Below are 56446 nucleotides of genomic sequence, written 5' to 3'. Positions count from 1 at the left end.
CGCCCGTGATCGCCGCGGTCCCCGCGTTCATCGCCTTCTCGGTCATCCCGATCGGGCCCGAGGTGAACCTGTTCGGGGTCCTCACCCCGCTCCAGCTCACCGACCTGCCCATCGCCGCCCTGGTCGTCCTGGCCACCGCGGCGCTGGGGGTGTACGGGTTCGTGCTCGGCGGGTGGGCGTCCCAGTCGCCCTACGCCCTGCTCGGCGGCCTGCGCGCCTCCGCCCAGGTGATCAGCTACGAGATCGCGATGGGCCTGTCGTTCGTCGCGGTCTTCATCATGTCCGGCACGCTCACCACCTCCGGGATCGTGGAGGCCCAGCGCGGACTGTGGTTCGCGGTGCTGCTGCTGCCGTCGTTCCTCATCTACCTGGTCACGATGGTCGGTGAGACCAACCGGCTCCCGTTCGACCTGGCCGAGGGCGAGGGCGAGATCGTCGGCGGCTTCATGACCGAGTACGGGTCCATGAAGTTCACGATGTTCTTCCTCGCCGAGTACGTGAACATGTGCACGGTCGCGGCCGTGTCCGTCACGCTCTTCCTCGGCGGCTGGTACGCCCCCTTCGGGATCGGCACCGCCTTCCCCGGGGCCAACGAGGGCTGGTGGCCCGCCCTGTGGTGGCTGCTCAAGTTCGTCGGCGTCATGTTCCTGTTCATCTGGGCGCGCGGCAGCCTGCCCCGGGTCCGCTACGACCAGCTCATGCAGTTCGGCTGGAAGGTCCTCATCCCGATCCAGCTGGTGTGGATCACCGCCGTCGCGGTCGTGCGGATGCTCGTCCTGGACGGCGCCTCCCCGGTCGTCATCGGGGCGGTCGTCGCGGCCTTCACCGCGGCCACCCTCCTCGCGTTCTACGCCTGGCTCCGCGCGGTGCGCCGCGAACGGGCCGAGGAGGCCGCGCAGCGCGCCGAGAACAACCGCCGCGCCCACGAGGACTCCGCCTTCGGCGGGTTCCCGGTGCCACCGAGCACCGCACCGCACTACGGCAGCAGCGTGCTCGCCGAACCGCCGCGGACGGCGGCCGCCTCCGCGACCCAACGCGTCAAGCAGAAGGGGGAGGTCACCGGTGCTTGATTGGCTCAATCCCGTCAAGGGTTTCGGCGTCACCTTCCACACCATGTTCAAGAAGGTGCCGACCGTCGAGTACCCGGAGGTCAAGCGCCCCACGGCGCCGCGCTTCCACGGACGGCACCAGCTGAACAGGTGGGCGGACGGGCTGGAGAAGTGCATCGGGTGCGAACTGTGCGCCTGGGCCTGCCCCGCCGACGCCATCTACGTCGAAGCCGGTGACAACACCGACGACGACCGCTACTCGCCCGGCGAGCGCTACGGGCGGGTCTACCAGATCAACTACCTGCGCTGCATCCTGTGCGGGCTGTGCGTGGAGGCGTGCCCGACGCGCGCCCTCACCATGACCAACGAGTACGAGCTCGCCGACGACAACAGGCAGAGCCTGATCTGGACCAAGGAACAGCTCCTGGCCCCCCTCAAGGAGGGCATGGAGGCGCCGCCGCACCCCATGCGCCTGGGCGAGTCCGACCTGGACTACTACGCCACCGGCCGCGGCCAGCACGGCACCCAGGACGGGCGCCACGAGGGCACGGAGGCGGTCCGATGACCTCCGCCGGCCTCTTCTCCCCCTCCTACGGACCGCACCTCGCCGCCCCCATCGGCGGCGGGGAGGCCTCGGCCTTCTGGATCCTGGGCGCCGTGGTCCTGCTCGGCGCCCTGGGCGTCGTGTTCTCGCGCAAGGCCGTCCACTCGGCCATGTCCATGGCGCTGACCATGGTGGGCCTGGCGATCTTCTACGGGATCAACGCCGCCCCCTTCCTCATGGTCGTGCAGATCGTCGTCTACACCGGCGCGGTCCTCATGCTGTTCCTGTTCGTGCTGATGCTCATCGGCGTCAGCTCCGCGGACTCCCTCAAGGAGACCCTGAGCGGGCAGCGGCTGCTCACCGCGGTCGTCGCCCTGTGCTTCGTCGGCGCCCTGGCCACCGGTGTCGCCCGCATCTCCGTGGGCGACCCGGTCGGCCTGGCCGCCGGGACCGCCGCCGCGGGCGGCAGCATCCCCTGGATCGCCGGGGAGCTGCTGCTGCGCTACGTGGTCGCCTTCGAGGCCACCGCCGCGCTGCTGGTCACCGCGGTCCTGGGCGCCCTGGTGCTGGCCCACACCGGCCGCACCAGGAAGCGGCGCACCCAGCGGGAGATCTCCGAGGACCGCATCCGCGGCGACCACCCGACCCCGCTGCCCGGGCCCGGGACCTACGCCCGGCACAACGCGATCGACATGCCCGCGCTGCTGCCGGACGGCCAGGTCGCCCGGCTCTCGCTCAACCCGGTGCTCACCGCCCGCGACCCCGAGTACCAGTCGCGGGTGCCCGAGGACGTCCGGGCGGGGCGCCCGCCGCTCCCCGGCGGGGCGTCGGACTCGGCCCGCTCCAAGGAGGGCGGGCCCACCGCCGGGGCCGGGGACCACCCGGACGGGGCGGACGCCCGCACCACGGACGAGGCCCAGGAGAACGGCGACGGGCAGGAGGTGGAGTCGACATGGACCCGATGAACTACATCGTCCTCGCGGCGCTGCTGTTCACCATCGGCGCGGTCGGCGTGCTCATCCGGCGCAACGCGATCATCGTCTTCATGTGCGTCGAGCTGATGCTCAACGCCTGCAACCTGGCGTTCGTCGCGTTCGCCCGCATGCACGGCGACATCGAGGGGCAGGTCATCGCCTTCTTCGTGATGGTCGTCGCCGCCGCCGAGGTGGTGGTCGGCCTCGCGATCATCATGCAGATCTTCCGAACCCGCAGGTCCGCGTCGCTGGACGACGCCAACCTGCTCAAGCACTAGAAGGCGACGTGGCAGTGCAACATCACACTCACCTCGCCGCCGAGACCGGAACGGCGGTGGCCGCGGACGGAGCGGTGCTGTCGAACGCCTGGCTGCTCATCGCCCTGCCGCTGGTCGGCGCGGCGGTCCTGCTGCTGGGCGGCAAGCGGACCGACTCCTGGGGCCACCTGCTCGCCACGGCGCTGCCGGTGGGCTCCTTCGTGTGGGCGGTCCTCATCCTGTTCGACCTCCTGGGCCGGGCGCAGGACGCGCGCAGCGTGTCGGTGCCCGTCTACGAGTGGTTCTCGGTCGGCACGTTCAACGTCGGGGCGGACCTGCTGGTCGACCCCCTGTCCATCAGCTTCGTCCTGCTGATCACCTTCGTCGGATCGCTGATCCACGTCTACTCGATCGGCTACATGTCCCACGACCCGGGGCGGCGGCGCTTCTTCGCCTACCTCAACCTGTTCGTGGCGGCCATGCTGGTGCTGGTCCTGGCCGACAACTTCGCCCTGCTGTTCCTGGGCTGGGAGGGCGTGGGCCTGGCCTCCTACCTCCTCATCGGTTTCTGGCAGTACAAGCCGTCTGCGGCCACCGCCGCCAAGAAGGCGTTCATCATCAACCGGGTGGGCGACATGGGCCTGCTCGCCGCGATCATGATCATGTTCACCGCCCTGGGGGCGGTGGGCTTCAGCGACGTCTTCGCCGCCGTTCCCGACGCCGGGAACGGGGTGCTGGTCGCCATCGGCCTGTGCCTGCTGCTCGGAGCCTGCGGCAAGTCCGCGCAGCTGCCCCTCCAGGCCTGGCTGCTGGACGCCATGGAGGGCCCGACCCCGGTGTCGGCGCTCATCCACGCCGCGACCATGGTCACCGCGGGCGTCTACCTCATCGTCCGCGCCGGGCCGGTCTTCGAGGCCGCGCCCGCCGCGCAGACCACCGTCGCGGTGGTCGGTGCCGCGACCATGCTCGCCGGCGGCATCATCGCCTCCGCCAAGGACGACATCAAGAAGTCCCTGGCCGGTTCGACGATGAGCCAGATCGGCATGATGGTGCTGGCCGCGGGCCTGGGCCCGGTCGGGTACGTCGCCGCCATCGCCCACCTGATCACGCACGGCTTCTTCAAGGCCGGGCTGTTCCTGGGCGCCGGCTCGGTCATGCACGCCATGAACGACGGCGTCGACATGCGCCGCTACGGCGGACTGGCCCGGGCCATGCCGATCACCTTCGCCACCTTCGGCCTCGGCTACCTCGCCATCATCGGCGTCCCGCTGCTGTCCGGCTGGTGGACCAAGGAGAGCATCATCACCGAGGCCTTCGGCACCGGCGGCACCCAGGGCATGGTCCTGGGGACGGCGGTCATCCTCGGCGCCGGGCTCACCGCCTTCTACATGTCCCGCATGTTCTTCCTGACCTTCCTGGGCGAGAAGCGGTGGGACGAGGGCGTGCACCCGCACGAGTCGCCGGTGAGCATGACCGCCCCCATGGTCGTGCTGTCCATCGGCTCGGTGTTCCTGGGCGCGTTCCTGGTGTTCGGCGACCGGTTCGCGAACTTCCTGGCGCCCACGATCGGCGCCCACCCGCACCACTTCGACCTGGCGCACGCCTTCACCTCGCCCTACGGGCTGGCGGCGCTGGGCGTGCTGGTGGTCGGTGTGGCCGCGGCCTGGGCCGTGTACCTGCGCCGCCCGGTCGCGCGCACCGCGCCCGAGGGGAACCTCGTCACCGTCGCCGCGAGCCGCGAGCTGTACGGCAACGAGATCAACGAGGGGCTCTTCATGCGCCCCGGCCAGGTCCTCACCAAGGCGCTCGTCGTCATCGAGGACAAGGTCATCGACGGGTTCGTCAACGGGCTCGGCGCGGGCGTGCGCGACTCCTCCCGCGGGCTCGGGCGGGCGCAGACCGGCTTCGCCCGGTCGTACGCGCTCACCATGCTCTTCGGCGCCGTGATCGTCGCCGCGACGCTGGTTGTGAGGTTGTAGACAATGATCCCCTGGCTCACCATAGCGATCGCCCTGCCCGCGGTCGGCGCCCTGCTGGTCTGGGCACTGCCGCGCACCGGCGCGCCGGCACGGGCGCAGGCGGCCTCGGCGGCGGCCTCCGCCGCGGAGGAGGGGGGCGGCACCGCCACGGCGGTCCGCGCCCCCGCGGCCACCGCCGCCGGCGCGGCCTCCGCCGAGAACGCCAAGCGCATCACGCTCGGCGTCTCCCTGGCCACGCTGGCCGTGCTCGTCGTCATGGCACTGCGCTTCGACCTGTCGAACGCGGGCTCCCTCCAGTTCGTGGAGGAGTACCCGTGGATCCCCCGCTTCGGGGTCCACTTCGCCGTCGGTGTGGACGGCATCGCCCTCACCCTGATCCTGATGTCGGCGATCCTGGTCCCGCTGGTCGTCCTGGCGGCCTGGAAGGAGCACGACCACCGGGAGGACGGCGGGCGCGGCTACTTCGCGCTCATCCTGGCCCTGGAGGCCATGATGATCGGGGTCTTCGCGGCCACCGACGTCTTCCTCTTCTACGTGTTCTTCGAGGCCATGCTCATCCCGGTCTACTTCATGATCGGGCGCTACGGGCGCGGCGACGAGCGGGCCAAGGCAGCCGTCAAGTTCCTGCTGTACAGCCTCGCCGGCGGCCTCGTCATGCTGGTCGCCGTCATCGGGGTGTTCGTCCACGGCGGCACCTTCCTGTGGGCCGACCTGGTCGGGGAGGACGGGGCGCTGGCAGCCCTCGACCCGTCCACCGCCCGCTGGCTGTTCCTCGGCTTCTTCATCGCCTTCGCGATCAAGGCGCCGATGTGGCCCGTGCACACCTGGCTGCCGCAGGCCGCCGGGTCCTCCAGCCCCGGCACCGCCGTGCTTCTCGTGGGCGTGCTCGACAAGGTCGGCACCTACGGCATGCTCCGCTTCTGCATGGAGCTGTTCCCGTCGGCCGTGTCCTGGTTCGTGTGGCCCGTGGTGGCGCTGAGCCTGGTGAGCATCGTCTACGGGGCGGTCCTCGCCATCGGGCAGACCGACATGATGCGCCTGGTCGCCTACACGTCGATCTCCCACTTCGGGTTCATCACCCTGGGCATCTTCGCGCTGACCCCGCAGGCCCAGACCGGGGCCGCGCTGTACATGGTCAACCACGGGTTCGCCACCGGCGCCCTGTTCCTGATCGTGGGCCTGCTCGTGGCCCGCCGCGGGTCCTCGCTCATCGCGGACTTCAGCGGCGTGCAGAACGTGGCGCCCAAGCTCGCCGGGGTCTTCCTGGTGACCGGCCTGGCCGGGCTCGCACTGCCCGGGCTGGCCCCGTTCATCAGCGAGTTCCTGGTGTTCGTCGGCGTGTACGCGTTCAACCCGGTGCCCGCCCTGATCGCCGTGGTCGGCGTCGTGCTCGCCGCGCTCTACATCCTTTGGACGTACCAGCGCACCATGACCGGGCCGACCGCCGACGGCGTGGCCGGGTTCGAGGACCTGTCCGCACGCGAGGCGTGGGCCGTCGGCCCGCTGCTCGCGCTCATCATCGTGTTCGGGCTGTACCCGCAGCCGCTGCTCGACGCGATCGAACCGGCCGCGGAGCGCACCGTGGTGGCCACGGCCGACTCCGCCGAGGAAGGAGGCGCGGAGTGATCCCCCAGGACCTCCCCGTCATCACCCAGGAGGCACCGGTCCTCGACTGGTGGCTGCTGGCACCGCTGCTCACCCTGTTCGGCGGCGCGATGCTGGCCGTGCTGTTCGAGGCGTTCGTGCCCGCCGCGCGCCGCCGCCCGCTCCAGGTCGGCCTGGCCGCCCTGGCGCTGCTCGCGACGTTCGTGCTCGTCGTGCTCCAGGTCGGGTCGCTGCCCGACGGGCAGGCCGGGGTGACCGTCGGCGTCGGCTCGCTGGCCATCGACCGGACCGTGCTGTTCTTCCAGGGCACCATCACGGTGCTGGCTCTGGTCAGCCTGCTGCTCATCGCCGAGCGCCGCGACGGCCGGGACGCGTTCGCCGCCCAGGCCGCCGCCGTCCCCGGCAGCGAGGAGGAGCGGGCGCACATCCTCGCCGGGTCGCAGCACACCGAGATCTACCCGCTGGTGCTGTTCGCGGTGCTGGGGATGCTGATGTTCCCCGCCTCGAACGACTTCCTCACCATGTTCATCGCCCTGGAGGTGATGAGCCTCCCGCTGTACCTGATGTGCGGGCTGGCCCGCAGGCGCCGCCTGTTCTCGCAGGAGGCCGCCGTCAAGTACTTCCTGCTCGGTGCGTTCTCCTCGGCGTTCTTCCTGTTCGGCGCCGCCATGGTGTACGGCTACGCCGGGTCGGTGAACTTCGGTGAGGTGCGCGCCGCGGTGGAGAACGGCGGGGCGGCGATCTTCCAGGACGGCGACGGGCGGCCGCTGCTGCTCATGGGTATCGGCCTGGTCGCCGTCGGCCTGCTGTTCAAGGTCGGCGCGGTGCCGTTCCACAACTGGAAGCCGGACGTGTACCAGGGGGCGCCCACTCCCGTCACCGCGCTCATGGCCTCCTGCACCCTGGTCGCCGCGTTCGGCGCCCTGCTGCGGGTGTTCTTCGTCCCCTTCGGCGGCAGCGCCGGGGACTGGGAGCCGGTCCTGTGGATCGTGGCGGTCCTCACCATGGTGGTCGCCGCGATCGTCGCCGTGTCCCAGCGGGACATCAAGCGGCTGCTGGCCTACTCCTCGGTGGTGCACGCCGGGTTCATCCTCACCGCCGTGGTCGCCGGCAGCACCGACGGACTGGCCGGGGCGATGTTCTACCTGGCCGCCTACGGGTTCACCACGCTGGGCGCGTTCGCCGTGGTCACCCTGGTGCGCACCGCCGACGGCGGGCAGGAGCAGGGCGACCTGGACCGGTGGGCCGGGCTGGGCCGCCGCCACCCGCTGCTGGCGGGGGCGCTGTCACTGTTCCTGCTGGCGTTCGCGGGCATCCCGCTCACCAGCGGGTTCATCGGCAAGTTCGCGGTGTTCGAGGCCGCCGTCGCCGCCGGGGCCACCCCGCTGGTGGTCGTCGGCGTGCTCAGCAGCGCCGTCACCGCGTTCTTCTACGTCCGGATCATCGTTGTGATGTTCTTCCGGGATCCGGAGGCCGACGGTCCCACCGTCGTGCGGGCCGGTGCCGCCACCGGCGGGGTCATCGCCATCGGTGTGGCCGCCACCCTGGTGCTCGGCGTCTACCCGGGGCCGGTGCTCGACAACCTGCTGCCCTCCCCGGAGAGCGGGCAGGACCCCGTCTCGGTCATGGTGGACCAGGCGTCCACCGAGGCCGGACAGCCCTAGAAGGCCGCGGCCCGGGCCGGATGAGCCGCGTGAGCTGCGGTTCCGCTCCGGCCCGGGCCGTACCCGGGTGTGGCTTTGGATCATCATTCCCGGTCGGATACCGTGGCAAGTCGGATCATGTTCATGTGCTGAGCACGAGGCGCCCGCCGAGCGGCCGCCGCCGTGCCCGTTCAACAGGTGGAGCTTTACGGTGAGCGGTGCTGTCCCGAGCGGGTTTCTCGCTCTGCCGAGAGTCGACTCGGCCCTCGCCCGGGAGGTCCAGGAGGGTCTTGAGAGGGTCGAGGACCTCCTGCGGGAGTCGGTGCGGTCGAGCGACCCCATGCTGACCGAGGCGGCCTCCCACCTGCTGGAGGCCGGGGGCAAGCGGTTCCGGGCGATGCTGGTGCTGCTGGCCGCGCACTTCGGCGACCCCGACATGCCCGACCTCGCCCCCGCCGCCGCCGTGGTCGAGCTCACCCACGTGGCGACGCTCTACCACGACGACGTCATGGACGAGGCGGAGCTGCGCCGCGGCAAGCCCAGCGCCAACCAGCGCTGGGGCAACACCATCGCCATCCTCACCGGCGACTACGTCTTCGCCAAGGCCTCGGAGATCCTCGCGGACCTGGGCCCCGAGGCGGTCCGGCTGCAGGCCGAGACCTTCGGCCGACTGGTGCAGGGACAGATCCTGGAGACCTCCGGCCCGCCCGAGGGCGTCGACCCCCTCGACCACTACCTGCGGGTCATCGGGGACAAGACCGCCTCCCTCATCGCCTCCTCCGCCGAGTTCGGCGGCATGTTCGGCAAGGTCGACCCGGAGACCACCGGGACCCTCACCCGCGCCTGCGACGCGCTGGGGATGGCCTTCCAGCTCGCCGACGACCTCATCGACGTGGCCGCCGAGACCCGCGAGTCCGGCAAGGTCCCCGGCACCGACCTGCGCGAGGGCGTGCTGACCCTGCCGATGTTCTACGCGCTGCGCTCCACCGACCCGGCCGACGAGCGGCTCAAGTCGCTGCTGGGCCGTCCGCTCGGCGACGCCGAGGCCGAGGAGGCCCTGGGCCTGCTTCGCGCCCACCCGGCGATGGCCGAGGCGGAGAAGACCCTGCGCGGCTGGTCCGACAGGGCCCGCGCCGAGCTGGCCACGCTGCCCGCGGGCCCGGCCCGCGACGCCTTCGAGGCCCTGTGCGACTACGTGGTGGAACGCTCCGGCTGACCTCCCGCCACCGAGGCGCCGTCCCCCCGCGGGGGGACGGCGCCTCGGTCGTTCCCCGGCCCGGACGCGCCGACGGCGCCGCCGGGCCGTGCGGAGGAACCGGCGGGACGCCCCCGGGCGCGTCGGGGGCGTCCCGGTCCCCGGGCGGGTGCGGGCCCGGGGCGGGAGCCGCCTAGCTCACCAGGGGAAGGGCCTCGGAGCCGGGCAGCGGGTTCAGGAAGGTCGGGTGCGACACCATGCCCTCGGGGGTGGGCGGGGCCTCGGCGGTGCCGCCGTCGATGGACACCAGGTCGCTGGTGTCCAGGTCCTCCAGCAGTCCCGGACCGCGGCTCAGACCGGCCACCAGGTCCTCGACGGTGGTCATGTCGGGGCCCTCGGCCAGGGTCGGCAGCGACGAGGTGTCGGCGACCTGCGGCAGGGTCCCGTCCACGGTGGGCAGCCCGGTGCCCACCCGGGGCGGCTCGGCTTCGGCGAGGGGCCCGTCCAGGGCGACCATGTCGACCGAGCCCGGGTCGGTGGCGCCGGCCAGCAGCGCGCCGGTCAGGTCCGTCAGGCCGGGCGCCGACCCGGAGGGCATCTGCGCGATGGAGGGCGTCTCCAGGACGGCCGGGTCCCCGTTCAGGGCGGGCGCCTGCGGGGAGCCCTGGTGGACGGCCCCGGCGAGCCCGCTCTCGGCGTGCTCGACGGGGGCGGAGAGCACCCCCGAGTCCACCGGGCGGGCCTGCCCGGTGATGGGGGCCTCCAGGTTGCGGTTGCCGATCGCGCCCAGGATCTCCTCCTCGCCCAGGCTCACGTAGTTGTCGTCGGTGACCGGGTTGGACTCCACCACGTCCTGGAGGGCCTTGGGCGTCTCCAGGCCGAAGGCGTAGGCGAAGTCCCACATGTTCGGGAGCCCGGGCGCCTGGGCGCTCTGCCGCACGGTACCGGGGGCGGCGGGCAGGGCCGGGGCGACGTCCAGGACCTCGCTGACCCCCAGGGTGTTCTCGCGGGTGAGCGCGGTGGGGTCGGACAGGTCGACGGCCCCGGTCACGGTGTCGGCGTCGGGCAGCCGGGAGGCGTCCAGGCCCTGGGCCAGCTCGGCGGGCCGCGGCAGGTCGGAGAGCGTGGGGACGCCCATCTCGTCGCGGAGCCCGTGCACCGCGACCACGGTGTGCGGCAGGACCTCCGAGGCGGTCTCCTCCAGGGCCCCGCCGGCGCTCTGTGCGGTGGTCCCGAACTCCTCGCCCGCGGCGGTGGCCCGCTTCTCCACGGCCGCGCCCAGGTCGTGCCCGACGGTGTCGTGCGGGTTCCCGTCCAGGCCGGTGGCGTCCTGCGTCGCGGCGACGGCGTCGGCCAGCGCGGCGCTGGGGTTGGCGACGCCGCCGACCGGGGTGGCGATCTCCCGCTCACCCGCGGGCAGCATCGACGCCAGGTCGGGGGCGGGCTTCTCCGGGTTGCGGGAGGTCTCCTGGAGCTCGGCGAGCGTGGTCCCGGCGACCGGGCCCACCCCGCCGGGGAAGGCGGTGTTCATGGTCGGGGCGACGCCCTCCACGAGCGCCCGCTCGACGGTGGGGGCGATCTCGGCGACGGGGGAGGCGAGCGCCTCGGCCCCCGAGACACCGGCGCCGAGGGCGACGAAGCCCGCGGTTCCGGTGGCGAGCAGGACGGCCCTGGCTGAGATGCGCTTGGCCTGCGTCATGGGGTTCCTTCCGGAAGACTCTGTGGTTGCGGAGTGGTTCGGGGCGGCCGCGACATCGGGTCGCGGTCGGCCGGGAGCCGGTGGACCACCGGCTGACATGAATCTCGTGAGCGGGACCGCGACGGGGCGGTACGGGGCACGGGACTCAGGTCAGCTCCCAGAGCGGGAAGGCGCTGGGAACGGGTCCGCGGGAGGGGCCCGTTCCTAGTCGGGGGAGACCGTGGGGTCGTCGGCCGGGCCCGCGGGCACCGGGTGCACGGCGTCGACGGCGGTCGAGAGCGCGTCGGCGGCGGGCGCGGTCAGCGGCACGACGGTGAGGTACCCGGCGACGGCCGGTGCGCCCGCGCCGGAGGGCGCGGTGGAACCGGTGGAGAGCTTGGGCGCACCGGGGGCGGAGGCGTCGCGGTCGGCGGAGGCCGCGGTGCGGTGCTCGTCGACCGGCGCGGCCTCGGCCACCGCGCCTGCGGGGTGGTGCTGCGGGAGGAACCCGGGCTCGGCGGCGCGAACGCCGCCGCCGCGGGCCTCGCGGGCCCCGGCGCCGTCCCCGTCCCGCTCCCCGCGGTCGGAGGCGGGCCGGGGCGTGCCGGTGCCTCCGGCGGGCGCGGGCTCGGTCTCCTCCGGCTCGGCGGGCAGCACCCGCGTGGAGGCGACGTGGGCCACCAGGTTCTCCGCCTGGTCCCGGTCGACGGCCGCGAGTTCACGGACGACGCGCCGGGCGCCCTCGTGCACGCCCTCGCCGACCTCTGTGACGGAGGGGTCGGACAGCACGGTCGCGGAGTCCGGTCCGGTCCGCTCCTCCAGGCGCCGGTGGACGGTGCCCAGGGTCTCGGTCACGGGTGCGGCGACCTCGGCGACCCCGCCCTCCAACGAGGGCTCCAGGCCCCGGGCCAGGCCGGTGTCCAGGGAGGCGCCGCTCCGGTCCAGGCCCAGCGGCCCGGCGGTGTCGGCGTGCGCGGACGGCGCGCCGACCAGCCACAGGGCGGCCAGGGCCGCCCCGACGAGCAGCGGCAGGAGCAGCAGGGAGGGCGTGCGCACCACCGCGGCCGCGCGCGGGGCGCGTGCCGTGCGACTGGTGCGGGACATGAGAGTGCCCTCCGTGACGTGCTGCGGACCGTCGAGAACCGGGATGCACCCGGCTCGCGACTCGACGTTAGCACAGAGTCACGGATTGTAGTTTCGGTTCGCCGGAACCGGGAAGCCCGGGTCAGTCGCAGGGCTCGGCCGCGGGCCGCTCCCGGCCCCGCTCCGCCTCCAGCGCCTCGCGGCGCCGTACCACCGACCGCGCCCGGGCACCGCGTACCTGGTCGAACGCGAACACGCACAGCGCCAGCCACACCAGCGCGAACCCCGCCCACCGCGCGGGCGGCATGTCCTCGCCCTGCACCAGCCAGCCGATGAAGAACATCAGGGTGGGCGCGATGTACTGGAGCATCCCGATCACGCTCAGCGGCACCCGCCGGGCCGCCACCCCGAACATCAGCAGCGGCAGCGCCGTCACGAAACCGCCGCCGACCAGCAGCGCCGTGTGCACCGGGGACACCGAGAACGTCGTCCCCGCCCCGGAGGACTCCAGGAACAGCACGTAGCCCAGCGCGGGCAGGAACATCACCATGGTCTCCACGGTGAGGCTCTGCATCCCGTCCAGGTCCACGTACTTCTTCACCGCGCCGTAGGCGGCGAACGACGAGGCCATCAGCAGAGCCAGCCACGGCGCGACGCCGTAGCCCACCGTCATCACCGCGACCGCGAGCACACCCAGGCCCACCGCGACCCACTGCGCGGCGCGCAGCCGCTCGGAGAACACGACCACGCCCAGGCACACCGACATCAGCGGGTTGATGAAGTACGCCAGCGACGCCTGAAGGGTCTGCTCGATCGACACCGAGTAGATGAAACCCCACCAGTTGACGGCGATGAGGACCGCCGCGGCCGCCACCGGCAGCAGGCGCCGCGGGCTCCGGACCACTCCGGGCAGCCACTTCCAGCCGCGCCGGGCGAGCAGGAGGAACACGCACATCGCCAGCAGCGACCACACCATGCGGTGGGCGAGGATCTCGGCGGGCTCGGCGGCGGAGAGGAAGGGCCAGTACAGGGCCGCGAAGCCCCAGAGGAGGAAGGCGCCCGCCCCGAGGGCGACGCCGCGGTTGGAATCCGGCACGTCTGCAATCGTAGGACGAATCGTCCGACATGTCGCCTGTGTTCCACCCCTCACCTGCTCGCTAGAGTCGCGCCATGGACTGGGAAGAACGGATCGGCCGGATCAGGCAGGGGCGCAGCGGCGACCACCGCGCACCGCACAAACCCCTTCTGCTGCTGTACGCACTGGGTCACCACCAGCACCACGGCGACGCTCCCATCCTCTACAGCGCGGCCGAGGAACGCCTCCGGCTGCTGCTGGAGGAGTTCGCCCCGCCCACCAGGAGCGCGCCGAACCCGGCCCTGCCCTTCCACCACCTCGCCAACGACGACGGCCTGTGGGAGGTCGCCACCGACGACGGGCGGGACAGCCTGCCGCAGCCCTCCCGCCTACGCGGCTCCGGCGCCCGGGGGAACCTCGCCCCCGGGTTCTCGCGCGCCCTGGAGGAGGACCCGGGGCTGCGCACCCGCGTCGCCCGCCTGCTGCTCGACGCGAACTTCCCGTCCTCCCTGCACGGCGAGGTCCTCGCCCTGACGGGACTCTCCCTCGTCCCCGAGCGTTGGGCCGCCGCCGGAGACCGCGACCCCGCCTTCCGCGGGGCGGTGCTGGACGCCTACGGCCACCGGTGCGCGTTCTGCGGCTACGACGGGTGGATGGACGGCGTCTCCGTCGGCCTGGAGGCGGCGCACGTGCGCTGGTGGTCCCAGGCCGGACCGGACGCGGTGGACAACGGCCTGGCGCTGTGCGCCAACCACCACCTGTTCTTCGACCGCGGCGTGCTCGGCCTCAGCGCGGAGCTGACCCTGGAGGTCTCGCCGCGCTTCACCGCCCGCTCCGAGGAGGCCGGGCGGACCGTCACCGGACTCGCGGGCCGCGGCCTGCTCCTGCCCGACACCGCCCCGCCGGTCGCCGCCGACCACGTCCGCTGGCACCGCGAGCAGGTCTTCAAGCACCTCGCCCCGGCCTCCTGACGCCCACCCCTCTCCGGCGGCCCCGCCGGTGCTCCCGTCCACGCCCCGTCGGCTGTCAGCCGGTGCGGGACGAGGGCGGGGGCGGGGGGAGGTCCGTGGTGGACACGTCCTCCCCGTACGCCCGGGCGGCCTCCCGGTGGCGGCCCTCCTCCAGGCGCAGCCCGACCAGGCCGACCCTGTCGGACAGCGGATCGACGCCCGGTGGGCGGGGATCCCGAAGGCGGCGTACCCGTCGCGCCCGGTACGGCTGTCGCGCAGGACGCTGTCGGGGGAGACGGCCTCCACCGCCGGGAGCGGCTGCCATGGCCACCGAAACCCTGGCACTCCTCGGGCCCGAAGGGGTAGGAAGGTGGCGACAGGGGCGGAAGGGGCGTCGGCATGGGCTGGTCCGAGCACGGCGGCATGACGGAGCGGCTCCGGCCGCGGCTCGACTACGCGCGGTTCGACCGGCTGCGCTCCTACGGCACCGGGCACGAGGTGAAGGCGGGCGACGTCCTCACCCGGGCGGGCGGCTTCGAACGCGACCTCGTCGTCCTGGACGAGGCGCACGTCGAGGTGGTCCGGGAGGCCTCCTTCGACCGCCCCGAAGAGGTCTTCATGTCCCTGGGCCCCGGGGACTTCCTCGGCGAGGTCAACCTCCTGAGCGACCAGATGGCCTACGTCACGGTCCGGGTGGTCGCGCCGGGACGGATCCACCGGCTGTCCAGAGCGCAGTTCCGCACGATGATGGCGGAGGAGGCCGAACTCTCCGACACCGTCCTGGAAGCCCTCCTGGTCCGCCGAGAGTACCTGCGCGAGGTCGTCCGCCCCGTGGACATCGTCGGACGGTCCGCCTCCTCCGCCACCCTCGCCCTGCGCACCTACGCGGCCCGGATCCGGCTGCCCTACCGGTGGCACGACGCCGACTCGGCCGGCGGCCGGGCACTGCTGGACGCCGCCGGGCTGAGCGGCGACGACCTGCCCGCCGTGCTGGTCGGCCGGGAGGCGATGCGCGGTGCCACCCCCGGCGTCCTCGCCCAGCGCATCGGCAAGGCGTACCGGCCCAGCTGCAAGGACGTCGACCTGGTGGTGGTCGGCTCGGGCCCGGCCGGGCTGGCCGCGGGCCTGTACGGGGCCTCCGAGGGGCTCAACACCGTCATCCTGGACGCCCTGGGCACCGGCGGCCAGGCCGCCTCCAGCTCCCGGATCGAGAACTACCCGGGCTTCCCGCACGGCATCTCGGGGGAGGAGCTGACACGGCTGTCGGCGATCCAGGCGCTCAAGTTCGGCGCCGAGATGTACATGCCCTGCCGGGTGAGCCGGCTGGACGCGACCGGTCCCGACCCGGCGCTGTACCTCGCCGACGGCAGCCGCATCGACACCAAGGCCGTGGTGGTGGCCTCCGGCGCCCGGTACCGCACCCTGCCGCTGGAGCGGTGGGCCGACTTCGAGGAGTCGGGCTGCATCTTCTACGCCGCCACCGAGCTGGAGGTGCGCTCCTGCTCACGCCACCCGGTCACGGTGGTGGGCGGCGCGAACTCGGCCGGGCAGGCCGCCCTGTTCCTGGCGGGCCGGGGCAGCCGCGTCGACCTGGTGGTCCGCGGCGGCGACCTGTCCGCCAAGATGTCCGAGTACCTGGTGGCCCGCCTGCACGACCACTCCGACATCACCGTGCACACCGACACCGAGATCACCGCCCTGGAGGGCGACACCCACCTGCGCCGGGTCGTGCTCACCGACCGGCGCAGCGGGGCGAGCGAGGCCCGGCCCACCAGCGGCCTGTTCTGCTTCATCGGGGCCAGCCCCGCCACCGAGTGGCTGGACGGCGTCTCCCGGGACCGCAGCGGGTTCGTCCGCACCGACACCGCCCTGGCCGAGCCGGGCCCGGTGTGGGACGGGACGGGTCGCGGACCGCTGCCGTTCGAGACCAGCGTCCCGTCGGTGTTCGCGGTGGGGGACACCCGCACCGGTTCCATCAAGCGGGTCGCGGCGGCCATGGGCGAGGGTGCCAGCGCCATCGCGTCGGTCCACGCGGCCCTCGCGGAACGGCGGCGCCGCGTCCGGTGACGCCGACGGGCGGGCCGGACCCGGCGGGCCCGGCCGCTCCGGTGCGGCGCGCCGCCCTAGAGCACGACGCGGGTGACCTGGGTGACGGGGCCCGAGATCGGCCCGGCGATCGGGCAGCCCACCGTCGCGGTGCCGCTGCCCTGCACCACCGGCGAGGACACGAACTGGATGCCGAACAGCATGGCGCAGCGCCCGGTGAGCTTCCAGCGGATGTCCTCGGACTCCGCCACGCAGGTGTGGACCTCCTGGTAGTTGATCAGCTGCCGCGAGACGGTGCAGTCGAGGCCGTCGGCCGTGTCGGCGGCCGCGGCCCCGGGGAGCACGGCGACGGTCAGGGCCGCCGCGGCGGCGGCGACGGCTGCGGTGAGGGGACGGGGGGCGCGCATGGTTCCTCCTGCGTGTCGGTCCAGGCCGTTCCTGGTGCACCGGCAGGCTAGGCGGAGCCGCCATCCCCGCCGTTTCCACGCGCTATCCCGCCCGGTCGCCCGGCGTGGGCCGCTCCTGTGACCGGTACAGGCCGGTGCGGCGGCCGCCGGAGGCCGTGGGCTCCGTATGCGCCCCGGACCCCGCCGGGCGGCCCCGGCGCGACACGGCCGCCACCGCCCCGGTCGGCGTGCTCCCGGATCCGGGCCGTGGACCGCCGGAACACCTCCTCCGCGGGGGCGTCCGGCGGAGCGGAACCCGGGCGGCAGCGTGCCCGGGGCGGACCTCCCGGTGCCGTGCCCGTCGGCCGCCGTGCCCCGGGCGCCGGGTACCGGGTGCTCCTAAGCGTCGTGCGCCGCGCGGTTGTCGAGGATCTCGTCCATGTGCGTCTCGGCCCAGGCCTTGAGACCGCGCACCTGCCGGTGCAGCGACAGGCCGAGCCCGGTGAGCTCGTAGGAGACCGTGACGGGCACCGTGGCGGTCGCGGTGCGGGTGACGAGGCCGTCGCGTTCCAGCGAACGCAGCGTCTGGGTGAGCATCTTCTGGCTGACGCCCGCGAGCGTCCGGGCCAGCTCCGAGAAGCGCATCGCCCGGGGCTCGCCGGGGCGGTCGTCGGACGGGGACGCCCCGCCGCCGAGCGCGCACAGGACCAGGGTGACCCATTTGTCGGAGATCCGGTCGAGCAGCCTCCGACTCGGGCACACGTCCAGGAACGCGTTGTACTCGGCCTTCGCCCGGGCCCTCTTCTCTGCGGCCGTCATCGTCCCCATCACCTGCTCCTGTCACCCGCGGGTCACCAAGGCACTTCGAAGTGCGTACTTCCCGTCAGGAAGCTGCATACCCATCATGAAGGAGGTCTCCAACAGGAACCACCATCCGGACCGACACGAAAGACAGGCCATGAGCGTGTTCTCCCCTTCGCTTCCCGGCGGCACCTGGGCACTGGGCGATCTGACCGTCACCCGATTCGGCTACGGGGCGATGCAGCTCGCGGGCCCCGGGGTCATGGGTCCGCCCGCCGACCGCGACGGTGCGATCGCCGTCCTGCGGGAGGTCGTGGACCTCGGGATCACCCACATCGACACCAGCGACGCCTACGGGCCGCGCATCACCAACCGGCTGATCCGCGAAGCGTTGCACCCCTACCCGGAGTCCCTGCACGTGGTGACGAAGGTCGGTGCGCGGCGGGACGGGCAGGGCGGCTGGCCGACCGAGCGGCGGCCGGAGCAGCTGCGCCGCCAGGTCGAGGAGAACCTCGAGTCCCTCGGGGTCGAGGCGCTGGACCTGGTGAACCTCCGCCTCGGCGACGCCGGGGGACCCCGGGCGGGCTCGGTCGCCGAGGCGTTCGAGGCGCTGGTCGAGCTGCAGAAGGAGGGCGTCGTCCGCCACCTCGGCCTGAGCAACGCGACCGCGGACCAGGTCGCCGAGGCCCAGGGAATCGCACCGATCGTGTGCGTGCAGAACATGTACAACCTCGCCCACCGGGGCGATGACGACCTGGTCGACCGGCTCGCCGCCGAGGGCATCGCCTACGTGCCCTTCTTCCCGCTCGGAGGCTTCAGCCCGTTGCAGTCGTCCGTGCTCTCCGCCGTCGCCGACCGGCTGGGCGCGACGCCCATGTCGGTCGCCCTGGCCTGGCTGCTGCACAGGTCCCCGAACATCCTGCTGATCCCCGGGACCTCGTCGGTCGCGCACCTGCGGGAGAACGCGGCCGGGGCCGGACTCACGCTGTCGGACGAGGACCTCGCCGAACTGGACGGGATCGGCCGGGGCTGACACGCCCGGGCACCCGCCCCTCCGGGGGACCGCTGCTCCGACCGCCTGCGCCCCGGTGCGGCCTCACCGCCCACCGGGGCCGCCGCGGGCCCCGCGGGAGAACGCCCTGGCGACGAGCGCCCCCGCGACGAGGGCCGTGCCGCCGCCGAGCGGGGCCCACGCGGACGCGGCCCGGGCCGACACGGCCTCCGGGCAGGTCTGCCCGGGCACCAGGGCGTCGAAGTAGACCTCCGACGGGAAGAACACCGACCCGCAGCCGGAGGCCGTCCGCGTCTCCACCGGGAGCAGGCCGGCCACCGTGCCCACGGCCGCGAGCACGGCTCCGGCCAGGATCACGGCCTTGATCGACTTCACCATGGACCGCCCGGGGTGTCGTGGCCTCGTGGGAACGCCCCAACCTAGCGCGGTCCGCCCACGCGCGGCCGTCGCGCCCGCGGCGGCGGGGTGAAGACCGGGTGTCCTCCACCGGTGCCCCTTCGATGTCCCGGAACTCCGGGCCTTCCCGGCCCGTGCAGCGGAGGCGGTCGTTCACATCGGGGCGGTGGGGACGCGGGACGGGCCGACATGAACCGGGCGGGGCGCGGAGAAGACCGCCGCATCCGGGGGACCGCGGCCCCTGGTCCCGACCGCCTACCGGATCCCGGGGAGCGCGGCCGGGGCCGAGGGCGCGGTCCAGGACACCCGACCGCCTACCGGACGGCCCCCGCGCCCGCGGCCAGGACGTTCCCGCCGGCCGTGGTCACCCGCGGGTCTACCGTGAGGGCATGCACATGGACCTGGTGACGATCGTCGTGGACGAGTACGATCCCGCGATCGGCTTCTTCGTCGACACGCTCGGCTTCGAACTCGCGGAGGACTCCCCGTCCCTCACCAACGACGGCCGGGAGAAGCGCTGGGTGGTGGTCCGCCCGCCCGGAGCGCGCACCGGCCTCCTCCTCGCCCGGGCCGACGGCGAGCGCCAGCGCGCCGTCGTCGGCGACCAGGCGGCCGGCCGGGTCGGCTTCTTCCTGCGGGTGGACGACTTCGCCTCCGCCCACGCCCGCATGGAACAGGCCGGGGTCCGCTTCGTCACGGAGCCGCGCGACGAACCCTACGGGCGGGTCGCCGTCTTCCTGGACATCGCGGGCAACCGCTGGGACCTCCTCGGCCCGCCCCCGGCCCGACCCCCGGCCCGCCCCCGCCGGCCCGGAGAACCCGGACCCGCAGGTGACAACGCTGTCGACAGCAGGTGAGGGCGCGGTGACGGATCCGTTGACGCCGGGGCCCCGGGCAACGGACCCATATAGGTATGCGCTTCGGGGGAACCCCGCTCCTCCCCGATGAGTCTCTCCGGGAGGCATGTCACCGCAACATGAGGAGGCCGCGATGCGGCAGCTCGAAGCCCACCGGACCATCACCGCCGTGACCCTGGGAGCGCTTCCCCTGCTCCTGGTCACCGGCTGCTCGTTCAGCCTCGGCGGCCCCGGTGCCGTCGACGCCGAGCAGGTCGCCGAGCGGTCCGGCGAGATGCTCGCCGAGCAGGTCGGCCAGACCCCCGACGACTTCACCTGCGCCGACGACCTCCCCGCCGAGGTGGGCGCCGAGATCCGCTGCGAGCTCACCAGCGGCGGCGACACCCTCGGTGCGACCGTCACGGTGACCTCCGTCGACGGCGACAACGTCAACTGGGACGTCAAGGTCGACGACGCCGTGGCCGAGGAGGGCGCCGACGGCGGCACCGCGGCCGGGACCGAGCCCGCGGCCGGGGACGGCACCACCGCCGTGGCCGCCAACGGCACCGTGCCCGCCGACCAGGTCGCCCAGAAGTCGTCCGACGCACTGGCGGCGTCCGTCGGCCAGACCCCCGACGGCTTCACCTGCATGGAGGGCCTCCCCGCGCAGATGGGTGCCGAGATCCGCTGCAACCTCGTGGACGGCGGCACCAACTACGGCGTGACCGTCACGGTGACCTCGGTCGACGGCGACAACGTCGGCTGGGACGTCAAAGTCGACGACCAGCCCCTGTAGGTCCGGCCCCCGCCGTGTCCGCCCGGCCGGTGCCGGCGCGGACACGGGAAAGGCCCCCGGCGGACGGGCCGGGGGCCGTGGGGAGGGCCGACCCCGGGAGTGGCGGGTCGGCCCGGGCCGGCCCCTGGGAGTGGGGGGCCGACCCGTGGAAGGTCAGGACACGGTCTCGCGCTCGCCGCCGACGCTTGCGGCCTCCGCGGTGCGCGCCGCCCGGCGGCGCCGCACGCCCGCGACCACCGGGACCAGCGCCGCCACCACGACCAGCGCGTACAGCCCGATCGAGATCCCGCTGCCCACCAGGATCGACGGGTCCCCCGAGGACGCCGCCAGCGCCCGCCGGAACTCCGTCTCCGCGATCGGTCCCAGCACCACGCCGATCAGCGCCGGAGCCACCGGCACCCCGAACGACCGCATCACCAGCCCCAGCAGCGCCACCCCCAGCAGGATCACCAGGTGCGCCACCGAGGCGTTGATCGCGTACACCGCCAGCACCGAGAACAGCGCGATCCCCGCGTACAGGTACGGCTTGGGCAGCTTCAGCAGCTTCGCCCACAGCGGCGCGAACGGCAGGTTGATGACGAGCAGCAGCACGCTTCCGACCAGCAGCGACGCCAGCAGCGTCCACACCAGGTCGGCGTTGCGCTCGAACAGCACCGGCCCCGGCTGGAGCCCGTACTGCTGGAACGCCGCCAGCATGATCGCGGCCGTCGCCGACGTCGGCAGCCCCAGCCCCAGCAGCGGCACCAGCGTGCCCGACGCACTGGAGTTGTTGGCGGCCTCCGGTCCGGCCACGCCCTCGATGGCGCCCCTGCCGAACTCGTTCTCCTCCGGGTCGCCCGTGCGCTCCGCCCGCCGAGCGGCCAGCCTGCGCTCCAGACCCAGCGAAACGAACGTCGGGATCTCCGCACCGCTGCCCGGGATCGGCCCGAACGTGCTGCCCAGCGCCGTCCCGCGCAGCCACGGCCCCCAGGAGCGCCTCCAGTCCCGGCGGCTCAGCCAAGGCCGCCCGGTGCGGATCGCCGCGAAGTCCGGCGCGGACCTGCCGCGCGCCACCACGTACAGCACCTCGCCCAGCGCCAGCAGCCCCACGGTGACGATGACGACGTCGATCCCGTCGAGCAGCACCGCCGACCCGAAGTCGAACCGCGGCGCACCGCTCTGTCCGTCGATGCCGACCACACCGATCGCCAGGCCGATCAGCAGCGACGTCAGCCCGCGCAGCACCGACCCCGACACCACCGCGGCCACCGCCACGAACGAGAACACCGTCAGCGCGAAGTACTCGCCCGGGCCGAAGTTCAGCGCGAACGACACCATCACCGGCGAGAAGAACGCCACGATCAGCGTGCCGACGATGCTCGCGAAGAACGACCCGATCACCGCGGTGCCCAGCGCCTGCGCGGCCCGCCCGGCCAGGGCCATCCTGTGGCCCTCGTAGGTGGTGGCGATCGACGACGCCTGACCCGGCGTGTTGAGCAGGATCGACGTCGTCGCCCCGCCGAACATCCCGCCGTAGTACACGCCCGCGAACAGGATGAACGCGCTCGTCGGGTCCAGCCGGAACGTCACCGGAAGCAGCAGCGCCACCGCCATCGCCGAGCCCAGGCCCGGCAGGACGCCCACCGCGGTGCCCAGCACCACGCCCAGGAACGCCCACATCAGATTGCCCGGGGTCAGGGCCGCGACGAGCCCGCCCCCCAGACCCACCAGAGTCTCCATCACAGCAGCCACCCCAGGATCCCGGACGGCAGGCTCAGCCCCAGGCCGAGCGAGAAGCCCACCTGGACGGCCGCCGACACCGACAGCGCCACCACGGCGTCACGCACGTACGCGCGCGCCCCGAACGCGAAGGCCACCACCCAGAACAGCAGCGCCCCCGACAGCAGCCAGCCCAGGAACTCCAGCAGCGCGACGTGCGCCACCAGCCCGGCCAGCACGATGAGGACCGGCCGTGCCTCGAACCACTCCAGGGCGTTGGACGCGCCCGGGGCCCGCCCGCGCAGGTTCACCGCCACCATGCACACCGCCGCCACCAGCAGCAGCACGCCGACCATCCCGGGGAAGAACCCCGGTCCGGGCCTCGTGGCGTTGGCCGGGGCCTCGATGGTGAACGCGCCCCACAGCATGAGCGCGCCCACGGCCGCGGCCAGCGCGGGTACCGCCCACCGGGCGGGCCCGCCCCAGGGCGCCGAGTCGGGGTCCGGTGCCGCCCCGCTCCCCGCCGTCTCCCCGCTCCCCGCGGCCCCGCCGGCCGGCACCGCCGTCCCGGCCTGCGCGGACGCCTCCGCCTCCCGGGCCGCCCCGGCCCCGCCGGGCACGCCGGCCGCCGCGGGACCGGGCCCGGTCCTCTCCGTTCCGTTCACGGTCACAGCCCCAGCTCCTCGATGGTCTGCTGCGTCATGGCGACCTCCTCCTCCAGGAAAGCGGTGAACTCCGCGCGGTCCTGGTAGGTGTCCGTCCACCGGTTGCGCTCCAGGGTGTCGGCCCACGACGGGCTCGCCACCAGGTCGGCCACCAGCGCCTCCAGAGCGTCGGCCTCGGCCTCCTCCAGCCCCGGAGGCGCGATGACCCCGCGCCAGTTCGACATCTCCACGTCGTACCCCTGCTCCAGGAACGTCGGCGCGTCCAGGCCCTCCAGCCGCTCGGGGGAGGACACCGCCAGGACCCGCAGCGGCCCCCCGGGGGCGACCTGGTCGGCGAAGTCGCTCAGGCTGCTGAACCCGACCGCCGCCGTCCCCGACAGCAGCGAGGTCAGCACCTCTCCGCCGCCCGAGTACGGCAGGTAGTTGATCTCCGCCGGGGACAGGTCCATGGACCGGGCCACCCGGCCCGCGAAGATCTGGTCCACGCCGCCCATCGAGCCGCCCGCCACCGGCAGGGTCGTCTCCTTCTCGGACCAGTCCCGGGCGAGGTCGTCCAGGTTCTCGTAGGGGGAGTCCGAGGGCACCACCACGACCTGGTACTCCGAGGCCAGCCGGGAGATCGGCGTGACGTCGCCCATCGTGTAGGGGGACCCGGTGGTCTCCACCGCGCCGACCATGCCCAGCCCGGTCATGGAGAGCACGTCGTCCTGGCCCTTCCGGTTGACGATCTGCGCCAGGCCGATGGTGCCGCCCGCGCCCTCCGCGTTGCGCACCTCGACGTTGAAGCGCAGCTCCTCCACGCGCAGGCCGTTCTGCATCTCCCGGGCCAGGGAGTCCCACCCCCCACCGGGCGCCGCCGGTGCGATGAGCAGGAGTTTCTCCTGTTCACCGGTGCCCGATGCCGAGCTCTGTCGCACGTCGAACAGTGCGGTCCCCACCAGCAGGAGGGCGCAGAGCCCGCCCGCGACACGGAGCGGCACGCCGCGTTCGCGCATCGCTGTCTCCTTCCGACCTCGTTCGCCCCCTCGCCGTGCGGGAACGAGGAGAGCCGGGTCACAGTGTGACCCGGCCCACGCCCATGTCATGGTGTTGTTAAAACTGGCGTCATATTGGTCGTATTGTTCGTGGCACGCTCACGGACACGGCGCCCACCTGGGCGTTCACCGACCCGCCCGGCGCCGCGTCCGTCAAGGAACCCGCACCGATCCCCTCCCGGAAGGCCCCGGCCATGACCGCGCGCCCACTTCGACGGTCTCCGCGCACCCCCGCTCCGCACCCGCCCGCGCCGGGCGGCGCCGCCCGGCGCGGCTCCGCCCCGCGCACCCGCTCCCACCTGTCGCTGACCGGGTCGCTGTTCGTCGGGTACGTGCTCCTGCTCGCCGCCGCGCTGGTCGCCGTCGGCTCCCTGTGGGTGGTCCAGCTCGACCGGCACACCGACCGCCAGTACACCGAGCGCGTCCTCAGCGTGGCCCGCGCCGTCGCCGTCATGCCGGAGGTCGTCGACGGGGTCCAGGGCCCCGACCCGGCCGCCGAACTCGACCCGCTGGCCGACCGGATCGGTGCCGCCACCGGCGTGGAGTACCTGGTCATCGCCTCTCCCGAGGGCATCCGCTACAGCCACCCCGACAAAGACCTCATAGGGGGGACCGTGTCCACCCCGCCCGGCCCGGCGGCACGGGGCGAGGAGTGGACGGGGGTGGAGACCGGAACCCAGGGTCGCACCGTCCGGGCCAAGATCCCGGTGTTCTCCGGCGGCGGCTCGGTCAACGGCGGCGACGCCCGCGGCGAGGTCGTCGCCTACGTCTCGCTGGGCATCCTCACCTCCGACGCCGCCACCGACGCGCGCGCCGCCGTCCCCGCCGTGCTGGGCACTGTCGCGGTGGTCCTGGGCCTGGGAGTGGCCGGCTCCTGGCTGCTGTCCCGCCAGGTCAGGACCAAGACCCACGGGTTGGAGCCGGCCGACATCACCGCCCTGCTGGAGAGCCGGGAGGCCCTGCTGTACGCGGTCCGCGAGGGAGTGCTGGCCGTCGACGCCGAGGGCCGGCTCGTCCTCGCCAACCCCCCGGCCCGCGCGATGCTGGGGCTCCCCGACGACGCCGAGGGGCGTACCCTGGACGAACTCGGCGCCTCGGAGCGGGTCCGCGACATCGTCTCGGGGGCCGACCGGGGCCGGGACCTGCTCCTGCTCTCCGGGGACCGAATCCTGGTCGCCAACCGCAGGACGGTCCGGATCCGGGGCGAGGAGACCGGCGCGGTCGTGACCTTCCGGGACCGCACCGAACTGGACCGGCTCACCGGCGAGCTCGACGGCGCCCGCACCGTCACCCGGGGGCTGCGGGCCCAGACCCACGAGTTCGCGAACCGGATGCACACCCTGGCCGGACTGCTCGACCTGGGCGCCCACGAGGAGGCCCGCGCCTACCTGGCGGACCTCTCGGCGGCGCACACCCGCACCAGCGCCGGGATCGCCGAGCACGTGGCCGACCCGGCGGCGGCCGCCCTGGTGATCGCCAAGTCGGCGCAGGCCGCCGAGATCGGCGTGGACCTGCGCATCTCCCCGATGACGGAGGTGCCAGCCCTGGACAAGGGGCTGCGGGCGGACGCCCTGCTGGTGCTGGGGAACCTGGTGGACAACGCGCTGGACGCCGTCGCGGGCGACGGCCGGGGATGGGTGGAGCTGATGGTGCGCCTGCACCGGGCGGGGGAGGACGGACCGCCGCACGACCTGCTGGAGATCCGGGTGACGGACTCCGGGCACGGGGTCGCCGACGGGATCGCCGAGGAGATCTTCCGGCTCGGGTTCACCACCAAGGCGTCCCGGGACACGGGCGGGCGCGGGCTGGGCCTGGCCCTGGTCAAGCAGGTGTGCGAGGCCCGAGGGGGGAGTGTGGAGACGGAGGAGCCCGACCGCGACGAGGGCGCGGTGTTCACCGCCTACCTGCCCGCCGGGGACGGCCGCGCCGGGGCCGCCGCCGACCGGACGGGCGCCGGGACCGAGGGGGAGGCCCGGTGATCCGCGTCCTGGTCGTCGACGACGACGTCCGGGTGGCCCGCAACCACCAGGAGCTGGTGGAGTCGCTGCCCGGGTTCACCGTCGTCGGGGTGGCGCACACGGCCGCGACGGCGCTCGCCCAGATCCGCGGCCACCGGCCGGACCTGGTGCTGCTCGACCTGCACCTGCCGGACGCTTCGGGGATCGAGGTGATGCGGACCCTGCGCGCCGCCGCCGCCGACGAGGCCCGCCGCACCGACTTCCTCATGATCACGGCGGTGCGCGACATCGCCCAGGTCCGCGACGCCCTGCACGGGGGAGCGGTGCACTACCTCATCAAGCCGTTCCCGCTGAGCGCCCTGCGCGACCAGCTCGAACGCTACGCCGTGGCCCACCGCCAGATGGACACCGGGGGCGAGGCCACCCAGCAGGACGTGGACCGGCTGTTCGGCCTGCTGCGCCCGCCCGGCGGCCGATCCCTGCCCAAGGGGCTGACCGCCGCCACCGCCGACCTCGTCGCGGGGGTGCTGCGCGACGCCGAAGGCGACCTGTCCGCCTCCGACGTCGCCGAGCGCTCGGGTGTCTCCCGGGTGACCGCCCGCCGCTACCTCGAACACCTCTGCGCCGACGGCCGCGCCGAGCTGCGCATGCGCTACGGCTCGGCCGGCCGTCCCGAGCACCGCTACCGCTGGGTCGCCTGAGCCCCAGGCCCCGGCCGCTCCGTCCGGCCCCGGCAGATCCCGGGAGGCCGGCGGCGGATGCCGCCCCCGGAGGGCGCCGGACCACCCGGCCGGCCGGGCCGACGACGCCGCGGCCGGCGCCGCCTTCCACGACGCGTTCCCTGCGCCTCCGGGCGGAGGGAGCCTCCCCGGCCCCGGTGAGGCCATCGGGTAAGGGACCGGGGGTACGACCGATCTCCGGATCGGACCGCACCGGCGGGGCTTCCGCGGACCGCACACGGCCTCCCCCGCCGCCCGCCCGCCGCGGCCCGCGGACGGCCGGTCAGGCGGGGCGGCGTACGCGCGCGGACGCCCTCGCCGTCCCGGTGGCCGCCGCGGCGGCGCGCACCGCAGCGGCCACCGCCACCTCGCCGAGCAGGCCCGGCGCGGCCACCGAGTCGCCCGCCAGGTACACACCCTCTCCCCGGTCGACCGCCGGGCGGTCCCGCCAGGTGGTCCCCGGCAGGTCCAGGGCCCCGGTCCGCCCCCTGGCGACCTGGTCGCGGCGCCAGGTCACCCGGTCCCGCCAGCCCGGCAGCGACACGTCCAGCAGCCGCTCCAGCCGCTCGGTCACCGCCGCCCTCGACTCCCCGGGCCGCACCGGGATCTGCGCCTGCACCAGCTCCTCGCCCGCCGGGGCGAGCGTGCGGTCCACCCGCGTGTACCGCTCCACGAACCCGCACTCGTCGGCGTCGAACACCACGAACGGGTCCCGCCCCCGGCGCAGCCCCAGGTCCACCAGCAGCGCGTGCCCGCTCTCCCACTCCAGCGACGGGTCGCCGAGCAGGGCGCGGGCCGAAGCCAGGGAGGTCGCCACGATCACCGGCCGGTCCCCGGGCAGCGCGTCCACCCGCGAGCCCGTCTCGATCCGCACCCCCATCTCCCGGGCCCGACGGACCATCCGCCCGACCAGGGCCGTCCACCCGCCGACGATGTACAGCGGTGACGGCCGCCGCGGCGACAGCACCCGCTGGAACCTCTCCCACACGAACTCCGCCGACAGCCGCGACGGGTCGTGGTCGAACAGCGCCACCCCCATGTAGTTCGCGGCCACCCGGGCGGACCTCTCACCCAGGTGCTCCCGCGCCCACGAACCGAAGTCGCGGTCGTGCGGGGCGCGCAGCCCCCGGCGCGCGGCCGCCCGGAGCAGGGCGGGGGACAGGGCCGACCTGAGCCGGCCGCCGTCGCGGATCCGCGCCTGGTGGAGCGCCGACAGCGGGAACCGGTGGTGGGCCGGGACCAGGTCCCGGTCGAGCAGCCACCGGGCGGCGGACCCGTCGCCGTACAGCACGTGCGGACCCTCGTTGGCCACGTACGGCGGATCGGTCGCCCGGGCCCGCCCGCCCGGCGCGGAGTGGGCTTCGAACAGGGTCACGGTGGCGCCGTTCTCGGCGCCGGCGATGGCCGCGGTCAGACCGGCGAGGCCACCGCCCACAACGGTGAGTTCCATGACCCCTAGGACGGTTCGGGCGTCCGCAGGTGTGACATCTTGTCGGGGTTGGCCACGATGTACACGTGCCGGACGCGGTCGCCGTCCACGTCGAGGACCACCGCGGTGACCACCCGGCCCGCGGCGACGGCGATCAGGGCCGGGACCCCGTTGACCTCGCCGACCTCCACCCGGATCTCCTCGGTCTCCAGACCGATCGATGCCAGGAACTTGTGGAAGCTGTTCGGCATCGACAGCAGGAACCGGCCGACCTTGTCCCGGCCCAGCAGCACCCGCAGCGGCGCCCTGGCCTTGCCCCCGCCGTCACCGACCAGGGTGGCGTCCTCGGCGAGCATGCCCTTGAGCCCGTCCAGGTCGCCCTCGAGGCAGGCCCGGAGGAAGCGCTCGGTCATGCGCCGCCGCGCCGACCGGTCCGCCTCGAACCGGGGGCGGCGCTCGCGCACGTGGTCGCGGGCCCGCCGGGACAGCTGCCGGGTGGCGGCCTCGCTGCGCCCGATGATCCCGGCGATCTCCGCGTACGGCATCTGGAAGGCCTCGCGGAGAACGAACACCGCACGCTCCAGCGGGCTGAGCGTCTCCAGCACCACCAGCAGGGCGAACTCCACCGTGTCGGCCAGCTCGGCCCGGTCGGCGCCGTCGGGCAGGTCGCTCACCGGTTCGGGCAGCCATTCGCCCACGTAGGACTCTCGTCGGGCGCGGGCGCTGCGAAGCCGGTCGATGGCCAGCCGGGAGACGATGGTGACGAGGTAGGCGCGCGGGTCGTCGACCCCCGAGCGGTCGGCGCCGGACCAGCGCGGCCACGCCTCCTGGACCACGTCCTCGGCGTCGGAGGCGGTCCCGAGGATCCGGTAGGCGACCCCGGTCAGCACCGGGCGGTGGGCTTCGAAGACACCGGCGGCGTCGGAGGCATCGGTCGTCATGTCATTGCAGACGTACCACGTACCCCGGGGTGTGACAACCGCGGCGGGGGTGGTTCCGTGGGGGCCCGCCCTCCGCGGGGGCCACGGAACGGAACGAGGAGTGGAACCGATGTACCGATTGCGGTCCTGGGAGCCGGGCGACGCCGAACGCCTGCTGTCGGCCTTCGCCGAACCCGAGCTCGCGTGGCAGTCCACCGAGGTCCCCGACACGCGGGACGCGGCGCTGGCGTGGATCGAGCGGCAGCGCAGGGCGGCTGAGACCGGCGAGGCGTTCGGGTTCGCCGTCACCGACGGGACGGGGGTCGCGCTGGGGCACGTGCAGGTGTCGGTGACCAGCCGCGCCCACGACCTGGGCTGGGTGTCGTACTGGGTGCACTCCGAGGCCCGGGGGCGCGGAGCGGCAACGGCGGCCGCGCGCCTGGTCGCCGAGTACGCCTTCGCGGAGACCGACCTGTTCCGGTTGGAGCTGGGCCACCGGCTGAACAATCCGGCGTCGTGCCTGGTGGCGCTGCGGTCGGGGTTCCGGCCGGAGGGGACCGAGCGGCGGAAGCTGCGCTACGGGCGCGAGCGCTTCGACACGGGCACCCACGCCCGGCTGCGCACGGACGGGGCGGAGGCGCTCCCGCTCCCGGTCTGCGGCTCCTGAGCCGGCGCCCCGGCGGGAGATCGGGGCGCCCTGCTCCGGACACACCAACGGCGCAGGCCGGGTGCAGGCCGGGCCGCGCCGTACGGGGTGTTGCTCAGAGGTCCGGGGTCTGCGGGGGCGGGGGATACGGTTCGTCCCCGCCCCCGGGCCCCGGTCCGTGACTAGTCCAGGGCCACGATGCCGGAGGTGGACTTGTTGGAGATCACGTTGCAGCCGTCGGAGCTCACCAGGGAGAAGCTGATGACGTCGGCGCAGATCGGCACGGTGACGTTCTGGATGTCGGCGTTGTTGTCGGCCGCGGCGGTGCCGGTCATCGCGCCGAAGGCGAGGCCGGTGGCGAGGATGAGGCCGGAGACGGAGGCGAAGCGCTTCATGATGTGGTTCCTTTTCGGTTGCCTGTGTGAAGGTCGTACACGGTGGGACCGCGGGTCCCGGGAGGCGGCCGCTGGGGCTGCCTAGTCGGCGGCGACGATGCCGGAGGTGGAGTCCCAGCTGACGACGTTGCAGCCGTCGGCGGTGAAGCCCGCGGCCTGGAGAACGTCCACGCACACCGGGATGGTGAGGTTCTGGACGTTGGCGTTGTTGTCGGCCGCGGCGGTGCCGGTCATCGCGCCGAAGGCGAGGCCGGTGGCGAGGACGAGACCGGAGATCTTGGCGATACGGGTCATCGTGGATACCTTTCGGAAGCTCATAACGGGGTGGCTGTAGCCGCCGGAAATAACTTAGCGTAGCCACTCGCATGCTAGGAGTACTTCGCGGGAAGAATCCAGAGTTTCTTCGAGTTTTCTTCGGGTTCCTGTCGGACATGCAGGACATGTCAGAGGCTCGGCCCCCGTCCGCGTTACGAAACCGAGAGGTTCGAGCCCTCCGCGCACCCCCGGACACGCGCCGCGCGTCCCCGAGCGGAACACGAAGGGGCCCGTGCGGCTCAACCGCACGGGCCCCTTCGTACGCCCCCACCGGGGGCGGGGGTCACCAGCCCTGCTGCTGCCCGTACCCCGGGTACTGCTGTCCGTAGCCGGGCTGCTGTCCGTACCCCGGCTGCTGCCCGTAACCCGGGTACTGCTGCTGCTCGTACCCCGGGTACTGCTGCTGTCCGTAGCCGGGCTGCTGTCCGTAACCCGCGTACGGGTCCTGCTGGGCGCCGGTCGGGTGCGGGTAGGCCTGCTGCTGGCCGGAGTGCTCCGGCTGCTGCGCCTCCTGCTTCTCCGAGCCGTCCTTCTTCTTGGCGTCCGGGTCCGGCCGGAAGATGAACATGCGGGTCGGCTTGTCCTTCTCGCCGTCCTCTCCCGGGGTGATCAGGTCCAGCCGCCAGCCGGCCTCCTCGATCCCCTCCAGGATGCGGGTCAGGCCCGGGCGCAGCTTGCTGGAGGGCTCGTCGTACGCGTTGATCTCCAGCTGGATGATGAACATCCGGCGCTTCTGCTGCGCCGCGACCTTGGCGTGTTCGACGACCGTGCTGTCCCTCACGACCTGTGTGACGCTCATGAATAACCGTACCCATCTGCTCTGTCGGAGCCGTCAGTACCCGTCGGGCTGCTACCCGGTCATCCGCGTCCAACCGTGGCGGGACTCCGCCGGGTTCCGCCACCCATGATGCCTTCTATGGGGCCATCTGGCCACAGAAGTGCCGAAGCGGCCGTTCGGAGCGGCCGCACCCGGCCTCATCCGGCGGCGGCGGCGCGGACGGCCTCGACGACGGGCGTCTCACCGTTCAGGAGGTTGAGAACCCTCCCGACCGTCCCCGGTTCGTCCAGAAGGGCGACGATCACGGCGGCCACGTCGTCCCGGGTCACCGAGTCGAGCTCCGAGTCCCCGCCCAGGGCCACCCGGCCGGTGCCGGGTTCGTCGGTGAGGCGCCCCGGGCGCAGGATCGTCCAGTCCAGCTCCAGCGACCGTTCGCGCAGGTCCGCGTCGGCGGCCCGCTTGGCCTCCACGTAGGCGGCCCACACCTCGTCGCTGCCGGGCGGGAGTGGGTTGTCCACGCCGATGGCGGAGACCTGGACCAGGCGGCGCACCCCGGCCAGCGAGGCGGCGTCCGCGGTCAGCACCGCGGCCCTGTGGTCGACGGTCTCCTTGCGGGCGGCGCCGCTGCCCGGTCCGGCGCCCGCGGCGAACACCACGGCGTCGGCATTCATGACCTTCTCGGCCAGCTCGGTGACGGTGGCCTTCTCCAGGTCGATCAGCACGGGCTCGGCGCCCGCGTCGACGACGTCCTGCGAGTGGTCGGGATTGCGGATGAGGGCGACGGGCTCGTCCCCGCGCGCGGCCAGCAGCGAGGCCAGCCGCAGCGCGATCTTCCCGTGTCCCCCGGCGATGACGATACGCATACCGGCACCCTAAACCCCGGCCCCGCCCGCCGACGGCGCGCCCGGCGGTACCCGCTCCGGGCGTGCCGGTCCGCGCACCCCGCTCCCCGCCCGGGCGCCCCGGGGCCCACCGCCCCGGGTCTCCGCGCGGGCCCTGCGCCCCGCGCGGCGCGTCCACGGGGACGCGGACGGCCCGCCCCCGCCGGGAGGGCGGGGGCGGGCCGTCGGCACCGGGCGCGTTCCGCCCTACTCCACGGTCCAGGTGTCCCCGCCCGCGAGCAGGGCCGACAGCTCCCCGTCGCCGTGTTCGGCGCGGGCGTCGGCGATCTGCTCGTTGACCAGGTCGTCGTAGACGGGTCGGCGCACGTCCCGGAAGACCCCGATCGGCACGTGCTCGAACGCCGGGCGGTCCAGCCGGGACAGCGCGAACGCGTACCCCGGGTCCTCCCGGTGCGCGTCGTGGCGGATCACCCGGTCCTCACCCGCCCCGGCCGCGTCCACCACCTCCAGGCCGCCGTACTCCCCGGAGACCACGCCCCGGCCGTCGCCCAGGAGCAGCGGCTCACCGTGCTCCAGCCGCAGTAGCCGCGTGTCCCCGGCCGCCGGGTCCTTCAGCGGCTCGAACGCGTCGTCGTTGAAGATCGGGCAGTTCTGGTACACCTCCACGAACGACGCGCCCGGATGCTCGGCCGCCGCCCGCAGCACCGACGTCAGGTGCCTGCGGTCGGAGTCGACCGACCGCGCCACGAACGTCGCCTCCGCGCCCAGCGCCAGCGACACCGGGTTGAACGGGTGGTCCAGCGAGCCCAGCGGCGACGACTTGGTGATCTTGCCCGCCTCCGACGTCGGCGAGTACTGCCCCTTGGTCAGCCCGTAGATCCGGTTGTTGAACAGCAGCACGTTGATGTTCACGTTGCGGCGCAGCGCGTGGATCAGGTGGTTGCCGCCGATCGACAGCCCGTCGCCGTCACCGGTGACCACCCACACCGACAGGTCGGGGCGGCTGGTGGCCAGGCCGGTGGCGATCGCCGGGGCGCGGCCGTGGATCGAGTGCACCCCGTAGGTGCTCAGGTAGTACGGGAACCGGGAGGAGCAGCCGATCCCCGAGACGATCACGATGTTCTCGCGCGGCACCCCCAGCTGGGGCAGGAACGACTGGAACGCGGCCAGGATCGCGTAGTCCCCGCACCCCGGGCACCAGCGCACCTCCTGGTCGGACTTGAAGTCCTTCATCTTGTAGGCGGTGTCGGTCCTGGGCACCAGCCTCAGCCCGGCGAAGCCGCCGTCCCCATGCGTGTGCTCAGCCACGGTCGATGACCTCCTGAAGCGCGCCCGCCAGCTCCTCCGCCTTGAACGGCAGGCCGCGGACCTTGTTGTAACCGATGACGTCGACCAGGAACCGCCCGCGCAGCAGCAGGGACAGCTGCCCCAGGTTGATCTCCGGGACCACCACCCGCTCGTAGCGGCCCAGCACCTCGCCCAGGTTCGCCGGGAACGGGTTGAGGTGGCGCAGGTGCGCCTGTGCCACCCGGCGCCCGGTGCGGCGCACCCGCCGCACCGCCGCGGTGATCGACCCGTAGGTACCGCCCCAGCCCAGGACCAGCACCCCGGCCTCCCCGCTCGGGTCGTCCACCTCCAGTGCGGGGAGGTCCCGGGCGATGGCGTCCACCTTGGCCTGCCGGGTGCGCACCATCAGGTCGTGGTTGGCGGGGGTGTAGGAGATGTCGCCGGTCTCGGCGTGCTTCTCGATACCGCCGATCCGGTGCTCCAGCCCGGCGGTGCCCGGCACCGCCCAGGGCCGGGCCAGGGTCCCCTCGTCGCGCAGGTACGGCAGGAACGACCCGTCCGGGCCGTTGGGCGCCGTCGCGAACCCCGGTTCGATGACCGGGAGCTCGGCCACCTCCGGCAGCCGCCACGGCTCCGAGCCGTTGGCCAGGTACCCGTCGGACAGCATGACCACCGGCGTCCGGTACGTCACGGCGATCCGCACCGCCTCCAGCGCCACCGCGAAGCAGTCCGCCGGGGAGGCCGGGGCCACCACCGGCAGCGGGGACTCCCCGTTGCGCCCGAACATCGCCATCAGCAGGTCGGTCTGCTCGGTCTTGGTGGGCATGCCGGTGCTCGGGCCGGCCCGCTGCACGTCGACGATGACCAGCGGCAGCTCCGTCATCACCGCCAGACCCACCGTCTCCTGCTTGAGGACCATGCCGGGGCCCGACGTGGTGGTCACCCCCAGCGACCCGCCGAACGCCGCCCCCAGGGCCGCGCCCACGCCCGCGATCTCGTCCTCGGCCTGGAACGTGCGCACCCCGAACGCCTTGTGCCGGGAGAGCTCGTGCAGGATGTCCGAGGCCGGGGTGATCGGGTAGGAGCCCAGGAACAGGGGCAGTCCCGAGCGCCGGGACCCGGCGATGAGCCCGTATGCGGTGGCCAGGTTCCCCGTGATGTTGCGGTAGGTTCCCGCCGGCAGCCGGGCGGGCTTGATCTCGTAGGAGACCGCGAAGTCCTCGGTGGTCTCGCCGAAGTTCCAGCCCGTCCGGAACGCGGTGAGGTTGGCCTCGAGGATGTCCGGCTTGGTGGCGAACTTCGACTTCAGGAAGGCCGTGGTGCCCTCCGTCGGGCGGTTGTACATCCACGACAGCAGGCCCAGCGCGAACATGTTCTTGGCGCGCTCGGCGTCCTTCTTGGAGATGTCCAGGTCCGCCAGGGCCTCCACGGTCATGGAGGTCAGCGGCACCGCGCTCACCTTGAACCCGTCCAGGGTCCCGTCGGTGAGCGGATCGGCGGCGAACCCGACCTTGGCCAGGGCGCGCTTGGTGAACTCGTCGGTGTTGACGATGACCGTGGCACCGCGCGGCAGGTCGGGCAGGTTCGCCTTCAGGGCCGCCGGGTTCATCGCCACCAGCACGTCGGGGGCGTCGCCCGGCGTCATGATGTCGTGGTCGGCGAAGTGCAGCTGGAAGCTGGAGACACCGGGAAGGGTCCCGGCGGGCGCACGGATCTCCGCGGGGAAGTTCGGCAGGGTCGACAGGTCGTTGCCGAACGACGCGGTCTCCTGGGTGAAGCGGTCACCGGTCAGCTGCATCCCGTCGCCGGAGTCCCCGGCGAAGCGGATGACGACGCGGTCGAGCTGTTCGATCTGTTTGGGCACTGAGATCGACGACCTCCTCGGCCGCCGGTCGTTGAGGCGGCGGCGCTCGTGAGTGTCAGCCCTCCGGCCGGGACGCACCGCTGCGGGGCGGCCCCCCGGTCCTGTGAGGGCGCGGACGGGGAGTGCGGCCCCCGTGTCCACCGGGTGCGCCAACCCTCGTGAACGCGGTGAGGCATCGGCGCGCACGGTCGCGGAGCGGAGTCCGCGGCCTCGCGCGCAGAGTGATCAGGGCCACGCTCGCACTATAGGTCGTCCCGGCGGCGGGAACCGAAGCCGGGTGGCGATTGTCACACCCGCGGCGGGGAGAAGGCGGGGCGGACGCCGCATCCGGGACCGGTGCCGGATGTGTCCGAGGGGGGAGGAGGGACGGTCGCGGCCCGGCCCGGGAACGCGGGGCCCCGATCCACACGTTCATCACCATGTACACATACAGGGACGAGAGAGCGGGGAGGTGGCGGCGTGCACGTCGGTGCGGCTCGTGCGGTCGGTCTGTTCATCGGCGTCGCGGTGGTCGTCCTCGTCGCGGGCTGGCTGTGCGCCGCCGGCAAGGGGTTCCAGTTCGCCGCCACGCTGGTGGTGTCCGCCGCGATCCTGGTCTACCTCTTCGGCGACTCGCTGGCGCTGCGCGCCATGCGGGCCCGGCCGGTGGGGGAGATCGAGCGGCCCGACCTGTACCGGGCGGTCCGGGAACTGGCCACGGCCGCCCGCCAGCCCATGCCGCGCCTGTACCTGTCGCCGATCCGCTCGCCCAACGCGTTCGCGACCGGGACCGGCCGCCGGGCGGCACTGTGCTGCACGACCGGGCTGCTGGAGACGCTGGACGAGCGCGAGCTGCGCGCGGTCATCGCGCACGAGCTGGCGCACATCAAGGCGGCGGACACCCTGGCCGGGGCGGTGACCGTCACCATCACGGGGCTCATCGCCGCGCTGAGCGCGGTCGCGTTCCTGGTGCCGCTGGGCGACTCGGAGGAGATGGACGTCCCCGAGCTGCTGGGCGGGCTGCTGGTGGCGCTGCTGGCGCCGGTCGCCTTCCTGGTGGTGCGGGCCGGGGCCGGGCGGCGCAGCGAGTTCCGGGCCGACGAGCAGGCGGCGCGGACCACCGGGGACCCGGAGGCGCTCGCCTCGGCCCTGCTCAGGCTGGACGCCGGCATGCGCGAGCACCCCCTGCCCCGGCAGCGGACACTGCTGCCCGCGGCCCACCTGATGACCACCAACCCGTTCCCCTCGGGGGCCTGGCGGCTGTTCGCCGCCCACCCGCCGACCGCGGAGCGGGTGAGGCGGCTGCGCGCGCTCCGCCGGGGCTGGGACCTGGGCTGACGCCCGCCCACGCGGGCGGTGCGGTGGGCCGCCCGCGGTCGGCCGCTCCGCGCGCCCGCGCCCGCGCCCGGTTCCGGCCCGCCGCGGCGGGCCGGCGTCCCGCGTGGCCGTGTCCGGAACCCGGAGCGCTCCCGTGCGGAAAGCACGACGGCCGCTCCGGGGAGCGGCCGTTCGGTGCGTCCCGTGCCGGACCGGGGTACCGGATCGGCGCCGGGCGGACTAGCGGTAGTTCACGAACTGGAGCGCCAGGTCGAAGTCCTTCTCCTTGATGAGGTTCTGGACCGCCTGGAGGTCGTCCTTCTTCTTGGAGCTGACGCGCAGCTCGTCGCCCTGGATCTGGGCCTTGACGCCCTTGGGGCCCTCGTCGCGGATCAGCTTCGAGATCTTCTTGGCGTCCTCGGAGGTGATGCCCTCCTTGAGGCCGATCGGCAGGCGGTACTCCTTGCCGGAGATCTTGGGCTCGTCGGCGACGTCGAGGATCTTCAGGGACAGCTTGCGCTTGACCAGCTTCTCCTTGAAGACGTCCAGGGCGGCCGAGGCGCGCTCCTCGGAGGTGCTGCGGATCTCGATCCCCTCCTCGCCCTGCCAGGAGATGGTGGTCCCGGTGCCCTTGAAGTCGAAACGCTGGGAGAGCTCCTTGCCCGTTTGGTTCAGGGCGTTGTCGACCTCCTGGCGGTCGAGTTTGGACACGACGTCGAAGCTGGATTCGGCGGCCACGTTGCTCACACCCCGTTGCTGGGTCTGTCATGGGTGGCGGGCGCCCGAGGACACCCGCCCGGTCGGTCGGAGCCCGGCCGGCGGCGGCGCGGGCACGGTCCCAGAGCTTAGTGGTGACGCGGTTCGGGGCGCTCGAAGGGCGGGCCCGGGGCACGCCGGGGAAACCGATTTCAGGTTCGGGGGGAACATCCGCTATTCTCGTTCATGCGACGCGGGGAACCGCGAAGTCGCAGCCCAGGCAGGTTGCCCGAGCGGCCAATGGGAGCGGACTGTAAATCCGTCGGCTTAGCCTTCCAAGGTTCGAATCCTTGACCTGCCACCCTGGGGAACGAGGCCCCGACACCGTCAGGTGTCGGGGCCTCGTCGTGTTCCCGGCGAGTTCGCCGCCTCCGGACGTGCGGCTGAGAGCCGGATCACACCACGGCTTCGGGGCCCGGACGAACCAGGCGTTACGGTCCGATTTCACAGGGTGAGCGGGATTCGGCCGGTCGCGGCTCCATAGCGGCAAGGACACGGGGGCGTAACGCGCCCGCTCCGGTGTGTCGGAAAAGAAGCGAAAAAAAGGATTCGCCGGACCGGCAAAAAGAATTCTCCCGACAAATTGGACAATTGCGCTCCGGGGGTTTCGGCGTTGACAAAAAACGGTGGGCGTTCGATGATTGCCACAGTCCACCGCGACACAGGTGCAAGAAGCGCCTGCGTCTTTTTCTGTCAAAACCTCGACGATTTCCGGGGGAAGTCATGATCAAGAAGATGGCCGCTGCTGGCCTGGTCGCCGGTGCCGCGATGGGCGCGCTCCTCTTCGGAGCCCCCGCGCACGCTTCGCACGGTGGTGACCAGCAGTTCAACCAGAACCTGCAGCTGGTGCCGGTTCAGTCCTGCAACCTGACCGGCAGCGTCGGCCTGGTCGCCGTCACCGTGCCCATCCTGTCGCCGCAGACCACGGGCGACTGCGTGAACGGTCCCATCGGCACCAACATCAGCTAGTTCCGGCAATCAGTCCGACTGCGTTCCTGGCTCAAATATTTTCGAAAGGTAATTCAATGCTGCGTAAGCTCGGCGTTGCCGGTCTCATCGCGGGTGCCGCTCTCGGTGCCGTTCTCTCCGCCACCCCGGCCTCGGCCTCGGGCTCCCACGGCGGGGACCAGCAGTACAACCAGAACCTGCAGGCCGTTCCGGTCCAGCTGTGCAACACCGAACTGGCCGTCGGCCTGGTCGCCGTCAACATCCCGATCCTGTCGCCGCAGACCACGGGCGACTGCGTCAACGGCCCGATCAGCACCAACATCGACTAGGGGATTCCGACATGCTGCGCAAGTTCGCCACCGCCACCGCTGTCGCCGGGATCGCCCTGGGCGCCGCGCTGTTCGCCACCCCGGCCTCGGCCTCGGGCTCCCACGGCGGGGACCAGCAGTACAACCAGAACCTGCAGGCGGTTCCGGTCCAGCTGTGCAACACCGAGCTGGCCGTCGGCCTGCTCGCCGGCGTCAACATCCCGATCCTGTCGCCGCAGACCACGGGCGACTGCATCAACGGCCCGGTCAGCACCAACATCGACTAGGAGTCACAGCCATGCTGCGCAAGCTCTCGATTGCGGGTGCGGTCGCCGGTCTCGCGCTCGGCGCGGTCCTCGCCGCGTCCCCGGCCTCCGCCTCCCACGGCGGTGACCAGCAGTTCAACCAGAACCTGCAGCTCGTGCCGGTCCAGCTGTGCAACACCGAGCTGGCGGTGGGCCTGGTCGGGGTCAACGTGCCGATCCTGTCGCCGCAGACCACGGGCGACTGCGTCAACGGTCCGGCGGGCACCAACATCAGCCACGACCGCGACCGCGACCACGACGGCGGCAACGGCTACTGACGGTCACCACCGAGTGGTGACAGCGGAGCCCGGCTCCGTTGACGGGAAAGAGCATCATCCAGAGGCCCCCCGGCGCACGCCGGGGGGCCTCGCCGCAACTCGAGGAGGGGCCAATGCGGGGCATCGGACCGACGGTCGCCGTGGCGGTGATCACGGCGGCGGTCGCCGGATGCGGGAGCGACCGGGCGGAGGCACCGGGGGAGGGGGCGGCCCCGAGCGCGTCCCCGGAGGGGCCGGCGGCGCAGGCGTCGCCGGGCGACGCCGAGGTGTACGTCCTCAACCGGTACGGGGACGAGAACGGGTTCGACGACCTCAGGCCGACCGAGTACGTCGCCACCGAGTTCACGACCTTCTCCGGCATGGAGTGGGACGAGTGGGCGCAGGAGCGGGCGCGGGGGGAGGGGGACCTCCTCGGCACCTGGTGCATGGACCAGGGGTGCCAGAACGACCCGTACGAGGTGGAGGTCGAGCTGGGCGACCCGGTCGAGGTCGACGGGACCGGCTACTTCACCACGTACACGATCACCGAGTACGACGACGACATGACGGCCGAGGTGCGCCGGGCGCTGGAGGAGGCCGACGGCGGTCGGCTCGCGTACCCGTCGGGAGAGTGACCGGGACCACCCGGACCGGAGCGCCGCGAGAATGATGCCAAAGTTCCTGAAACGGTCGTAATCGCAGGTCAGACGTCCTGTTACGGGGGGTCTAAGGCGGAGAACCCGACGTGCGCCGTCCGGGAGGTCTCTACCCTGCTGAGGTGTGGGACTCAACCAGTGGGCGGATGACCGCGCGGACGACGAACGAAGCGGTGGCGAGCGGCCGGCGCCACGCCACGGCCGCGCCGCTCTGCTGCGCCTGGCCTCGTGGTTCGAGGCGGCGGAGCCGGAGCGGGCCGAGGAGCTGGCCGCTGCCGCCTACGCCCTGTACCCGGCCCGCCACCTGAAGGGGCGGGTCGACGAGAGCATCGCCGCCACCACCGGGTGGTGGCAGGCCGAGCCCGACCGCAGCACGGTCACCGAGCGGCCGGGGACCCGGCTGCCGGAGCCGGTCCGCGACCACCGCGCGCAGCAGGCCCGGCTGCGCGACGCCGCCGAGTCCTCCGCCCACTGGCGGCGCACCGGCGCGGCCCAGGTCCGCGCCCTGCTCGCCCGGCCCACCGGGCCGCGCGCCCGCCTGGACCTGTCCGGTGCGGGCATGGAGGTGCTCATGGAGCTCCTCACCGCCGCGCTCGGCTCCGGGGACGCGAGCCGCAGGCCCGCCTCCGCGGGCGACCTGGAGTTCGCCCTGCGGCTGCACGTGGTCCCCGCCCCGGGGTCGGAGGTGGTGGTCCAGGGCGAGGGCGGAGAGCTGACCCTCGAGGGACTGCGCCTGTGCGTCACCCCCTACGAACAGCACGAACTCCCCCCGGAGCTCCTGGCGTCCCCGGCGGTGCCCCCGGCGTCCCCGGCGAGACCCGCAGGACCTCCGGCGGAACCCGGGGGACCCCCGGCACCCGCGGCCGGGACCGGGGCCTCCCCGGCACCCGTGTCCGGTGACGACACCCCCACACCGCCCGGAGGGCTTCCCCTCCTCGTCCCGGACGCCGGCGCCCCGACCCCGCCCCAGGGCGTCCCCACCCTCCAGGACACCCCGGACCTCCACGCCGCGGGGGCCCGGCAGGCCGCCCCGGCCGCCTCCCCGGACGCCACGGTCCCTGCGGCTCCGGCGTCCCGGGGCGCTCACGCACCCCCGGCGGCTTCCCCGGCCCCGCCCGCTCCCGCGGGTCCGGCCACTCCCACAGGCCCTCCCGCCCTCCCGGGCCCCGCAGGCTCTGCGCTCCCGGTCGCCCCCACCGTCCCGGTCGCCCCCACCGCCCCGGCGGGCCCGGCCGCCCCCGCACCCACCCCGGACCGCTCCGGCGCCGCCGCCCCGGCGGCCCCGGGCGGCGGCGACGGACGGGGGAGCCGCCCCGAGGCGCGGGGCTGGCACGGGACGGCCCCCGGTCCGGCGCCGTACCGGGCGCGCCCCGGCGGCGCGGACACCCCGGCCTTCGGCGCGGCCGCGGCGACCGGGGGCTCGGCGGCGTACCCCGGCGGCCCGGGCGCCCCCGCCGAGGACACCGGCCGGCCGCGGGCGGCGACGCCGCCCGGCGGGGCGTCGGTGGAGCCGACGACCGCCGCGATACCCGTGGTCGGCGCCGCAGAAGACGACGCCGACGACACCGACGACCGGAACACGGGCCCGATCGACCTCGGCCGCGAACGGCCGTGGACCCGGACGTGGGGGTGATGAAGACGGACATCCACAGCGAGGACACCGCGCTCATCGGCGAGCGACAGGCCGCCGCGCGCGCCCTCATGGCGCACCCCCTGCTCACCGGGCGCACCCACCCGGCGGAGTTCTCCCTCGTCCGCTCGCACGCGGAATGGCTCACCCAGCGCTTCCACCGGGTCCTGGGCTACCGCCTGACCATCGCCGACGACCACGCCCGGCTGGTCAAGCGGGGCCCCTGGGCGCCCGCGCCCATGGTGCGCCCCACCGGCGCGCCCTTCACCCCGCGCACCCACACCTACCTGGCGCTGGCCCTGGCGGTGCTGGTCGAGGACACCGGCCCCCTCGGCGTCCGGGAACTGTCCGGACTGGTCCGCGAGGCCGCCTACGAGGCGGGCATCGACGCCGACCCCGGCCGCGGACTGGGCGAGCGCCGCGCCTACTGCGCCGCACTGGAGTTCCTGGCCGGCCTGGGCGCCCTCACCGAGGAGGAGGGCGGCATCGCCGACCACCGCGCCGACGCCCTGGCCGACTCCCGCCTGGTCCCGCACACCCGCATCGTCCGCTCGGTCGCCGCGCACCTGCCCCGTGCCTCCGACGACCCCGACTCCTTCCTCGCCGCGGCCGCGGAGGTCGATCCCGACGGCGACAACCAGGGCGAGCTCGCCCTGCGCCGCCTGCTGGCCGAGACCGCCGTCGTCCACCGCGAGGACCTCCCCGACCGGCAGCGCGACCGGCTCGCCGCCCACCAGTGGCGGGCCGCAGCGGCCCTGACCAACCTGTTGGGCTGCGACGTGGAGGTCCGTGCCGAGGGCGTCGCCCTCGTCATGCCCGACGAGGCCGACGGCTTCCCCTCCGACGACCCCGTCGGCCAGGTGGCGCTGTCACTGGTCCGGCACCTCTCCGGCCGCCTGAACCCCGGCCGCCCCGCCACCTCCGTGCATGTTCCGGACCGGGAGCTGGACGCCGCCCTGGCGGAGTTCTGCGGGCCGCACGCCCCCGAACGCGCCGAGTGGTCCCGCACCGCGGGCCCCGAGATCCCCGACCCCGACCGGCTGCGCGCCCTGGTGCTGGAGCTGCTGTCCGGGCTGGGCCTGCTCCGCGGTGCCCCCGGCGCCCGGCGGCTCACCGCGGCGGCCGCCCGCTACGGGGCCGAAGCGGATGATCGCGTCCCCCGAATCCAGGACAATGACCATGACAGCCGGACACAACCCGCCCGAACGGGCGGTTCCGGTCAGGAAGAAGACACCCCCGACCCCCGGAACGACCTGAATCGGGTGGCGTCCGTGCTGCAAGCGGTGGCGAACGAGAAGGTGAGCGCGACCAGTGGTGACCCAGGTGACCCAGGAGACGACGGCGACGGCTGACCCCGCCGCCACCCCCCGCTACCGGCTCGAACGCGCGGGAATCCGCAACGTCTGGCAGTACGACGACCACGTCCTCGACTTCGCCGAGGGCCGACTGCTGCTGCGCGGCCGCAACGGCGCGGGCAAGTCCAAGGCGCTGGAGATGCTCCTGCCCTTCCTGCTGGACGGCGACACCCGCCGCCTGGACACCACCGGCACCAACCGCACCAGCCTGCGCTGGCTCATGGCCGAGGACCCGCGTGCGGGGCACCTGCCCGACCCGGAGGACACCGGGCCCGACCTGCTCGGAGGCCCCCGGGAGCCCGCCGAGGAGGAGGCCCCGGACGAGCCGGGGGAGGACGGGGACGGCGCCCCCGTCATCCGCCTGGGCTACCTGTGGGTGGAGTTCACCACCACCCGCGGCGACCGCGGCCTGGACGGCGCGGCCCGCGGCGCCGCCACCGCCTCCGCCCTGCTGGCCGCCGCGGCCGCCCCCGGACCGGACACGGAGGACGACGCGGCCGCCCCGCCCCGCCACCTCACCCTGGGCGCCGCCGTCATGGCCGTGGGCGACGCCGACCCGCGCTGCGTCTTCTTCGTCACCGACCGCCGGGTCGGCCACGACCTCGACCTCGTCGTCGACGGCCGCCCCAAACCGGTCGACCGCCTGCGCTCGGAGATCGGCGCCGACAACTGCTACACCTCGGCCGTCCCCTACCGGGCCCGGGTGATGCGCGACCTGTTCGGCATCGACGACTCCGTCCGCTACCGCAACCTCATCCACCTGCTCTACCGGCTGCGCCGCCCCACCATCGGCGACCGCCTGGAGGCCGGCGAGCTCGTCGGCGTGCTCTCCGAGGCGCTGCCCCCCATGGACGAGTCCGTCCTGGACGAGGTCGCCCGCAACATCGCCGACCTGGAGCAGGCCCGCGCCGACAAGGACGCCCTCACCGCCGCGGGCGACGGCGTGTCCGCCTTCCTGGACGACTACCGCGCCTACCTGGTGGGCGCCCTGCGCGCCCGCGTCGCCGAGGTCCGCGAGCAACTGGACGCCTGCACCCGCCGCACGGCCGAGACCGACCGGCTGCGCGCCGAACTCGACGAACTCGTCACCGCGGAGAGCCGCATCGCGGAGGAACGCGACCAGGTCCGCCGCACCCGCGACACCGCCGCCGCGGACGAGGGCACCCTCGACGGGGCCCGGGGCGCCGCCGGGGCGGCCGCCGCGGGCGAGCGCCGCGCCCTGGACGCCGCGGTCGGCGCCTACATCCGCGCCGCCGAGGCCTCCTGGGTCGCCGCCGAGCACGCCGAACGCGTCGAGCGCGCCGCCATCGACCTGCTCGGCGAGGACACCGACTCCCTCGGGCGCGCCCTGGACTCCCTGCGCCAGACCCACGCCGAGGCGGTCCGCGCCGCCACCGCCTCCGGTCTGGACCCCGAACTCCTGGGAGCCGTCCCCGACACCACCGCCATCGTCCACACCCCCCGCGAGAGCACCACCCGCGTGGACCTCCAGGGGCTGGAGCAGGCCGTCGAGCGCGACCCGGTCGACGGCATCGACCTCGACGCCCTGCGCGAACACCTGGGACGCCTGCACGACCACCTCAGCGACACCGCCGAGCGCGCCACCGAACGCGCCGACCAGGCCGCCCGGCTGACCGGCCTCACCACCGCAGAGGCCGCCGCCGACCGCCGGCTGGTCGCCCTCACCAGCGAGGCCGAGAGCGCCGACGCCGCGCTGGAGCACGCCCACACCCGCGAGCAGAACGCCATCGACGACCTGCGCGCGCGCAGCGCCGACTACGCCGACGGCGTCCGCGCCTGGGCCGCACGGCTGCGCGACTCCAGCCACGCACACGCCCTGGGCGAGGCCGTCCACGAGCTGGAGGGCAGCGTCGAGCTGCCCATCACCGACTCCCTGCGCGTCCTGGACGCCTCCGTCCCCGCCACCGTCTCCCGACTGGCCCACGCCGCCGTCGACCCCCTGCTGGAGGAGCTGCGGGCCCGCCGCGACGTCGCCGTCGGCGAGGAGGGCCGACTCGCCGACGAGCTCGCCGAACTCGCCGACCGCCGCGCCCGCGGCGACGAACACGCCCCGGACCGGCCGGCCTGGGCCACCTACCCGCGCCCGGACTCCGACGGGGTCCCCCTCTACCTCGCCGTGGACTTCGCCGACGGCCTCTCCGCCCGCGAGCAGGCGGGCCTGGAGGCGGCCCTGGAGGCCTGCGGACTGCTCGCCGGATGGATCCGCGCCGACGGCGGCCTCTACGACCCGGCCACCCGGGACCTGATGCTCACCCCGGCCCGCCCGGCCAAGGGCCGCACCCTCCTGGACGTGCTCGTACCGGTGGCCGTCCCGGACCGGGGCGTGGGCCACGACTCGCTGCGCGCCCTGCTCTCCTCCATCGCCCTGCTCCCGGAGGCCGGCGCCGCCGCGGGCTCCCCCGAGGGCGGTGAGGCCAAGCACCGCCGCGACGACTCCGTCGCCACCGTCAGCGCCGTGTCCCTGTCCGGGTCCTGGCGGCTCGGCGTCGCCTCCGGCGCCCACTTCAAGAGCGAGCCCGAGTACATCGGCGAGGCCGCCCGCAAACGCGCCCGCGACCGCCGGTCCGCCAACGCCGACCGCCGCATCGCCATCGCCGAGGCCCTGCTCGCCGAGGCGGGGGAGCGGCGCTGGGGACTGGAGAACTCCTACGCCGAACTCCTGGAGGTCGCCCGCGACCTGCCCGACCCGGCCCCGCTCATCCGCGCCTGGGCGGCCCTGGACATCTCCCGCGCCGACACCGCCGCCGCCCGCCGCGCCCACGACACCGCCCGGGGCGCCGCCGACGCCGCCCGCACCGAGCTCCTGGACCTCCGGGCCCGGCTGCGCGCCGCCGCCGACGAGCACGCCCTGTCCACGGTCCGCGCCGACCTCGACAGCTCCCTGCGCGCCCTGGACCACCTGCGCGTCCTCATCGCCTCGGAACTGCGCGACCTGGAGGTCCTGGCCTGGTCCCTGGCGGACCACGAACGCCACATCGCGGCCTGGCGGGGCGCCCGCGCCGACCGCATCCTCGCCGAGGACGTGCGCGCCGCCGCCATCGACGACATGATCACGGTCCGCCGCCAGATCGAGCTGGGCGACCGCGCCAGGGGCGTCCCCGACGACCAGCTCGACACCGCCCGCGCCCAGGTCCGCGAGCGCGCCGAGGCCGCCGCCCGCCGCCTGCCCGAGCTGGAGCGCGCGGCCCAGCGCGCCCGCGACGAGCGGGTCGGCGCCGAGGCCCGCCTGGACGCCGCCACCACCGAGCGCGCCGAACAGGTCCGCCGCGCCCTGGCCGCCGGGGACCGCCTCACCGCAGCCCTGGCCCTGCGGGGCGAGGGCGCCGACCCGGACCGCCCGGACGCCGTCCTGCTGGGCGCGGCCGGCCTGGCCGCCCGCGCCGGCGCCGACTCCCCGCTGGCCGCCCTCCTGCTCGCCCGCCCGGGCACCGCGACCGACCCGGCCGCCACCGCGCCCGACACCCGCCTGGAACTCCTGCGGGACTGCGTCGCCGACCTGGAGGAGGGCCTTGCCGAACAGGGCGGGCTCCCCGAGGTCGACGACAGCGCCATCCTGGGCAGCCGCGAGGAGCTGCACCGGCTGCTCACCTCCGTCGGCTGGGCCCAGACCCGCACCGAGATCACCGAGCCGCGCGGCCTCAAGCGCCTCACCGTCCACGACGAGGAGGGCGCCCACGACATCACCGCCTACGCCGAGCGCGTCGCCGCCTCCGTCGCCGGGGCGGCCGAGACCGTCGCCATCGCCGAGGAGGAGGCCTTCGAGCGCCACCTGCTGGGCGAGCTGGCCGGGCACCTGGCCCGCCAGATCGACGAGGCCCGCGCGCTCATCGAGACCATGAACGACGTCCTCAAGGACGTCACCACCTCCGCGGGGCTGGGCGTGCGCCTGGACTGGCGGCTGGCCCCGGACGCCGGAGCCGACATCGAGGCCGTGGTCCCGCTGCTGGCCACCCCCGCGGAGGAGCGCACCCGCGTCCAGACCACCCGCCTGCGCGACGCCCTGCGCCGCTGCATCGAGGCCATCCGCCGCCTGGACCCCACCGCCACCGGGGGCGCCCAGCTGCGGGCCGCCCTCGACTACCGCTCCTGGTTCACCTTCACGGTCTATGTGACCGACGCCACCGGGGACGAGCGCCGCCTCGGCCACCGCACCGCCCTCAGCCAGGGCGAGCAGCGCGTCGTCGCCTACCTGGTGCTGTTCGCCGCGGCCGCCGCGCACTTCGACGCCCTGGCCGCCCGGGCGCCCTGGGCGCCGCGCCTCATCCTCCTCGACGACGCCTTCGCCAAGGTCGACGAGCCCACGCACGGCCGCCTGCTGGGCCTGCTCGTGGAACTCGACCTGGACTTCGTCCTCACCTCCGAACGCGTCTGGGGGTGCTTCGCCAGCGTGCCGAGCCTCAACATCTACGAGTGCCTGCGCGACCCCAACGTGCCCGGCATCGCCACCCTCCACTTCACCTGGGACGGGAGCCGCCGCCGCCTCGTCGGGGTCTGACCCGTGCCGGCTCCGAGCCTCCGCCGCGGCCCGCCGCCGCCCCGGAGGACGGCCCGCGGCCGCGGGCCTTCTCCCGAAGCCGTCCCCGCAGGGGCCTCCGGGCCCCGACGGCGCCTCGCGGACCCCCGCTCCGCACCGCTCGGGCCACCGGGTACCGACCTTTACGGGCTGTTCTCATGCGGGCTGTCCTAGTCTGCTTGTGCAGGAACGACGACAGAGTGGGGTACGACAATGACCCGGGTGCCCGAGGGGATCGAGACCGGCGACCACACCGCGGCCGCCACCGGAGACGACCCCACCGCAGCGGTCCTCCTGGACGCGCTGGCGCGCTCGGGGCTGCCCCGCGGGGTCCACTCCTGGGTCACCGCCGCACTGTGGGGCGACGAGGCGCTGGAGGCCCGCGCCCAGGGCCTGACCGTGCCCGAGCCCCCGCCGCGAGCCGCGACCCCGCAGGCCCCGGGCCGGGTCCGCCGCGCCTACCTCACCCGCATCCGGGTCCAGGGCTTCCGCGGCATCGGCCGCCCCGCCGAGCTGACCTTCCCGCCGGGACCGGGGCTGACCGTCATCGTCGGCCGCAACGGCTCGGGCAAGTCGAGCTTCGCCGAGTCCGCCGAGGCCGCCCTCACCGGCCGCAACCCCCGCTGGGACGCCATGCCCACCGGCTGGCGGGACGGCTGGCGCAACCTGCACTACGACGAGAGCACCGAGGCGACCGTCGACATCCTCATCGCGGGCGACGACGCCCCCACCCGGATCAGCCGCCGCTGGACCGGGGAGAGCGTCCGCTCCGCGCGGGGCGAGATCGTCCGCCCGGACGGCACCACCGCCCCGCTGCGCACCCTCGACTGGGGCGAGGACCTCATCCGGTACCGGCCCTTCCTGTCCTACGACGAGCTGGGCCGCACCGTCACCGGCCGCTCGGCGGAGCTGTACGACACGCTCACGGCCCTGCTGGGCCTCACCGGCCTTGCCGAGGCCGAGCGCCGGCTGGCGCGCTTCTGCGACTCCCTGGCCAAGCGCCGCGACCGCCCCTCGCGCGAGCTGCCCCGCCTCCTGGACGCGCTGCGCGCCTGCGACGACCCCCGCGCCGTCCGCGCCGTGGAGCTCCTCACCGGGCCGGGCCTGGACCTGGAGGCCCTGCGCCGCCTGGCCGAGGACGACGGGCCCAGCGACCCCGCCCTGCACGTGGTCATGCGCCGCCTGCGCCGCCTGTCGGTGCCCGAGCGCGTGGTGATGACCGACGTCGTCAACGAGCTGCGCGGCGCCTCCATGGAGCTGGCCATGGCGGCCGGGAACAAGGGCGACCACGCCTACGGGGTGGTGCGCCTGCTGGAGGAGGCCATCGAGCACCACCAGCGGCACCCGGGCGAGACCACCTGCCCGACCTGCGACACCCCCGGAGCCCTGGGCTCCGACTGGGTCCGCCGGGCCCAGGCCCGCCTGCGCGTCCTGCGGCAGCAGGCCGCCCCGGCGGCGGCCGCCCACGAGCGCGCCGAGGCCGCCCGCGACCAGGCCAGGTTCCTCCTGGCGCCCGCCCCCTCCTGGCTGCCGCCCGACAGCGAGCTGGGGCGGGTGTGGTCGCTGTGGGAGTCGGGGTCCACGATCACCGACCTGGGAGAGCTGGCCGACCACATCGAGACCGTGGGCAAGAGCCTGCGCGCCGCCGCGGTCAGCGCCCGCCGTGACGCCTCCGACCGGCTGGAGGACCCCACCGGCGGCTGGGCCGACGAGGCCGAGCGGCTGGCCTCCTGGCTCGACGGCGCCAAGGACGCCCTGGGCGCCCGCGAGACCCTCGTCGAGGCCGAGGCGGCGCTCACCTGGCTCTCGGAGCAGGCCCGCATGCTCAGGGACGAGCGCCTGGGCCCGGTGGCCGGCCAGGCCGAGCAGGTGTGGTTCCGGCTCCGCCAGGAGCGCCACATCGACCTGCGGGGCATGCGCCTGATCGGGCGCGGTGCGCGCCGCCGCGTCGAGGTGGACGTCACCGTCGACGGGGTCGGCGACCAGACGAGCGCGCCGGGGCTGCTCAGCCAGGGCGAGTTCCAGGCCCTGGCGCTGTCCATCTGCCTGCCGCGCACCCTGGTCGACGGCAACCCCTTCGGGTTCCTGGTGCTGGACGACCCGGTCCAGGCGATGGACACCGAGACCGTGGAGGGGCTGTCCGCCGTCCTGGCGGAGGTGGGCCGCCACCGCCAGCTGGTGGTGTTCACGCACGACACCCGTCTGCCCGACGCGCTGCGCCGGCTGGGGCTGCCCGCCACCATCCGCACCATCAACCGGGACGCCATGTCCAACGTGTGGGTCTCCGACGGCCCCGAGCAGTACTGAGCGGGCGCGGCGCGCGTCACACCGGGGGCTTTCCCGGACCGTCGGCGCGCGCCCTCCGGAAGCCCCGGAACCCCTGTGCAGCAGGGGCTTCGCGGTCCCCGGGCGGGGTCCGCGCGGCACGGCCCGGAGGCGGGCGCATCCGATTTGGCAGACCACCCCCCAACCCATGTATAGTCATGACCAGCGCAAGGGGGAACGCCCCGGAGGGCCGGGCCGGAAGGCCGGGAACGAAGGAGCGGGAACCGAGCAGCGCGCCCCTTTAGCTCAGTCGGCAGAGCGTCTCCATGGTAAGGAGAAGGTCTACGGTTCGATTCCGTAAAGGGGCTCCACCACTTGATGAGGTCCGGTCCACTCAGGTGGGTGGCCGGTGGATCTCCGCCGGCCGACCGGGGCGGGTTCGACATCACGGACCATGCCCCTCCGATCGGGGCGGAGTAGCTCAGTCGGTAGAGCAAGCGGCTCATAATCGCTGTGTCGTCGGTTCAAGTCCGGCCTCCGCTACCACCTCGCTGGCCCCTGGACACCGCACACCGTGCACCAGGGGTCGATGCGGGGGCTTCGCAGTGTTCACCCTCGGTGCACTGCACGACCAAGTCCGTCTTCCACGAGAAAGGCACTCCGACGTGGCTGCCACAGACGTGAGGCCGAAGATCACCCTGGCCTGCCAGGAGTGCAATCACCGTAACTACATCACGCGCAAGAACCGTCGGAACACCCCCGACCGGCTCACGATCAAGAAGTTCTGCCCGAACTGCCGCAAGCACAACGAGCACCGCGAGACCCGCTAGGTCCGCGTGAGCCGTTGCGGTCGATCGAACCGCGCGTGAGGAGCACGGCTTCTCATAGACTTCGAGCCCGGTGAGCTATCCGCTCACCGGGCCGTTCGCGTCCCAGGGCACCTTTCAGGAGAGGCAGAGCGTGGCGATCAACCCCGACTACGTGGGCCGGGAGTACCGGGCCCCGGAGGCCTACGAGGTCACCCGCGTCAAGATCCGCGAGTTCGCGGAGGCCGTGGGCGACCCCGCCCCCGTCCACACCGATCCGGCCGCGGCCAAGGCCGCCGGGTACGCCGACGTGGTGGCCCCGCCCACCTTCCCGGTCATCCTCGGCATGGCGGGCTCCGCGCAGGCCATCGCCGACCCGGAGCTGGGCGTCGACTTCTCCCGCGTCGTCCACGGCGACCAGGGCTTCCACTACAGCCGCCCGGTGGTCGCGGGCGACGTCCTCGACACCGTCACCCGCATCACCGACGTCAAGGCGCTGGGCGGCAACGAGCTGCTCACGCTGGAGACCGTCGCCACCGACGCCTCCGGCGACCACGTCGTCACGGCGGGCATGATGCTCGTCGTCCGCGGCGAGTAGACCACCGGCCCCCACAACCCGAGGAACGCGACAGTGAGCAAGCTGCGCCACGCCGACGTCGAGGTCGGCACCGAGATCCCCGAGCGGACCTTCACCGTCCGCCGCCTGGACCTGGTCCGCTACGCCGGGGCGTCGGGCGACTTCAACCCCATCCACTGGAACGAGCGCTTCGCCAAGTCCGTCGGCCTGCCCGACGTGATCGCGCACGGCATGTTCACCATGGCGCAGGCGGCCCGCCTCGTCACCGACTGGACCGGGGACCCCGGCGCCGTCGTCGACTACTCGGTGCGCTTCTCCGCACCCGTCGTGGTCCCCGACGACGACGAGGGCACCGAGATCGTCGTCGGCGGCACCGTCAAGAAGAAGCACGACGACGGCACGGTCACCGTGGCCATCAACGCCCGCTCCGGCGGCGCCAAGGTCCTGGCCCGCTCCACCGCCGTCGTCCGCCTGGCCTGAGGCCGCAGCAGCAGGAGGAACACCCCCGTGTCCGCACACACCGAACCGACCGCCGTCCGGCTCGCCGACCACACCACCCTCGGCCTGGGCGGGCCCGCCCGGTCCTACCTGCGGGCCGACACCACGGACGAGCTGGTCGCGGCCGTCGCCGCGGCCGACGCCGCCGGTGAGCCGGTCCTGGTACTGGGCGGCGGCAGCAACCTGGTGGTCGCCGACACGGGGTTCCCCGGCACCGTGGTCCACGTCGCCTCCCAGGGGGTCTCCCTGGAGGAGACCGGTGCGGCCGACCCCGCCACCGGCGAACCCGTGGTGCTGCTGCGCGCCGAGGCCGGGGTGGAGTGGGACCCGCTGGTGGAGCGGGTCGTCGCCGAGGGCCTCAACGGCCTGGAGTTCCTCTCCGGCATCCCCGGCCGGGTCGGCTCCACCCCCATCCAGAACGTCGGCGCCTACGGCCAGGACGTCTCCCAGACCGTCCGCGAGGTGCTGGTGTACGACCGGCGCACGGGCGAACGCCGGGTGCTGTCGGCCGCCGAGTGCGGGTTCACCTACCGCGACAGCGTCTTCAAGGGCGAGGACCGGTACGTGGTGTGCGAGGTCGTCTTCGCCCTGCACCGCGGAAAGCCGAGCCGCCCCGTCGCCTACGCCGAGGTCGCCCGCGCCCTGGGTGTGGAGGCGGGGGAGCGGGTCCCGATGGAACGGGCCCGCGAGACCGTCCTGGGCCTGCGCCGCGGCAAGGGCATGGTCCTGGACCCCGACGACCCCGACACCCGCAGCGCCGGGTCCTTCTTCACCAACCCGGTCGTCACCGCCGAGGAGTTCGCGGCCGTGCGCGACCGCGCCGCCGAGCGGCTGGGCCCGGACGTCCCGGTGCCCGGCCACCCCGACGCCGACGGCAACGTCAAGCTGTCCGCGGCCTGGCTCATCGACCGCGCCGGATTCGGCAGGGGCTACGGTTCCGGTCCGGCCCGGCTGTCCGGCAAGCACACGCTGGCCCTGACCAACCCGGGCGGGGCCACCACCGCGGACCTCCTCGACCTGGCCCGAGAGGTCCGCGCCGGGGTGGAGGCGGCCTTCGGGGTGCGCCTGGTCAACGAACCGGTGATGGTCGGGGTCTCCCTCTAGAGGGGCCCGGATCCCGGGGCGGACGGGTTCCAGGAGGAGCCGCAGAGGTCCCACACCAACGAGCCGTCCCGGGGCCCCGGCCGGAGGTCCGGCGGCCGGCCCCGCGGGGGCCCGGGCGGCCGGAGGCGTTTCCGAAGAAAAGGCGAAAGCGGGTCGAATAAAAAAGTGAGGCTCGCCGAACACCATTATTCGACCGGCCTCCGGGGTGAATTCGCGTAATCCATGAATTGCATATCCGCATGACTCTGCCCTAAAGTCGGACATGTCGAAGGGGAGTAGTCCCCGATCGCGTGGTCGACACACTGGACCCCTGTGGTCCCGGTCACGCGGGCCCGGCCACGCCCTCCTCCCGAGGAAGCGGCGGAAACCAGGGCGGACGAGACCTTCGACCCGGCCATCAACGACCGGGTCGAAGGGGCGTATCCGCTCCCTTCCGCCCACCGCCTCGCAGGGGAGAGGACACATGACGGTATTTCTCGCGGGCCTCGGATTCAGCGCCCTGGCCGTTTTCATCGCCGAAATGGGTGACAAGACCCAGCTCGTCGCCATGTCCCTGGCGACCCGCTACCGCGCCCTCACCGTCATCCTCGGCATCACCGCCGCCACCGCCGTCGTGCACGTCGCGAGCGTGTTCATCGCCGAGGTGCTGGGCGCATCCCTGCCCACCGACTGGATCACCCTCATCGCGGGCATCGCTTTCCTGGTCTTCGGTGCCTGGACGCTGCGCGGCGACGAGATGAGCGCCAAGGACGAGGAGCGCGCCGCCTCCCGCCGCATCAGGTCCGCGTTCGTCACCGTCTTCACGGTGTTCTTCATCGCCGAACTCGGCGACAAGACCATGCTGACCACCATCGCCGTCGGCACGCAGTACGACTGGCTCCCGGTGTGGATCGGCTCCACCGTGGGCATGGTCGCCGCCGACGCCATCGCCATCGCCCTCGGCGCGGTCCTGGGCAAGAAGCTCCCGGAGAAGGCCATCCGGATCGGCGCCGCGTCCCTGTTCTTCGTCGCCGGCGCGGTCATGGTCGGCCAGGGCGTCCTGATGCTCCTGGGCTGACCCGGGTCAGCCCTCCGGTTCGGGGTCCGCGGCCAGCCAGGCCTCGACCCCGGACAGCATCTCCTTCTTGAGCGAGTCCGGCGCCCCGGCCCCCCGGATCGACATCCGCGCCAGCTCGGCCAGCTCGGGGTCGGTGAACCCGAACACCTCGCGGGCGATCCGGTACTGCTCCACCAGGCGCGGGCCGAACAGCAGCGGGTCGTCGGTCCCCAGGGCGATGGGGACCCCGGCGTCGAACAGCCGCCGCAGCGGCACGTGCGCCAGCTCGTTGAACACCCCCAGGCCCACGTTGGAGGTCGGGCAGATCTCCAGCGTCACCCCCTGGGTGGCGATCCGCTCCACCAGGTACGGGTCCTCGATCGCCCGCACCCCGTGCCCCACCCGGTCGGCCTCCAGCTCGTCCAGGCACTCCCGGATGCTCAGCGGGCCCTGGAGCTCCCCGCCGTGCGGGGTCGACAGCAGCCCGGCCCGGCGGGCGATCCGGAACGCCGCCTCGAACTCGCGGGCCCGGCCGCGCCGCTCGTCGTTGTTGAGCCCGAAGGACACCACGCCCCGGCCGGCGTACTGGCGGGCCAGCCGGGCCAGCGCCCGGGCGTCCAGCGGGTGCCGGGTGCGGTTGGCCGCCACCATGATCCCCACGCCCACCCCGGTGGCGCGCTCGGCGGCCCGGGCGGCGTCCAGGACCAGCTCCAGGGTCGCGGTCAGCCCGTCGAAGAGGGCCGCGTACCCGCTGGGGTCCACCTGGATCTCCAGCCAGCCCGAGCCGGCGGCGCGCTCGTCCTCGGCCGCCTCGCGCAGCAGCCGGTACATGTCCTCGGGTCTGCGCAGCACCGACCGTGCGACGTCGTAGAGGCGCTGGAACCGGAACCAGCCGCGCTCGTCGGTGGCGCGCAGCCTGGGCGGCCACTCGGTCACCAGGGCCTGGGGCAGGTGCACGCCCCGCTCCTCGGCCAGCTCCACCAGCGTGGAGTGCCTCATCGACCCGGTGAAGTGGAGGTGCAGGTGAGCCTTGGGCAGCCGGTCCAGGCGGCGGCCGGTGATGGGTGTCTCCACCGGATACTCCCGATCTTTCGTCATTCCACCCCTGTGCCCGGCGGAGGCGTTCGGTGCCGCTCCCGGGCCGGGCCGGTCCTTCCGATGGAGGGTAGGGGAAAGCCCCGCCCCCGCCGGAGGCGAGGGAGAGGTCACGACCCAAGAGTGCCGCACCGGTGCCCCCGGTGGTGTCCGATCACCGCATTTCGCCGGCGGCGCCGGGCCGGAACGCCGGAGGCCGCCCGGAACGATCCGAGCGGCCCCGTGCTCCGGTCGGCTACCTGGCCTCGGCCAGCAGCTTCTGGATGCGGCTGACGCCCTCGGCCAGGTCCTCGTCGCCCAGCGCGTAGGACAGGCGCAGGTAGCCCGGGGTGCCGAAGGCCTCGCCCGGCACCACCGCGACCTCGGCCTCCTCCAGGATCAGCTCGGCCAGCTCGGCGGAGGTCTGCGGGCGGCGGCCGCGGATCTCCTTGCCCAGCACGCCCTTGACCGACGGGTAGGCGTAGAAGGCGCCCTGCGGCTCCGGGCAGAACACGCCGTCGATCTCGTTGAGCATCCGCACGATGGTCCTGCGGCGGCGGTCGAACGCCTTCTTCATCTCCTCCACGGCGGCCAGGTCGCCCGACACCGCGGCGATCGCGGCGGCCTGGGACACGTTGGCGACGTTGGAGGTGGCGTGCGACTGGAGGTTGGACGCGGCCTTGACGACGTCCTTGGGGCCGATGACCCACCCCACGCGCCAGCCGGTCATCGCGTAGGTCTTGGCGACGCCGTTGACGATGACGGTGCGGTCGGCGATCTCGGGGACCTCCACCGGCAGCGAGGAGAACTCGGCGTCCCCGTAGACCAGGTGCTCGTAGATCTCGTCGGTGAGCACCCACAGGCCGTGCCCGTTCGCCCACTGCCCGATGGCGCGCACCTGCTCGCGCGGGTAGACGGCGCCGGTCGGGTTGGACGGGGAGACGAACACCAGGACCTTGGTGCGCTCGGTGCGCGCCGCCTCCAGCTGCTCCACGCTCGCCAGGTAGCCGGTGGTCTCGTCGGTGACCACGTAGACCGGGACGCCGCCCGCGAGCTTGATGGACTCGGGGTAGGTGGTCCAGTACGGGGCGATGACGATGACCTCGTCGCCCGGGTCGAGCAGGGCGGCGAACGCCTCGTAGATGGCCTGCTTGCCGCCGTTGGTCACCAGGACCTGGGAGGGCTCCACCTGGTAGCCGGAGTCGCGGGCGGTCTTCTCCGCGATGGCCTTCTTCAGCTCGGGCAGGCCGCCGGCCGGGGTGTAGCGGTGGTACTTCGGCTCGCGGGCGGCGGCGACGGCCGCCTCGACGATGTAGTCCGGAGTCGGGAAGTCCGGTTCCCCCGCGCCGAAGCCGATGACGGGACGGCCCTCCGCCTTCATGGCCTTGGCCTTGGCGTCCACGGCGAGGGTGGCGGACTCGGAGATGGCGCTGATACGTGCAGAGACACGGGGTCGGTTGGTCATGGCATCCATGGTGTCATGCGAGGCCCGGGGCCTGTCGGGTGGGAAGCCTCACTCGATCCGGACGAAATGCCCGTTCGGTGCGGGTCAGGGGTGAACAGGGCGTGCCCGGGGGCCGCCGGAACGGGGGCGGCCGGGGGCGGCGGCGGTACAAACGGTTTGGCCCGGTGCGGCTCAGCCCGTAAACTCTGACGCGTCGGCCGGTCGTGGCCCAGGCGTTACGCACAGGCAGTGTGCGCACACGGCCCGGACCGGCTATGGTGGGACCGCGGTTACCGCTTAGGGCAGTGGCTCAATTGGCAGAGCACCGGTCTCCAAAACCGGCGGTTGGGGGTTCGAGTCCCTCCTGCCCTGCACGACCGTTCGCGCGGCGTGGCGGCCTGACCGGCCGCCGCGTCGCGCGAACGGGCTTTCCTGCTATCTCGGGGACACCCCGCGGACCCTAAGGACCCCAGGTGACTCAGACTGACGCCGACGCCAAGCCCGACAAGGAGCCCGCGCGCCGCACCGGTCCGGTGACGTTCACCAAGCAGGTCGTCGGCGAGCTGCGCAAGGTGCGCTGGCCCACGCGCCGCGAGCTGGTCACCTACACCATCGTGGTCCTGGTCTTCGTGCTCATGATCCTGGGTTACGTCTCGCTCCTCGACTGGGGCTTCGGCGAGGCCGTCACCTGGCTCTACGGCACCTTCGGCACCCCTGAGGGGCTCTAGCCCCGGACCCCGTA

Annotated in this window: 52 protein-coding genes and 4 tRNA genes (1 of these 56 only partly in view); 36 read left to right on the top strand and 20 right to left on the bottom strand. The window is 73.6% G+C overall.

The genetic code is table 11. The features are described from left to right. The 8 genes from nuoH to ACSUPR_RS13050 all read left to right on the top strand — a co-directional run. Window positions 1-1070 carry the 3' portion of an NADH-quinone oxidoreductase subunit NuoH gene (gene nuoH / locus ACSUPR_RS13085; protein WP_436891566.1) on the top strand. Its footprint begins 298 nt before the window's first position, so the window shows 1070 of its 1368 coding nt (coding positions 299-1368); its start codon lies off the left edge, out of view; it ends in the stop codon at window positions 1068-1070. Then, window positions 1063-1614 carry an NADH-quinone oxidoreductase subunit NuoI gene (gene nuoI, locus ACSUPR_RS13080; RefSeq protein ID WP_436891565.1) on the top strand — a complete coding sequence of 184 codons (552 nt, stop codon included), beginning with the start codon at window positions 1063-1065 and terminating at the stop codon, window positions 1612-1614. The genes nuoH and nuoI overlap by 8 nt, the downstream gene beginning before the upstream one ends. Beyond that, entirely contained in the window at window positions 1611-2558 is a 948-nt protein-coding gene (locus ACSUPR_RS13075) for an NADH-quinone oxidoreductase subunit J (RefSeq protein WP_436891564.1), read from the top strand. Before nuoI ends, ACSUPR_RS13075 begins: the two co-directional genes overlap by 4 nt. Continuing rightward, window positions 2546-2845: an NADH-quinone oxidoreductase subunit NuoK gene (nuoK, locus tag ACSUPR_RS13070; RefSeq protein WP_220563458.1), complete on the top strand. Its 300-nt coding sequence runs from the start codon at window positions 2546-2548 to the stop codon at window positions 2843-2845. The genes ACSUPR_RS13075 and nuoK overlap by 13 nt, the downstream gene beginning before the upstream one ends. Window positions 2846-2859: 14 nt before the next feature. Next, on the top strand, window positions 2860-4803 hold the full coding sequence (gene nuoL / locus ACSUPR_RS13065) for an NADH-quinone oxidoreductase subunit L (RefSeq protein WP_436891992.1): 1944 nt from the start codon (window positions 2860-2862) through the stop codon (window positions 4801-4803). 3 nt (window positions 4804-4806) lie between these two features. Further along, complete coding sequence (locus ACSUPR_RS13060) at window positions 4807-6429, top strand: NADH-quinone oxidoreductase subunit M (RefSeq protein WP_436891563.1); 1623 nt, start codon at window positions 4807-4809, stop codon at window positions 6427-6429. Continuing rightward, a complete protein-coding gene (gene nuoN, locus ACSUPR_RS13055) occupies window positions 6426-8072 on the top strand; it encodes an NADH-quinone oxidoreductase subunit NuoN (RefSeq protein ID WP_436891562.1) in 1647 nt (548 codons plus the stop codon). Before ACSUPR_RS13060 ends, nuoN begins: the two co-directional genes overlap by 4 nt. A 190-nt stretch (window positions 8073-8262) precedes the next feature. Beyond that, complete coding sequence (locus ACSUPR_RS13050) at window positions 8263-9267, top strand: polyprenyl synthetase family protein (RefSeq protein ID WP_436891561.1); 1005 nt, start codon at window positions 8263-8265, stop codon at window positions 9265-9267. 172 nt (window positions 9268-9439) lie between these two features. Here the strand turns inward: ACSUPR_RS13050 and ACSUPR_RS13045 are convergent, their stop codons facing one another. From ACSUPR_RS13045 to rarD, 3 genes are all read right to left on the bottom strand, one after another. After that, window positions 9440-10945 carry a hypothetical protein gene (locus ACSUPR_RS13045; RefSeq protein WP_436891560.1) on the bottom strand — a complete coding sequence of 502 codons (1506 nt, stop codon included), beginning with the start codon at window positions 10943-10945 and terminating at the stop codon, window positions 9440-9442. A 204-nt stretch (window positions 10946-11149) separates the two neighbouring features. Then, the gene (locus ACSUPR_RS13040; protein WP_436891559.1) at window positions 11150-12028 is read right to left on the bottom strand and encodes a hypothetical protein; all 879 of its coding nucleotides are present in this window, start codon (window positions 12026-12028) and stop codon (window positions 11150-11152) included. 121 nt (window positions 12029-12149) lie between these two features. Further along, window positions 12150-13103 carry an EamA family transporter RarD gene (gene rarD / locus ACSUPR_RS13035; RefSeq protein ID WP_436891558.1) on the bottom strand — a complete coding sequence of 318 codons (954 nt, stop codon included), beginning with the start codon at window positions 13101-13103 and terminating at the stop codon, window positions 12150-12152. Window positions 13104-13177: 74 nt separating this feature from the next. Here rarD and ACSUPR_RS13030 point away from each other — a divergent pair, with 74 nt between their 5' ends. Both ACSUPR_RS13030 and ACSUPR_RS13025 read left to right on the top strand, forming a co-directional pair. Continuing rightward, entirely contained in the window at window positions 13178-14053 is an 876-nt protein-coding gene (locus ACSUPR_RS13030) for a phosphorothioated DNA-binding restriction endonuclease (protein ID WP_436891557.1), read from the top strand. Between the two features lie 378 nt (window positions 14054-14431). After that, a complete protein-coding gene (locus tag ACSUPR_RS13025) occupies window positions 14432-16099 on the top strand; it encodes an FAD-dependent oxidoreductase (protein WP_436891556.1) in 1668 nt (555 codons plus the stop codon). 56 nt (window positions 16100-16155) lie between these two features. Here ACSUPR_RS13025 and ACSUPR_RS13020 read toward each other — a convergent pair whose 3' ends face one another. Both ACSUPR_RS13020 and ACSUPR_RS13015 read right to left on the bottom strand, forming a co-directional pair. Next, entirely contained in the window at window positions 16156-16485 is a 330-nt protein-coding gene (locus ACSUPR_RS13020; protein WP_436891555.1) for a hypothetical protein, read from the bottom strand. A 378-nt stretch (window positions 16486-16863) separates the two neighbouring features. Further along, window positions 16864-17292, bottom strand: coding sequence for a winged helix-turn-helix transcriptional regulator (locus ACSUPR_RS13015; protein ID WP_436891554.1), 429 nt, complete (start codon window positions 17290-17292; stop codon window positions 16864-16866). A 130-nt stretch (window positions 17293-17422) separates the two neighbouring features. On the opposite strand from ACSUPR_RS13015, the gene ACSUPR_RS13010 reads away from it, so the two are divergent. Next, the gene (locus ACSUPR_RS13010) at window positions 17423-18298 is read left to right on the top strand and encodes an aldo/keto reductase family oxidoreductase (RefSeq protein ID WP_436891553.1); all 876 of its coding nucleotides are present in this window, start codon (window positions 17423-17425) and stop codon (window positions 18296-18298) included. Window positions 18299-18361: 63 nt separating this feature from the next. On the opposite strand, the gene ACSUPR_RS13005 is transcribed toward ACSUPR_RS13010, so the two are convergent. Further along, on the bottom strand, window positions 18362-18655 hold the full coding sequence (locus ACSUPR_RS13005) for a hypothetical protein (RefSeq protein ID WP_436891552.1): 294 nt from the start codon (window positions 18653-18655) through the stop codon (window positions 18362-18364). Window positions 18656-19062: 407 nt separating this feature from the next. Between ACSUPR_RS13005 and ACSUPR_RS13000 the strand changes: the two genes are divergently transcribed. Together ACSUPR_RS13000 and ACSUPR_RS12995 are read left to right on the top strand one after the other, a co-directional pair. Then, window positions 19063-19530, top strand: a complete 468-nt coding sequence (locus ACSUPR_RS13000) for a VOC family protein (protein ID WP_436891551.1) — start codon at window positions 19063-19065, stop codon at window positions 19528-19530. Window positions 19531-19663: 133 nt separating this feature from the next. Beyond that, a complete protein-coding gene (locus ACSUPR_RS12995) occupies window positions 19664-20305 on the top strand; it encodes a DUF4333 domain-containing protein (protein WP_436891550.1) in 642 nt (213 codons plus the stop codon). Between the two features lie 153 nt (window positions 20306-20458). On the opposite strand, the gene ACSUPR_RS12990 is transcribed toward ACSUPR_RS12995, so the two are convergent. From ACSUPR_RS12990 to ACSUPR_RS12980, 3 genes are read right to left on the bottom strand one after another with little or no spacing between them, the layout of a single operon-like run. Next, window positions 20459-22024: a tripartite tricarboxylate transporter permease gene (locus tag ACSUPR_RS12990; protein ID WP_436891549.1), complete on the bottom strand. Its 1566-nt coding sequence runs from the start codon at window positions 22022-22024 to the stop codon at window positions 20459-20461. Beyond that, entirely contained in the window at window positions 22024-22674 is a 651-nt protein-coding gene (locus tag ACSUPR_RS12985) for a tripartite tricarboxylate transporter TctB family protein (protein WP_436891548.1), read from the bottom strand. The genes ACSUPR_RS12990 and ACSUPR_RS12985 overlap by 1 nt, the downstream gene beginning before the upstream one ends. After that, the gene (locus tag ACSUPR_RS12980; RefSeq protein WP_436891547.1) at window positions 22671-23663 is read right to left on the bottom strand and encodes a Bug family tripartite tricarboxylate transporter substrate binding protein; all 993 of its coding nucleotides are present in this window, start codon (window positions 23661-23663) and stop codon (window positions 22671-22673) included. Before ACSUPR_RS12980 ends, ACSUPR_RS12985 begins: the two co-directional genes overlap by 4 nt. Window positions 23664-23896: 233 nt before the next feature. On the opposite strand from ACSUPR_RS12980, the gene ACSUPR_RS12975 reads away from it, so the two are divergent. Together ACSUPR_RS12975 and ACSUPR_RS12970 are read left to right on the top strand one after the other, a co-directional pair. Continuing rightward, window positions 23897-25681, top strand: coding sequence for a sensor histidine kinase (locus ACSUPR_RS12975; protein WP_436891546.1), 1785 nt, complete (start codon window positions 23897-23899; stop codon window positions 25679-25681). After that, window positions 25678-26361: a response regulator gene (locus ACSUPR_RS12970; RefSeq protein WP_436891545.1), complete on the top strand. Its 684-nt coding sequence runs from the start codon at window positions 25678-25680 to the stop codon at window positions 26359-26361. The genes ACSUPR_RS12975 and ACSUPR_RS12970 overlap by 4 nt, the downstream gene beginning before the upstream one ends. 301 nt (window positions 26362-26662) lie before the next feature. Here the strand turns inward: ACSUPR_RS12970 and ACSUPR_RS12965 are convergent, their stop codons facing one another. Together ACSUPR_RS12965 and ACSUPR_RS12960 are read right to left on the bottom strand one after the other, a co-directional pair. Next, entirely contained in the window at window positions 26663-27829 is a 1167-nt protein-coding gene (locus ACSUPR_RS12965; protein WP_436891544.1) for an FAD-dependent oxidoreductase, read from the bottom strand. A 5-nt stretch (window positions 27830-27834) separates the two neighbouring features. Further along, window positions 27835-28749: an RNA polymerase sigma-70 factor gene (locus tag ACSUPR_RS12960; RefSeq protein ID WP_436891543.1), complete on the bottom strand. Its 915-nt coding sequence runs from the start codon at window positions 28747-28749 to the stop codon at window positions 27835-27837. Window positions 28750-28858: 109 nt separating this feature from the next. Between ACSUPR_RS12960 and ACSUPR_RS12955 the strand changes: the two genes are divergently transcribed. After that, window positions 28859-29395 (top strand): GNAT family N-acetyltransferase, encoded by a 537-nt coding sequence (locus tag ACSUPR_RS12955; protein WP_436891542.1) that lies wholly within the window; start codon window positions 28859-28861, stop codon window positions 29393-29395. A gap of 161 nt (window positions 29396-29556) precedes the next feature. Here the strand turns inward: ACSUPR_RS12955 and ACSUPR_RS12950 are convergent, their stop codons facing one another. From ACSUPR_RS12950 to ACSUPR_RS12925, 6 genes are all read right to left on the bottom strand, one after another. Beyond that, a complete protein-coding gene (locus ACSUPR_RS12950) occupies window positions 29557-29769 on the bottom strand; it encodes a hypothetical protein (RefSeq protein WP_436891541.1) in 213 nt (70 codons plus the stop codon). 81 nt (window positions 29770-29850) lie between these two features. Continuing rightward, on the bottom strand, window positions 29851-30063 hold the full coding sequence (locus tag ACSUPR_RS12945; RefSeq protein WP_436891540.1) for a hypothetical protein: 213 nt from the start codon (window positions 30061-30063) through the stop codon (window positions 29851-29853). 304 nt (window positions 30064-30367) lie between these two features. Then, complete coding sequence (locus ACSUPR_RS12940; RefSeq protein ID WP_436891539.1) at window positions 30368-30883, bottom strand: hypothetical protein; 516 nt, start codon at window positions 30881-30883, stop codon at window positions 30368-30370. Window positions 30884-31059: 176 nt separating this feature from the next. After that, on the bottom strand, window positions 31060-31725 hold the full coding sequence (locus tag ACSUPR_RS12935; RefSeq protein ID WP_436891538.1) for an SDR family oxidoreductase: 666 nt from the start codon (window positions 31723-31725) through the stop codon (window positions 31060-31062). A 225-nt stretch (window positions 31726-31950) separates the two neighbouring features. After that, window positions 31951-32937, bottom strand: coding sequence for a 2-oxoacid:ferredoxin oxidoreductase subunit beta (locus ACSUPR_RS12930; protein WP_436891991.1), 987 nt, complete (start codon window positions 32935-32937; stop codon window positions 31951-31953). A 67-nt stretch (window positions 32938-33004) separates the two neighbouring features. Then, window positions 33005-34855 (bottom strand): 2-oxoacid:acceptor oxidoreductase subunit alpha, encoded by a 1851-nt coding sequence (locus tag ACSUPR_RS12925; RefSeq protein WP_436891537.1) that lies wholly within the window; start codon window positions 34853-34855, stop codon window positions 33005-33007. A 459-nt stretch (window positions 34856-35314) separates the two neighbouring features. On the opposite strand from ACSUPR_RS12925, the gene ACSUPR_RS12920 reads away from it, so the two are divergent. Then, on the top strand, window positions 35315-36172 hold the full coding sequence (locus ACSUPR_RS12920) for a M48 family metalloprotease (protein WP_436891536.1): 858 nt from the start codon (window positions 35315-35317) through the stop codon (window positions 36170-36172). A 219-nt stretch (window positions 36173-36391) separates the two neighbouring features. Here the strand turns inward: ACSUPR_RS12920 and ACSUPR_RS12915 are convergent, their stop codons facing one another. Continuing rightward, window positions 36392-36889, bottom strand: coding sequence for a YajQ family cyclic di-GMP-binding protein (locus ACSUPR_RS12915; protein ID WP_436891990.1), 498 nt, complete (start codon window positions 36887-36889; stop codon window positions 36392-36394). Between the two features lie 237 nt (window positions 36890-37126). Between ACSUPR_RS12915 and ACSUPR_RS12910 the strand changes: the two genes are divergently transcribed. The 17 genes from ACSUPR_RS12910 (at window position 37127) to ACSUPR_RS12830 (ending at window position 53207) form a co-directional block, all read left to right on the top strand. Beyond that, window positions 37127-37208: transfer RNA gene (locus ACSUPR_RS12910), tRNA-Tyr, on the top strand. 422 nt (window positions 37209-37630) lie between these two features. Beyond that, window positions 37631-37876 carry a hypothetical protein gene (locus ACSUPR_RS12905; protein ID WP_073382231.1) on the top strand — a complete coding sequence of 82 codons (246 nt, stop codon included), beginning with the start codon at window positions 37631-37633 and terminating at the stop codon, window positions 37874-37876. A gap of 56 nt (window positions 37877-37932) precedes the next feature. Next, on the top strand, window positions 37933-38184 hold the full coding sequence (locus ACSUPR_RS12900) for a hypothetical protein (RefSeq protein ID WP_436891535.1): 252 nt from the start codon (window positions 37933-37935) through the stop codon (window positions 38182-38184). An 11-nt stretch (window positions 38185-38195) separates the two neighbouring features. Next, a complete protein-coding gene (locus ACSUPR_RS12895) occupies window positions 38196-38450 on the top strand; it encodes a hypothetical protein (protein WP_436891534.1) in 255 nt (84 codons plus the stop codon). 11 nt (window positions 38451-38461) lie between these two features. Continuing rightward, window positions 38462-38746 carry a hypothetical protein gene (locus ACSUPR_RS12890; protein WP_436891533.1) on the top strand — a complete coding sequence of 95 codons (285 nt, stop codon included), beginning with the start codon at window positions 38462-38464 and terminating at the stop codon, window positions 38744-38746. 113 nt (window positions 38747-38859) lie between these two features. Further along, the gene (locus ACSUPR_RS12885) at window positions 38860-39360 is read left to right on the top strand and encodes a hypothetical protein (protein ID WP_436891532.1); all 501 of its coding nucleotides are present in this window, start codon (window positions 38860-38862) and stop codon (window positions 39358-39360) included. A 145-nt stretch (window positions 39361-39505) separates the two neighbouring features. Next, window positions 39506-41014, top strand: coding sequence for a DUF2397 family protein (locus ACSUPR_RS12880; protein WP_436891531.1), 1509 nt, complete (start codon window positions 39506-39508; stop codon window positions 41012-41014). Further along, window positions 41014-42363, top strand: coding sequence for a TIGR02678 family protein (locus ACSUPR_RS12875; protein ID WP_436891530.1), 1350 nt, complete (start codon window positions 41014-41016; stop codon window positions 42361-42363). Before ACSUPR_RS12880 ends, ACSUPR_RS12875 begins: the two co-directional genes overlap by 1 nt. Then, window positions 42323-46882: a TIGR02680 family protein gene (locus ACSUPR_RS12870; protein ID WP_436891529.1), complete on the top strand. Its 4560-nt coding sequence runs from the start codon at window positions 42323-42325 to the stop codon at window positions 46880-46882. Before ACSUPR_RS12875 ends, ACSUPR_RS12870 begins: the two co-directional genes overlap by 41 nt. A 231-nt stretch (window positions 46883-47113) precedes the next feature. After that, window positions 47114-49207 carry an AAA family ATPase gene (locus ACSUPR_RS12865; RefSeq protein WP_436891528.1) on the top strand — a complete coding sequence of 698 codons (2094 nt, stop codon included), beginning with the start codon at window positions 47114-47116 and terminating at the stop codon, window positions 49205-49207. Window positions 49208-49460: 253 nt separating this feature from the next. Next, window positions 49461-49536: transfer RNA gene (locus tag ACSUPR_RS12860), tRNA-Thr, on the top strand. A gap of 99 nt (window positions 49537-49635) precedes the next feature. Continuing rightward, window positions 49636-49711, top strand: a tRNA-Met gene (locus ACSUPR_RS12855). A gap of 119 nt (window positions 49712-49830) precedes the next feature. Further along, a complete protein-coding gene (rpmG, locus tag ACSUPR_RS12850; RefSeq protein WP_026125254.1) occupies window positions 49831-49995 on the top strand; it encodes a 50S ribosomal protein L33 in 165 nt (54 codons plus the stop codon). Between the two features lie 130 nt (window positions 49996-50125). Beyond that, a complete protein-coding gene (locus tag ACSUPR_RS12845) occupies window positions 50126-50569 on the top strand; it encodes a MaoC family dehydratase N-terminal domain-containing protein (RefSeq protein WP_436891989.1) in 444 nt (147 codons plus the stop codon). 33 nt (window positions 50570-50602) lie between these two features. Further along, a complete protein-coding gene (locus tag ACSUPR_RS12840; RefSeq protein ID WP_436891527.1) occupies window positions 50603-51028 on the top strand; it encodes a MaoC family dehydratase in 426 nt (141 codons plus the stop codon). 27 nt (window positions 51029-51055) lie between these two features. Then, entirely contained in the window at window positions 51056-52150 is a 1095-nt protein-coding gene (locus ACSUPR_RS12835; protein ID WP_436891526.1) for a UDP-N-acetylmuramate dehydrogenase, read from the top strand. 463 nt (window positions 52151-52613) lie between these two features. Beyond that, window positions 52614-53207: a TMEM165/GDT1 family protein gene (locus ACSUPR_RS12830; protein ID WP_436891525.1), complete on the top strand. Its 594-nt coding sequence runs from the start codon at window positions 52614-52616 to the stop codon at window positions 53205-53207. A 6-nt stretch (window positions 53208-53213) separates the two neighbouring features. On the opposite strand, the gene ACSUPR_RS12825 is transcribed toward ACSUPR_RS12830, so the two are convergent. Next, window positions 53214-54260 (bottom strand): adenosine deaminase, encoded by a 1047-nt coding sequence (locus ACSUPR_RS12825; protein ID WP_436891524.1) that lies wholly within the window; start codon window positions 54258-54260, stop codon window positions 53214-53216. A 256-nt stretch (window positions 54261-54516) separates the two neighbouring features. Further along, the gene (locus ACSUPR_RS12820) at window positions 54517-55725 is read right to left on the bottom strand and encodes a pyridoxal phosphate-dependent aminotransferase (RefSeq protein WP_436891523.1); all 1209 of its coding nucleotides are present in this window, start codon (window positions 55723-55725) and stop codon (window positions 54517-54519) included. A 278-nt stretch (window positions 55726-56003) separates the two neighbouring features. Between ACSUPR_RS12820 and ACSUPR_RS12815 the strand changes: the two genes are divergently transcribed. Both ACSUPR_RS12815 and secE read left to right on the top strand, forming a co-directional pair. Further along, window positions 56004-56076, top strand: a tRNA-Trp gene (locus tag ACSUPR_RS12815). Between the two features lie 101 nt (window positions 56077-56177). Continuing rightward, the gene (secE, locus tag ACSUPR_RS12810; protein ID WP_436891522.1) at window positions 56178-56432 is read left to right on the top strand and encodes a preprotein translocase subunit SecE; all 255 of its coding nucleotides are present in this window, start codon (window positions 56178-56180) and stop codon (window positions 56430-56432) included. Window positions 56433-56446: the final 14 nt, after the last annotated feature.

The organism is Nocardiopsis dassonvillei, from assembly GCF_964273065.1.
In the GTDB taxonomy this organism is placed as follows: Bacteria; Actinomycetota; Actinomycetes; order Streptosporangiales; family Streptosporangiaceae; genus Nocardiopsis; species Nocardiopsis dassonvillei_B.
This window is presented reverse-complemented; position numbering and strand designations above follow the sequence as displayed.

Bases quoted from the DNA above. Each gene is read 5' to 3' on its own strand.
- ACSUPR_RS12930 (WP_436891991.1), bottom strand. From the start codon at position 32,937: ATGAAGGACTTCAAGTCCGACCAGGAGGTGCGCTGGTGCCCGGGGTGC.
- ACSUPR_RS12900 (WP_436891535.1), top strand. From the start codon at position 37,933: ATGCTGCGTAAGCTCGGCGTTGCCGGTCTCATCGCGGGTGCCGCTCTC.
- ACSUPR_RS12865 (WP_436891528.1), top strand. From the start codon at position 47,114: ATGACCCGGGTGCCCGAGGGGATCGAGACCGGCGACCACACCGCGGCC.
- ACSUPR_RS13040 (WP_436891559.1), bottom strand. From the start codon at position 12,028: ATGTCCCGCACCAGTCGCACGGCACGCGCCCCGCGCGCGGCCGCGGTG.
- ACSUPR_RS12965 (WP_436891544.1), bottom strand. From the start codon at position 27,829: ATGGAACTCACCGTTGTGGGCGGTGGCCTCGCCGGTCTGACCGCGGCC.
- ACSUPR_RS12990 (WP_436891549.1), bottom strand. From the start codon at position 22,024: ATGGAGACTCTGGTGGGTCTGGGGGGCGGGCTCGTCGCGGCCCTGACC.
- ACSUPR_RS12995 (WP_436891550.1), top strand. From the start codon at position 19,664: ATGCGGCAGCTCGAAGCCCACCGGACCATCACCGCCGTGACCCTGGGA.
- ACSUPR_RS12820 (WP_436891523.1), bottom strand. From the start codon at position 55,725: ATGACCAACCGACCCCGTGTCTCTGCACGTATCAGCGCCATCTCCGAG.
- ACSUPR_RS12905 (WP_073382231.1), top strand. From the start codon at position 37,631: ATGATCAAGAAGATGGCCGCTGCTGGCCTGGTCGCCGGTGCCGCGATG.
- ACSUPR_RS13060 (WP_436891563.1), top strand. From the start codon at position 4,807: ATGATCCCCTGGCTCACCATAGCGATCGCCCTGCCCGCGGTCGGCGCC.
- ACSUPR_RS12980 (WP_436891547.1), bottom strand. From the start codon at position 23,663: ATGCGCGAACGCGGCGTGCCGCTCCGTGTCGCGGGCGGGCTCTGCGCC.
- ACSUPR_RS13005 (WP_436891552.1), bottom strand. From the start codon at position 18,655: ATGGTGAAGTCGATCAAGGCCGTGATCCTGGCCGGAGCCGTGCTCGCG.
- ACSUPR_RS12950 (WP_436891541.1), bottom strand. From the start codon at position 29,769: ATGAAGCGCTTCGCCTCCGTCTCCGGCCTCATCCTCGCCACCGGCCTC.
- ACSUPR_RS13045 (WP_436891560.1), bottom strand. From the start codon at position 10,945: ATGACGCAGGCCAAGCGCATCTCAGCCAGGGCCGTCCTGCTCGCCACC.
- ACSUPR_RS12940 (WP_436891539.1), bottom strand. From the start codon at position 30,883: ATGAGCGTCACACAGGTCGTGAGGGACAGCACGGTCGTCGAACACGCC.
- ACSUPR_RS12955 (WP_436891542.1), top strand. From the start codon at position 28,859: ATGTACCGATTGCGGTCCTGGGAGCCGGGCGACGCCGAACGCCTGCTG.
- ACSUPR_RS13030 (WP_436891557.1), top strand. From the start codon at position 13,178: ATGGACTGGGAAGAACGGATCGGCCGGATCAGGCAGGGGCGCAGCGGC.
- ACSUPR_RS12890 (WP_436891533.1), top strand. From the start codon at position 38,462: ATGCTGCGCAAGCTCTCGATTGCGGGTGCGGTCGCCGGTCTCGCGCTC.
- ACSUPR_RS12960 (WP_436891543.1), bottom strand. From the start codon at position 28,749: ATGACGACCGATGCCTCCGACGCCGCCGGTGTCTTCGAAGCCCACCGC.
- ACSUPR_RS13025 (WP_436891556.1), top strand. From the start codon at position 14,432: ATGGGCTGGTCCGAGCACGGCGGCATGACGGAGCGGCTCCGGCCGCGG.
- ACSUPR_RS13010 (WP_436891553.1), top strand. From the start codon at position 17,423: ATGAGCGTGTTCTCCCCTTCGCTTCCCGGCGGCACCTGGGCACTGGGC.
- ACSUPR_RS12975 (WP_436891546.1), top strand. From the start codon at position 23,897: ATGACCGCGCGCCCACTTCGACGGTCTCCGCGCACCCCCGCTCCGCAC.
- ACSUPR_RS12885 (WP_436891532.1), top strand. From the start codon at position 38,860: ATGCGGGGCATCGGACCGACGGTCGCCGTGGCGGTGATCACGGCGGCG.
- ACSUPR_RS12875 (WP_436891530.1), top strand. From the start codon at position 41,014: ATGAAGACGGACATCCACAGCGAGGACACCGCGCTCATCGGCGAGCGA.
- ACSUPR_RS12830 (WP_436891525.1), top strand. From the start codon at position 52,614: ATGACGGTATTTCTCGCGGGCCTCGGATTCAGCGCCCTGGCCGTTTTC.
- ACSUPR_RS13015 (WP_436891554.1), bottom strand. From the start codon at position 17,292: ATGGGGACGATGACGGCCGCAGAGAAGAGGGCCCGGGCGAAGGCCGAG.
- ACSUPR_RS13075 (WP_436891564.1), top strand. From the start codon at position 1,611: ATGACCTCCGCCGGCCTCTTCTCCCCCTCCTACGGACCGCACCTCGCC.
- ACSUPR_RS12935 (WP_436891538.1), bottom strand. From the start codon at position 31,725: ATGCGTATCGTCATCGCCGGGGGACACGGGAAGATCGCGCTGCGGCTG.
- ACSUPR_RS13020 (WP_436891555.1), bottom strand. From the start codon at position 16,485: ATGCGCGCCCCCCGTCCCCTCACCGCAGCCGTCGCCGCCGCCGCGGCG.
- ACSUPR_RS12895 (WP_436891534.1), top strand. From the start codon at position 38,196: ATGCTGCGCAAGTTCGCCACCGCCACCGCTGTCGCCGGGATCGCCCTG.
- ACSUPR_RS12945 (WP_436891540.1), bottom strand. From the start codon at position 30,063: ATGACCCGTATCGCCAAGATCTCCGGTCTCGTCCTCGCCACCGGCCTC.
- ACSUPR_RS13000 (WP_436891551.1), top strand. From the start codon at position 19,063: ATGCACATGGACCTGGTGACGATCGTCGTGGACGAGTACGATCCCGCG.
- nuoK (WP_220563458.1), top strand. From the start codon at position 2,546: ATGGACCCGATGAACTACATCGTCCTCGCGGCGCTGCTGTTCACCATC.